The following is a 56,027-nucleotide window of genomic DNA, read 5'->3' as shown; positions in this document are numbered from 1 at the left end:
CAGGTCCTTCCAGGTGCCGGCCACGCCCTTCACCTTGGCCTGGCCGCCCAGCTTGCCTTCGGTGCCCACCTCGCGCGCGACCCGCGTCACCTCGGCGGAGAAGTCGCCGAGCTGCTCGACCATCTTGTTGATGATGCGCGCTGTGCGCAGGAACTCGCCCTCCAGCTCGCGCCCGTCCACCTCCAGCGCCATGCTCTTGGACAGGTCTCCCTGGGCCACCGCCCCGATCACGCGGGCCACCTCTGTATTGGGATGCACCAGGTCGTCGATGAGCACGTTGACGCACTGCACCGACTCGCGCCAGAAGCCGCGCGTGTCGATGACCGGGGCGCGCTCGCGCAGCTTGCCTTCCTTGCCCACCACGCGGCTCAGGCGTGCGAGCTCCGCCGCCAGCGCGGCGTTCTGGTCGACCACGTCGTTGAAGACCTCGGCCACGCGGCCGGCGATGCCCATCCAGTGCAAAGGCAGCCGCACGTTGGGGTCGCCTTGGCGAAGCCGGACCAGTGCTTCCAGCAGCAGTTCCAGCTGCCCCAGGGAGGCGCTCTCGGCGACGGGTTCCAGTGCATTCATGGCAGGGCCCATTCCTGTAACGGACACGCACGCAGGCCCGGCGTGGCATCCAGGCCCGCGTGCCATGCAGCTCAACGGAAAACTCTTGCGAGAAGCGCAGTGCCCACGCAACGGCGTTTGCCACCTCAGGCCAGCCATCTTGGCGCTTTGTCCGACAAAGCGTCGTAGGACTGATCCGACATTCGCCGACGCGACGTCATGAAGCCCGCCGCGCGGCAGCGGCAAAGGTCTCCATGCCGCCGGAAACAAGCGGTGCCGGCTTAGCGCCTGCCCCGCGCCTGGTCCTGCCGCACCCGCAGCCGCGTGATGCGCTCGATCAGCTCCAGCGGCAGCGGCTGGTCCATGGCAAAGCGCAGGTTGCCCTTCTCGCCGGCATAGGGCTTCACCGCCTTTTCGAGTTCGACATCGCCGCGCACCGGCGGATAGAAGCCGATGTGCGCCTTGAACGCCGCGAAGTACACCAGGATGCCGTGCCCCTTGAAGGCCGGTATGCGGTAGCTGATGACCTCGCGCGCCTCTGGCGCCGCCGCGCGCACCGTCTGCCTCACCTGCTCCAGCAATGCCTGCGTGCCGGGCCCGAACCCGGCGATGTATTCGTCGATGTTGGCCGGCACGGCACTGGCCGAGTTGGCCTTGCGAGGCGAGGTGCGGGCACGGTGCGTCGGGCTGCTTGCTGCTGTCCCCATGATGTAGCCTCCTGCCGGCGATGGCGAGGAAAGCGTAACAGGAAGAACTACAGCGCGCCCCTAACGAAAGACAGGTGCGCGCTTATGCAGATTGGCCTGCACCGCCTCGACCTGGTTCGGGCGGCCGATGAGGGCCTTCTGCTCGACCGACTCGCGCATGAGCAGCTCGGCCGCGTCCAGGGCGGCGCTGGCGTTGAGCAGCCGCTTGCCGGCACGGATGGCGTCCGGGCTCTTGCCGGCCATCTCGCCGGCCAGGGCCAGCGCCTCGGCCAGCGGGTCCTGTGCCAGGCGGGTGGCCAGGCCGATGCGCACCGCCTCTTCCGCTTCCACGATGCGCCCGGTGAAGGTCAGCTCGCGCACCAGGTCGGCCCGGACGAGCTCGCGCAGCAGCACCATGCCGCCCATGTCGGGCACCAGGCCCCACTTGATCTCCATCACCGACATGCGGGTGCCCGGCGCCACCAGGCGCAGGTCGGCGCCCAGCGCCACCTGCAGCCCGCCGCCGAAGGCCACGCCGTGCACCGCCGCGATGACCGGCACCGGCACCTCGCGCCACACCATGGCCACATGCTGGAAGGCATTGGAGATGCCGTGGGTGCGTACCGCCAGGTCGGTGCGCGCGGGGCCGCCGCTGCCGTCCTCGGCATGGCGTTCGGCCATGCCGGCGAAGGACTGCATGTCCAGCCCGGCGCAGAAGGCCTTGCCCTGCCCGGAAATGACCACGGCACGCGCGCCTGTATCGGCCTTGAGGCGCTCGCCGGCGTCGATCAGGGCGTCGAACATCGCCGAATCCAGCGCGTTCATCTTGTCGGGGCGCGCCAGCGCCAGGTGCACCACGCCGTTGTCGTGGCGGGTCCATTCGATGCGGGTGTCGGTGCCGGGTGTGCTCATGTCGGGTGTCTCCTGGATGGCTTTTCGCGAGTATCTTCGGCAAGCTCGGCAGCCGCCGTCGCCAACAGGACCCACAGGACCGCCAGAGGAGCCCCACCCCCCATGCCCATTCGAATCGTCCGCCTCGGCACCCCGCGCACACCCGGCGAAGGCCTGCGCATCGGCACGGTGCGGCGCCCGCCGCGCGGCGTGCCCAAGGAACAGTTCGCCGCGCAGGACTGGTACGACGTGTGGTACCCCAACCTCGCCCCCTCGGTGGAGACCATGAAGCAGGCGCAGGAAGCGAAGACGCCGGCCGAGTGGAACGCCTTCGTGCGCAAGTTCCGCAGCGAGATGAACGCGGCCGACGCCAGCCGCAGCCTGGACCTGCTGGCCGCCCTGTCGCACACCGCCGCCATGTCCATGGGCTGCTACTGCGAGAACGAAGACCACTGCCACCGCTCCGTGCTGCGCGCCCTGCTGGCCGAGCGCGGCGCGGACATTGCCTCCTGAACGAACGCCCCCATTCGATCCGCCCCCAATGACCAACACCCTCCAAGACCGCCCCACCCTCGACGGCGTGCGCGTGCTGAGCCTGGCGCTCAACCTGCCCGGCCCGGCCGCCCTGATGCGCTGCCGCCAGATGGGTGCGCACTGCACCAAGCTGGAGGCCCCGCCGCCGCCCAACGCCAAGTCGGCCGACCCCATGGGCGCCTACAACCCGCAGGCCTACGCCGTGATGCACGAGGGCGTCGAGATCGTGCAGGCCGACCTCAAGTCGGCCGAGGGCCAGGCCACCCTGCAGGCGCTGCTGGCACAGACCGACGTGCTGATCACCTCCTTCCGGCCGGCGGCATCGGCCCGCCTGGGGGTGGACTGGGCCAGCCTGCAGCCGCACCACCCGCGGCTGTCGCTGGTGGAAATCGTCGGCGCCTCGGGCGAGCGGGCCGACGAGCCGGGGCACGACCTCACCTACATGGCCGAGGCCGGCCTGGTCACGGGGCTGGACCTGCCTCCCACCCTGTTCGCCGACATGGCCGGCTCGGTCATGGCCAGCGAGGCGGTGCTGCAGGCGCTGCTGCGCCGCGCCGCGAGCGGACGCGGGGTGCGCATCGAAGTGACGCTGTCGGGCGCGGCGCACTACCTGGCGCTGCCGCACAGCTGGGGCCTGACCCAGCGCAACGGCACCGTCGGTGGCGCGCATGCCGGCTACCGCGTCTACGCCTGCGCCGACGGGCGCGTGGCGGTGGCCGCCCTGGAGCCACATTTCGCGCAGCGCCTGTGCCAGGCCGTGGGCGTGCCCGGCGCCGACACGCCGCAGGCGGCGCTGGCCCTGATGTTCCGCTCCGCCACCCACCACGCGGTGGCCGAGTATTTCGCCGGGCAGACGCGCGCCGAGCTCGACCGCCTGGCCGCCGGGCAGGACATTCCCCTGCACACCCTGGCGCCCGAAGAAGGCAGCGAATGAGCCCCTCGCCGGCCGCGCCGTCGCCCGGGCTGCTGTCGCCCGAGCACATCGAGATGATCGACCGCGGCGTGTCGGTCATCGTCTCCTCGCGCGATGCGGCCCTGCGACCGAGCCTGATGCGCGCCGTGGGCAGCCGCATCAACGCCGACGGCACGGAGATCACCGTGTACCTGGCGCGCAGCCAGTCGAAGCAGCTGCTGCAGGACCTGGCCTCTTGCGGGCGCATCGCCGTGGTGTTCAGCTCGCCCAGCACGCACCGCTCGGTGCAGGTCAAGGGCACGGGCATCAACGGCCGCGCAGCCACGGCGGACGACCTGCCGCTGCTGATGCGCTACCGCCAGGCCATGGAATACGAGATCTGCAGCATCGGCTACCGGCTGGAGTTCCTGCACGCCATGCTCGCCTTCGAGCTGGAGGATCTGGTGGCCATCAGCTTCACGCCCGCCCAGGCCTTCGACCAGACGCCCGGCCCCAAGGCAGGCAGCCAGATCGTCCAGGGAGCGCCGGCATGAGCGCTGCCGCGGCACCGGTCACGCTGCAGTCCATCCGCGCCTGCTTCGACGGCGTGGTGCCCGCCATGATGGCCACCAGCACCGCCGACGGCACGCCCAACGTGGCCTACCTCTCGCAGGTGTACTACGTGGACGAGCGCCATGTGGCGCTGTCCTTCCAGTTCTTCAACAAGACGCGGCAGAACATCCTGGCCAATCCGTACGGCACGGTGCTGGTGATGCATCCGATGACCTGCGGCTTCTACCGCCTGCACCTGCGCTACCTGCGCACCGAAACGTCGGGCCCGCTGTTCGAGGGCATGAAGGCGCAGCTGGCGGGCATCGCCTCGCACACCGGCCTGGCCGACGTGTTCCGCCTGCTGGGCTCGGACGTCTACCAGGTGCTGGCCATCGACGACGTGCCGGGCCACCGGCTGGCCGAACCGGCGCCGCGCCTGGACATGCTCGCCGCGCTGCGCCGCCTGTCCGAACGGCTGTCGCACTGCACCTCCACCGACGAGCTGCTGCAAGCCTCGCTGGCCGTGCTGTCCGAGCAGCTGGACGTGCGCCACGCCATGGTGCTGATGCTCGACCCCGCCAGCCAGCGCCTGTACACGGTGGCCAGTTGCGGCTATGCGCAGTCGGGCATCGGCTCGGAGATCGAGATGGGCCACGGCGTGATCGGCGTGTGCGCGCGCGAGCGCACGCCGGTGCGCATCAGCCACATGACCCATGCCGCCAGCTACACCCACGCGGTGCGCACCAGCATGCAGGCGGTCGAGCCGGCGCTGGGGCTGGCGACTGACATTCCCTTTCCGGGCCTGGCCGAGCCGCACAGCCAGCTGGCGGTGCCCATCGTCTCGGCCGGGCAGCTGTCGGGCGTGCTGTTCGTCGAAAGCCCGCAGGACATGCGCTTCGGCTTCCAGGACGAAGACGCGCTGGTGGCCATGGCCGGCCACCTGGGCGCGGCGCTGGCGCTGCTGCAGGCAGATGCCGAACCGGAAGCGCCTCGCGCCGCCGAACCGCCCTCGCCCGCCGCGCCCGCTCCTTGCTTGAACGGCATGGCCGCGCCGGCCCCTGCGCCGACGCGGCCGGCACCCGCCGGCGCCCCGCTGCTCGTGCGGCGCTACAGCGCCAACGACAGCATCTTCATCGACCAGAATTACCTCATCAAAGGCGTGGCCGGCGCAATTCTGTGGAAGCTGCTGCGCGAATACACGCAGGAAGGCCGCTGCGAATTCAGCAACCGCGAATTGCGGCTGGACCCGAGCATCGGGCTGCCCGACGTGGCCGACAACCTGGAGGCCCGACTGGTGCTGCTGCACCGCCGGCTGCTGGAGTCCAGGCCGGGCATCCACCTCGAGAAGACCGGCCGCGGGCGCTTCCGCCTGTGCGTGGAGCGGCCGCTGCAGCTGGCCGAGATCGCGGCCTGAAAGCCAGTGATGCGCGCACGCATCAATTGAATTAAACCGAAGGAATTAATTGCCTTAAACCTTAGCGTTCAATTTCCAATTCGCGCGCCGACTTATTTGCATGTGTCATGGAATTGACGTGCATTTACGCTTTGAAACATTCATACTGGAGGCCTGCCCGAGAGGATTTTTCCAATGACTTCACTGCGCGACGAGTACGTCCTGGCCATCCGGGAGCTCGAGGCCGCCTACGTCGCGGACCGGCTCTCCTACATCGACATCAATCGGCGCAGCAAGGATTTCTGGGCGCTGCAGCCGCCCCGCTCCTGGCCCAACACCCCCGACTTCGCCCCCTGGCGGCGTGCGCGCGAGCGCCTTCTGGCCGCCGAGACCCGCGTGATTGAACTGCTGCGCCGGCGCTGCGTGGAAATCGTCGCGCGCCGCAAGCAGCGCCAGGCCCTGCGCCGCCTGGCCTGCGCGCCCTATGTGGAGCAGACGGCCGAAACCGTGCCCGACGACCTGCGCATGTCGAACTTCCTGACGCTGCAGCAGTTCGAGCCGCCGCAGATCGCGCCCTTCCTGCGCGTGCACTGAGCTCGCCGCAGCCCGTCGGCCGGTCTTCCGGCGCGTTAGCCGTCCCCGCTCAGCCCAGCGCGGCCATCAGCTTGTCCCACTCGCGTGCCTGCAAGTGCGGCCGCACCATCTCCAGCACCGCGGCAAAGGCCGGCGCCGGTGCATGGGCGCGCATGTCGGCGAGCACAGCTGCACGCTCGCCGGGGTTCATGAAGGGCACCATCCAGCGCATGCAGAGCATCATCTCCTCGGGCGGGATGCTGGCCACCAGCCGGTTGTGCAGGTCGACCAGTTCGGCGTCTGTGTAGTGGGCCCACAGCGCGCTGTTGTGCGCACTCTCTTCCACGTGCATGTGCTCGAAGTTGTGCGCCACGAAAAGCGACAGGCGGTGGTAGAGCACCAGCGCGGCGGCGTCGCGCTCTTCGGCCCGCAGGTTCAGCAGGCCGGTGGAGGCGGCGGCCAGCGCGTCGATCTCGCTCTCGTGGTCGATGTGGTCGTCGGCGATGCGGCCGCTGGCGCCGGGTGAGCGCGCCTCCAGCGCCGGGTGGATGAACGTGTTCTCGTGCCCCAGGTGCGAGCGCATGAAGTCCAGCATCTGCAGCGTGCGCTGCGTGGTCTGGGCCAGCTCGAGCGCGTCGTGCACGTCCATGCGGCCCACGGCCACCAGCGTGTCTGACAGCAGCGCGCGCAGCGCCTTGTGGATGGTTCGGTAGATGTCCAGCCGCGTCTGCGCGGCGTTGGCGATGCGTTGGATCTCGTCCAGTTCGCGGGCGTCGTTCCTCATGATGATGGCTCTCTCTCGTTCCTGATGACTGGTGCCTGGTTTCGGTGTTCGCGGCGGCGGTGCACCATGGACTCGCCTGCCTTGGAACCAAGTCTAGGAACGGGGGCCTCGCGGCGCCTTTAAGAAATGCTTAGGGAATTACGAACAATTCCTTAAGCGCGCCGCGGGCCCGGCGCGCTTTTTTCATTTCTCCCCAGGGCGGAGGAGAGACGGCGTTCACGCCGCCTCGCTCTGCGCCGCGCCGATGAAGTTCCTGCCGCGCGCGCCGGTCAGCGCATGCGCCACCATGCGGTCGGCCTGTTCGCTGGACACCCCGTAGTCCGCAAAGCGGGTCTTCACGCCGAACTGCTCGATGAAGGCGGCCAGGCGCTGCGGCGCCCGGTCCAGCGGCCCGAGCGCCTGCGCCAGCACGGCATCGCGCTGCACGTCGTGCCCCATCGCCCGCTGCAGCACCATGGGCAGCGGGAACGAGCAGGCAATGCCGTGCGGCAGCCCGTAGCGCAGCGTCATCTCGTACGAAATGGAATGCGCCAGCGCCGTGCGCGTGTTGGAAAACGCCATGCCGGCCTTCAGCGCGGCCAGCGCCATGCGGCCGCGAAGCTCGACGTCGTCCAACTTCGCCATCAGGCGCGGCAGCGCATCGAAGATCTCGTGCACCGCTGCCACCGCGAAGGTGTCGGACACGGCATTCGCATTCACGTTCCAGATCGATTCGAGCGCATGCGAGAGCGCGTCCAGCCCGCTCTGGAGCGTGACCGACGCGGGCAGCGACAGCATCAGCTCCGGATCGACGATGGCGATGCCCGGCCAGGTCTCGGGCAGATGGAGGGAGTACTTGCGCTGCGCCTTGCGGTCCCACACGGTGGCCCACGGCGTGACCTCGCTGCCGGTGCCGGCCGTCGTCGGCACCGCGATCAGCGGCTTCACCCGCGCCGGCGTGAACGGCTTGCCGGCCACCAGCGCGGCCACCAGGTCTTCGAAGCGACCGCTTTCGGTGCCCACCATCAGGGCCTTGGCGGTGTCGATCGAACTGCCGCCGCCCACGGCGACCAGCACCTCGGCCTGGCCGCCGTCGCGCCAGAACTGCTCGTACAGCGCCTGGAGTTCGGCCACGTCCGGGTTGGGCAGGACCTGGTCGATCACGCCGGCCATCTGCGCGCCCAGCAGGCGCTGCAATCGGTCCACCAGGCCGAACTGGCGGGCCTCCGGAAAGGTGACGATCACGGCCTTGCGGCCGGCCAGCAGCTTCGGCAGGGACGACAGGGCCCCTGCCCCGTACACGCTGCGCACGGGGTTGAAGAATTCGTGGGACATCGAGGTGGTTCTTCTAGGTGACGGCGTGGTCGAGGACGCCGGATTGGACTTGGAGCGGCATCAATGCCCTCCCTTCTGGATCCAGGCGCGCAGCCGCGTGGAGATGTAGTCGGCCGCCATCACCATCGCGATGATCACCAGGATGCAGGTGGCCGTGTCCTGGTACTGGAACAGCTTCATGCTGCCCACCAGTTCGAAGCCGATGCCGCCGGCGCCGACCATGCCCAGCACGGTGGCCTGGCGCAGGTTGGTCTCGAAGCGGTAGAGCACCACCGCGATCCAGGCGGTGACCACCTGCGGCAGCACGCCGAAGATGATCACCTGCACCGGGCCGGCGCCGGTGGCGCGCAAGGCCTCGATGGGACCGGCGTCGATCTCCTCGATGGATTCGCTGAAGAACTTGCCCAGCATGCCCGCGCCATGCACGGCCAGGGCCAGCACGCCGGGGAACGGCCCTAGGCCCACCGCCGCCACGAACACCAGCGCGAGGATGATCTCGTTGATGCCGCGCGTCACGTTGAACACCTGCCGCGTGAACTGGTAGACCACCTTGTTGGGCGTGAGGTTGCGCGCCGCGAAAAAGCACACCGGCACGGCCAGGATCACCGCCAGCAGCGTGCCCCACAGGGCGATCTGCACCGTCTCGATGGCCGGCACCCAGAGCTTGTCCAGGAAGGCCCAGTTGGGCGGCACCATGCGGGCGAGGAAGTCGCCGATCCACGGCAGGCCGCGGGTCAGCTCGCCGAAGCTCACCTGGCTGCCGCGGGCGGCCCACCAGAGCACGAGCAGGCCGCAGGCGCCGAGGCCCAGGCGCGGCCACCAGCCCAGCTGGCCCTTGGGGCGGCCCATCAGCAGGGCGTAGGAACCGATGTTCATGATCTCAGGCCTCCTCGAATGCCAGCGCCTGCAGCGCAGGCGCGGACGTTGCAGCGGCAGAAGCGGACGCGTCGCCGGCGCGCGCCGTGTCCTCGTCCAGCCCCGGGTAGATGCGGTGCAGCACCTCGCCGGTGAGCTGCCCCGGCCCGCCCTCGAACACGATGCGACCGCCCGACACGCCGACGATGCGCTCGCCGAACTCGCGGGCGTAGTCGATCTGGTGCAGGTTGCACACCACCGTGATGCCCAGCTCGCGGCTGGCCTGCTTGAGGTAGCTCAGCACCGTGCGCGAGGTCTTCGGGTCGAGGCTGGCCACCGGCTCGTCGGCCAGGATGATCTTGGGCTGCTGCGCCAGCGCACGGGCAATGCCCACGCGCTGCTTCTGGCCGCCCGAGAGCGTGTCGGTGCGAAGCTCCGCCTTCTCGAGCAGCTCCACCCGGCGCAGGCACTCGCGGGCGATCTCGATGTCCTTGCGCGGGAACACCTGCAGCCACGACAGCACCGAAGGCATGGCCCCCAGGCGCCCCGTCACCACGTTCTTGAGCACCGACAGGCGCGGCACCACGTTGTAGTGCTGGAAAATCATCGCCACCTGGCAGCGCAGGCGGCGCAGGCTGGCGGCGTCGGAACCCACCGCCTGGCCGTCGATGCGGATCTCGCCGCTGGTGGGCTCGGTGAGCCGGTTGATGCAGCGCAGCAGCGTGGACTTGCCGGCCCCCGAAGGGCCCAGCACCACCAGGAATTCGCCCGGGGCCACGTCGAGGTCGATGCCCTTCAAGGCATCGAATTCGCCGTAGCGCTTGCCAAGGCCTTGGATCTGGATCACTTCATCTTCCTCAGGTCGAGGTTGAGGGTCTTGGCGGTCTCGCGAATGATGTCGTAGGCCGCGTCGTTGGTGGGGTGGAAGCCGTTGAGCTCGCCCTGGTCCGACCAGGGGATGTTCTTCACGTCCATGAAGGCGGCCTGCACGCGCTTCTTCAGCGCCGGGTCCAGGTCCTTGCGCCACACGGTGGGCGATTCGGGAATGGGGTCGGACTTCCACACCACCACCAGGTCCTCGCGCTTGGCCAGGCCCTTGGCGATGGCGGCATCCAGGATGCGGTCGGCGATGGCCACCGCATCGACCTTGCCGTTCTGCACCGCCACCGCGTTGGAATCGTGCGAGCCCGAGAAGATCACGCGGCCGAAGTCCTTGTCGGGGTTGAAGCCCATCTTGATCAGGCCCGCCTTGGGGAACAGGTGGCCCGAGGTGGAGCTGGGGTCGACGAAGGCGAAGGTCTTGCCCTTGAGGTCGGGCACCGACTTGATGCCGCTGTCCTTGCGGGCCACGATGAGCGAGTGGTAGGAGGTGCGGCCGGCCTTCTTGGTCTCGGCCACGGCAAACGCCTCGATGTCGGCCACCGTGGTGCCCAGCACGTACGAGAAGGGGCCGAGGTAGGCCACGTCCAGCCGCTTGGAGCGCAGCGCCTCGATCACGCCGTTGTAGTCGGCGGCGACGAAGGGCTTGACCGGCATGTCCAGCGACCTGGACAGCATGTCCATCATCGCCTGGCTGTTGGCGATCATGGCGCGCGAGTCTTCGGAAGGAATCAGCCCCACGGTGAGCGGCGCGGCCGCATGCGCGAAGCGGCCCAGGCCGAGAAGGGGTGCACCGACCACGGCGGGCGTGCAGGCGAGAAGGGAACGACGGGTGAACTTCATCGAGGTCTCCAGGTTGCGGAACTTGAGGAACCGTCACTTTTTTCGCGCCGCATGAAGCTTGCGTGACGCGTGGTGGCACTTTCGGCTTGAAAGCCACATTCAGCCAATTCAAGTTTTTACAGCGAAGTATTGAAAGAACCTATAGTTCCGCCGGGATAACACCGAGGGCCCCGTCATGCGCCTGACACAACTGCGCTCCTTCCACGCCGTCGCCACCACCGGCAGCTTCACGGCGGCGGCGCAAAGCCTGCATGTGAGTCAGCCCACCGTCACCACGCAGGTGGGCCAGCTCGAGGCGCTCTACAAGGTGGAACTGTTCCACCGCACCGGCCGGCGCGTGCGCCCCACCGAGATGGGCGAGCGCCTGCTGCACCTGTCGCGCCAGATCTTCAGCCTGGAAAACGAGGCCGTGCAGCTGCTGCGCGAATCGGGCGAGCTGCGCAGCGGCCACCTGCGGGTGGCGGCGGTGGGGCCCTCGCACGTCACGCGCATGCTGGTGGCTTTCAGCCAGCACCATCCGGGCATCAAGGTGACGGTGAGCACAGGCAACTCGCAGGAGGTGATGGACCGCCTGCTCGACTACAGCGCGGATGTCGGCGTGCTGGCGCAGTCCTTCAAGGACCGGCGCTTCGTGTCGGTGCCCTACAGCGAGCACCCGGTGGTGATCTTCTGCAACGGCGAGCACCGCTTTGCGCGGCGGCGCAGCATCCGCACGGCCGAGCTGCAGGGCGAGCGGCTCATCCTGCGCGAGCAGGGCTCGACCACGCGCAAGGCCATCGAGCAGGCGCTGCGCGCGGCACGCGTGGAGCCGGAGGTGGTCATGGAAGTGGCCAGCCGCGAGATCATCCGCGAGGCCGTCATGCAGGGCCTGGGCGTGGCCGCGGTGTCAGAGGTGGAATACGTGCCCGGGCCGGGCCTGCATGCGGTGCGCATCAGCGATGCGCAGGTGCGCACTTATGCCCACGTGGTGTGCCTGGCCGAGCGGCGCGACACGCGCATGGTGCGCGCCTTCTTCGACGGCGTGGTCGGGCAGGAGGCCTGAGCGGCTGCGCAGCCTTCAGGATCCGCCGGCGCCGCGCGAGCGGTCGGCCCGCTTGATCGCCATGTAGGTCGGCCGGTCGATCTCGTGCAGCTGGCGCGAGTAGAGCTCGGAGCTGGCATACCAGGCCGACAGGCGCCGCTCGGGTTGCTGCGCCGGCGGCGAACGCATGGCGCCGAGGTAGGCATCCACCGTCAGGAAGTAGCGCACCGAATTGCGCTCCACCAGGCCGCGCAGGCCGCGGATGTATTCCGGCCCGTCGCCCACGACGGTGAAGCCCACCTTGTTGCGCCCGAAGGTGGCCAGGTAGGCCTGCGTGGCCACGCGCGCCAGCCCGTTGTGCTGGTAGGAGTAGCTGAAATGCAGGAAGGTCTGCACGCCGCCGGCCAGCGGCACGGCCTCCACCCGCACCTGGTGCTGGCTGGTGCCCATGGGGCCGTCGTCGGAGCGCAGGTCCACCATCAGGTAGTCGGGCGCGCTGTCGTCCACGCGCAGGGCCATGCGCAGGATGAAGGCCGACTCCACCGGCAGGTCGTAGCGGCGCACGACCGACAGCTCCACCGCAGGCGGCGCCCCGCCCTCGCCCTTGATCAGCCTGCAGTTGCGGTTGTTGATGTGCAGCAGCAGCATGTCGCACCAGTTGCCCGGCGCGGCCAGCGCCTTGGCCGCCTGCGCGAAGGGCTGGTCGATCACCGCGAACACTTCGCCGCGCAGGCCGCCCGGCAGCTCTTCGGAATCGACGACGAGGGGCCGGCCCAGCGGACTGGATTCCAGGCGCGACTGCATGGCGGCATGGCGCGCCAGCAGCGCTTCGGCGGACGGCGAGGCTTGCTGCGCCCAGGCCGCCGACATACCGAGCCACAGCAGCAGCCATGGCAACAAGCGCCACTGCCGGCATCGACCTCCCCCATCGGTTCGGAACAACGGCCGGCGGCTCACTTTCATGCGATCTACTTGCTGCCCTTGCGGACCGGCCGCGCGCCCGGCTTGGCGCGCGCGCCGGTCTCGCGCGGCGGCAGGCCGGTGTGCTGGGTCAGGATGCGGCCTCTCGGCGGCTTGTTCTGCGGCTTGCCCGGGCGCTTGGCCTCGGCCGCATCGCTGGCCGACGCGCTGGAGTTCTTGCGGCGCGCGCTCTGGTAGCTGCCGTCGGTAAGCGGCTGCCAGCTCGGGATGAGGTGGTGCTTGCCGTTGCCGATGAGGTCGGCCCGGCCCATGGCCTTGAGCGCCTCGCGCAGCAGCGGCCAGTTGTTCGCATCGTGGTAGCGCAGGAAGGCCTTGTGCAGGCGCCGGCGCTTGTCGCCGCGCACGATGTCCACCGTCTCGCTCTCGCGCGTGATCTTGCGCAGCGGGTTCTTGTTGGTGTGGTACATCGTGGTGGCCGTGGCCATGGGGCTCGGATAGAAGGTCTGCACCTGGTCGGCGCGGAAACCGTTCTTCTTGAGCCAGACGGCCAGGTTCATCATGTCCTCGTCGCTCGTGCCCGGGTGCGCGGCGATGAAGTACGGGATGAGGTACTGCTTCTTGCCCGCCTCGGCGCTGTACTTCTCGAACATCTGCTTGAAGCGGTCGTAGCTGCCGATGCCCGGCTTCATCATCTTCGACAGCGGCCCCTGCTCGGTGTGCTCGGGCGCGATCTTCAGGTAGCCGCCCACGTGGTGCTGCACCAGTTCCTTCACGTACTCGGGCGACTGCACCGCCAGGTCGTAGCGCAGGCCCGAGCCGATCAGGATCTTCTTGATGCCCTTGAGCGCGCGTGCGCGGCGATAGATCTTGATGAGCGGGTCGTGGTTGGTGTTGAGGTTCTGGCAGATGCCCGGGTACACGCAGCTGGGCTTGCGGCAGGCGGCCTCGATCTCGGGGCTCTTGCAGCCGATGCGGTACATGTTGGCCGTGGGGCCGCCCAGGTCGGAGATGGTGCCGGTGAAGCCCTTGACCGTGTCGCGAATCGCTTCCACCTCGCGAATGATGGAGTCTTCCGAGCGGCTCTGGATGATGCGCCCTTCATGCTCGGTGATGGAGCAGAAGGTGCAGCCGCCGAAGCAGCCGCGCATGATGTTCACGCTGAAGCGGATCATCTCCCACGCCGGGATCTTGGTGGCGCCGTCGTGGCTGCCGTTCTCGTCGGCGTAGCGCGGATGCGGGCTGCGCGCATACGGCAGGTCGAACACGTAGTCCATCTCGACCGTGGTGAGCGGAATGGGCGGCGGGTTGATCCACACGTCGCGCGCCGTGGTGCCCTCGCCGTGCGCCTGCACCAGCGCGCGGGCATTGCCCGGGTTGGTTTCCAGGTGCAGCACGCGGTTGGCGTGCGCGTAGAGCACCGGGTCGGCCCGCACCTGCTCGTACGACGGCAGGCGGATCACCGTCCGTTCGCGCGGTGGCGGCCTGCGCTTTTCTCCCTCCCCCGCTGGGGGAGGGTTGGGGTGGGGGCCGGCGCCCTTTGCCGCCAACGCCGGGTTCGGAAAGAACTGCAGCGGCTTCGCCGCGCCCCCACCCCCGCCCTCCCCCAGCGGGGGAGGGAGTGAAGAGCCGTCCTCGCGGGCACAGCTCTCGCCTTGCGCCTTGGCCTGCTCCGACACCATCAGGTAGGGATTGATGTGCGCGTCGACGCGGCCGGGCGTGTCCACGCTGGTGGAATCGATGGCGAACCACCCCTCGGGCGTGTGCCGCTGAACAAAGGCCGTGCCGCGCACGTCGGTGATGCTGTGCACCGGCTCGCGCGCGGCCAGGCGATGCGCGATCTCGACGATGGCGCGCTCGGCATTGCCGTACAGCAGCAGGTCGCACTTGGCATCCACCACGATGGAGCGGCGCACCTTGTCCTGCCAGTAGTCGTAATGCGCGATGCGGCGCAGGCTGCCCTCGATGCCGCCCAGCACAATGGGCACGTCGCTGTAGGCCTCGCGGCAGCGCTGCGAATACACCAGCGCGGCGCGGTCGGGGCGCGCACCGCCCACGTCGCCGGGGGTGTAGGCATCGTCGCTGCGGATCTTCCGGTCGGCGGTGTACCGGTTGATCATCGAATCCATGTTGCCGGCCGTGACGCCGAAGAACAGGTTGGGCTTGCCCAGCACCTTGAACGGATCGGCGCTGTGCCAGTCGGGCTGGGCGATGATGCCCACGCGAAAGCCCTGCGCCTCCAGCAGGCGGCCGATCACCGCCATGCCGAAGCTGGGGTGGTCGACATAGGCGTCACCCGTCACCACGATGACGTCGCAGCTGTCCCAGCCGAGCGCGTCCATCTCCGCCCGCGAGGTGGGCAGGAACTTGGCCGTGCCGAAGCGATGCGCCCAGTACTTGCGGTAGCTGGTGATCGGCTTGGCGGCGCGCGTGAAGAAGGAGACGTCGACCGGGGCGTTCATGTGGGGAGTGTCGTGCGCGCCAGTTTGCGGGTTTCCGTGGCGCGCCGTAGAGGGCAACCTTCGATTTTAGGGTTTTCCACAATATTTGTCCCGCAAGGCCCTGCGGGCCGCGCGGTACTCCGATTTGGCCAAATACTTGCCTCAGTCAAGCAGTTTGATGACAATGGCAAGCATGAATTCCGCCGACCTGCCTGCCCCGTCCGCCGCCGCCGTGAAGGCGGTGCGCCACTTCAACCGCTTCTACACCCGCGAAATGGGCGTGCTCGATCCCTACCTGGGCACGGCCATGCCCTTGACGGAAGTGCGCGTGCTGTACGAGCTGGCGCACCGCAAGCAGCCGGTGGCCAGCGAGATCGCGCGCGACCTGGGGCTGGACGGCGGCTACCTCAGCCGCATCTTGCGGCGCTTCGAATCGCAGGGCTGGCTCAGCCGCGCGCCGCATGCGGGCGACGGGCGGCAGAGCGTGCTCAGCCTGACGCAAGCCGGGCACGACGCCTTCGCGCCGCTGCAGCAGAAGTCGCGCGACGAAGCCGCCGCGCTGCTGCTGCGGCTCACGCCGGCCGACCAGCAGCGCCTGATCCATGCGATGCAGACGGTGGAATCGCTGCTCGCGCCCTCCCCGGCCGGCGGCGGCAAGCAGCCGCGCACCGTGGTGCTGCGCGACCCGCAGCCCGGCGACATCGGCTGGGTGGTGCAGCAGCACGGCGAGATCTATGCCCGCGAGTACGGCTGGAACAGCGAGTTCGAAGCCCTGGTGGCCGACATCGCCGCCAAGTTCATGCGCAACTTCCAGCCCGAATGGGAGAAGTGCTGGATCGCCGAGCTCGACGGCGAACGCGTGGGGGCCGTCTTCCTGGTGCGCAAGTCGGCCACCACGGCGCAGCTGCGCATGCTGCTGCTGGCGCCGCGCGCGCGCGGCATGGGGCTGGGCGCGCGCCTCACCGACGAGTGCATCGCCTTCGCCCGCGCCAAGGGCTACCGGAAGATGGTGCTGTGGACCAACAGCTGCCTGGCGGCGGCGCGCGGCATCTACGCCTCGCGCGGCTTCAAGCTGGAGAAGTCGCAGCCTTACGAAGGCTTTGGCCAGCAGTTGGTGGGGGAGACCTGGTCGCTCAAGCTTTAGTTGAATCTCGGCGGCGACACGTCCAACCCGCCGAACAGCCTTGCACAAGGTTGTTGCTCAGTTCCGCGCCAAGGCTGTATTGGCCACCAAGTGTTAACCGACGGATCGACCACCAGCGCGCTCTTCAAGCCATCCACGAAGTTGCCTTGGTGCTGGTGTTAGTCAGCCTACTTATGCTCTGGATTCTCGTATTGTGGATTGCCTGAACATAAGCTGCGCTCAGCACCGCTCCTACTTCGGCTTCGTCCGGCGAGTTGGAGCCCAGGCCGCCGGTGATGGCAGTCATACTATCCCTCTGGCCTGCTTGCGCATGGGTTATCCCTTGCACTTCGAGTCTGGTTTCGCCCGCGACCTTGAACTGCTTTTGGTCCAAGGTCTCGCCGAGGCTGCCCGGGCTCATAGCGCTACCGCGCCGCTGGTGCCGTCCACGCACTGCTGATCACCGTGGGCAGGACAAGCTTGACCTTGGCATCGATGTCCAGTCTCTGGGCGTTGACGGTGACGGCGCTCAAGGCGGGGTCACCACCCTTGATGAAGATGTGCTGAGACTTCTTTTGCTCTTGCTATCGGCGGCTTGCAGCGTGATCGGGCCGCCTCGACGCTCCTTTGGCCCGAGACTGACGAATCAGACTCCCCCTTTAATCAATACGAAGCTTACCCACGCTGCGTGAACTACCAACAAGAGAGCGCTTCCGAAGCCCACCGATCTGACTAGTTTACGAATGGTCCCGGTGTTTATTTGAAGCAGACAAATTAACCAATAGGTTGCAGCAATCGTCAGAATCCATTGAGAAAAAGAAGTCAAACCAAACGGAGCAAGAAGCAAAAACAAGAAGGGAATTTCGATCAACAAAAATGATCGAAACAAAGGATAAATACACCACAAAATAAGAATACCGAGTATCCATATGGCGCCGTAGATCAATTTTTTTTGAAGGAGAATCATGTCAATTTCCAGCGGGCCTCAATGGAATCGGATTCTCCATCCCCGGAACCCGGAAACCGTACCGGGTCGCAATCTCCTGGACGCCGTATCTAAACCCGCTTCCAGGGGCAGCAGCATCGAGAACTCCGCCAACAAAACTGTTGCTGTTATACCCTCCGTTCAAATTATTAAATCCAAATCTTGGCGATGGGAAACTATAGGTCAAATTATTCCCATACGCCGCGGCCGCGGTGATTAGATCGTTCGCAAATCGCGTTGTTGTTCTTCCAACAGGAGGGCCCAGTCGAAACGCGAAAGCATCGCCCGTGTTTGCTCCATTTGAGCGCCCCTCTAGATTTCCGTTTCCATTGCTATAACCGGGCTGACCTTCCAAGACAAGAAAATCATATCCAGTAGATATTTGAATCTCCGAATGAGCAAAATCCAACATGGGGGCAACACGATTGCCGGAGATTGTCACCTCAGTCGAATCTGAACCGCACATCCGCGTGTGCGCGCATTCATTGTTCGCCGCCGCATTGCTGGCCATGGCGTTGCCGATGGCGACCTGTTCCGGGTCTCCGCCCGTCAGCGACACGGCCAAGCCACCAAACAGCCCTGCCAGGTACACCGTGTTCTGATCCGTCCACCCACGGGGCACTCCGTTGGTGCCCGAGCCGATCGCCTCGGCCATCATCTCGCCGATCGCCGCGCCGATGCCCCCGGCCGCACATCCACTGCCGCTACCTGCACTCATGGCGCCCGTGACGCATCCCGCCATGAAGTGCGCCATCTTGTTGCCCAGGCTGTCGAGCACCGCATCGGGGCCGTTGCTCAAGTTCCCGATCCCGTTGGCCGTGGTCGCCGCAATGGTGTTGACCAACGCATTGATCAGCACCGTCTTCAACCCATCCTCGAAGCTGCCCCCGTTGATGGTGGTGTCGATCAGGGTACTGGCCCCCTGGATGCGCAGGTTGTTGATGAACTGATCCCCGAGCTGCTTGCCGCCCGCGCCCACGGTCTGCTCGCCCATCGCGTTCAAGCCCATGCCGCCCAGAACGCCACCGGTGACGATGGCGGTGGCCAGGTTCTTGATGCTGTCGCTCTCGCCCAGCTCCTTGAAGACCTTGCCCAGGTCGCCGCCGTTGTTGAAGAAGGACGTGCCCACCTGGCTTGAGAGGGCCAGCACACCCGCTTCGACAGCGCCGGCGGCGGCCGCCGAGATGGTCGAGCCGGTGGCGGTCAGGAAGACGCTGCCGTTGGCCAGGGCCACGCCCTCTCCAGCCGCTACCGCTGCGGCGTTGCCGGCCGTCGCACCCGCTGCCCCGGCCGCAGGCGCAGCCGCCGCGGCCACCATCACCGCCACCAGCGCCGCGCTCACCGGCCCCATGCCGCTTTGCCGGTACGCCCACTGCTCGTGCGCTTCCTTGACGCGCTGCCACTCGGCGCTGCCCGCCAGCTTGGGGTCGTTGGTGATCTGGCTCACCCAGCCCATGCCGGGCTGCTGGGCCAGGTCCTGCAGGTTGACGTTCTCGCCTACCTGCGCCTGGATGCCGCCCTGGGCGTTGATGTTCGTCTTGCCCGAGACGTTGAACTGGGTGTAGTTCAGCGTTTCATCGCTGCTGCCCTGGCCGCGCGCGCCCACGCTGGCGCTGGAGCCGTGCGTGACGTTCCAGCCTTCGCTGTCCTGGGTGGTGACGGCAGGCAGGATGAGCTTGCCCTTGGCGTCGATGTCCAGCGACTGGGCATTGACGGTGACGGCGGCCAGCGTGGTGTCGCCGCCGCTCTGAATGGACACGCGCTGGCCGTTCAGCGTGCTGCGGTTGACGCTCTCGTCCTGGCTGTAGGCGTCCAGGCTGAAGTAGTTCATGCCGCCGCCGCTGTGCTGGTAGGTGCGCGCACCCTGGCGGTCGATGGCGCCGTCCAGCGTTACGTCGCCTTTGGCTTGCAGGGCCAGGGTGCCTTGCGCTTCAAGCTGCGCGGCTTCGCCGGTGAGGTCGCGCCCGGCGCTGAGGTGGGCGTTGCCGCCGCGGGCGCTGATGGTGGTGCCGTGGCTCTGGCTGGTGCTGCTCTGGCGCGTGGCGTCCTTGTTCCAGGTGATGTCCAGGTCTTCACCGGTGCGCACGGTCTGCAGCTTCAGGTCCCGCTCGGCGCGGATGCTGACGCTGCCTTCGCTCTTGACCTCGGCGCCTTGCAGTACGACGTCCTGGCCCGCTTTGATGCTGAGTTCGCCGCCGGGGTCGGTGACGTACAGGCCGGCGACGCGGTCGATGGATTGGGTCCTGATCCTGGCGCCGTTGGTGCCATCCACGCCTTCGGCGCTGCCGCCCTGGACGGTGGTGGTCTGCACCACGACGTCACGCCCGGCGTCCAGGGCCAGGCGCCGGCCCGCATCGATGGTGCCGCCGATGTTCTTGATGTCCTGGGTGGCCTTGAGCTGCACTTCGGTGCCGCTGCTGATGCGCCCGCCCAGGTTCTGGATGTTCTGCGCATCGATCTTGACCAGCTGCCGCCCGGCGATGGTGCCGCCGTTGACGGCGTCGCCCGCAAGCTTCATGTCGACGCTGTTGCCCGACAGCAGCGCGCCCGAGCCGTCGATGTCGCCGGGCTTGACCCGCACATACACCTGGGGCACCAGCACCTTCTGCACGCTGCCGTCGGGCAGCGTCACCTCCTGCTCGACCAGCCAGACGATGTCGCTGGTCAGCTGCGCCATCTGCTCGGCCGAGAGGGCCACGCCGGGGCGCAGGTTGTACTTCTGCGCGAAGGTGGTGCCTGCGTTCATCAGCGCCAGGTACTGGTCTTCGTCGCTCGCAAAGCCGTCCAGGAAGCGATAGCCGGTGAGGTAGGCCACCTGCTCGCGCACCAGCTTCTGTTCGTAGTAGCCGTCGCCGATGCGCTTTTGCGTGGCGAGCGGGTCCAGGCCCAGGTTGTTGAGCAGGTAGTCGCTGCTGAGCCATTGCCGGTAGTTTGCAAAGCGCGGGTCGGTTTCCACCAGGTAGGTGCCGGCTTGACGAGTGCTGAACAGGCTCGCTGTAGGCAGTCCCACGTTGGGCATGCTGGTGCGAACGACCAGGTCTTGCGGCAGCGGGCGCGGCGAAGAGGTGCTGCCGCCTGCGCCGCCCGGGCTTGCGATGGCAGCTCCCAACGAAACGTTCGGAACGTCCAGGCCCAGGCTGCGCCCATCCTGGGCGCTTGGCACTTCGACGATGGGCGGCAAGCCGCCCGAGCGGGTGCCTGCGCCGCCGGCACCCAGCGCTAGGTTCTTCTGGTTGCCCTCGATCTTCCCGGCCGTCAGGCTCACGGTGATTGGTACGTTCGTGCTGTAGGCCGACTCTGCATACAGGCGCTCGTCTCGCCCGAAGCTGCCGGCGTCCTTTTCCCAGGACCGGATCACCACGCCCTGCGCTTGCTGGTTGAGCGTGAGGGTCTCGGGCTCGTTGGTGATGGCGCCGCCCCTGACCTGCAGGCTGCCGCCGGCGAGGATCTGGCCCTGCACATTGCGCCCTGCGGCCACAACGACGTTCATGTTGCCGCCAGCCACGATTCGGGCCTGTGCAGCCACTTTGCCCTGCGCGGTTGGCGTGGTCACGGTCAGGTCGTAGGCGTCCCATACCTCGTGCATGCGCGAACCCCTGCCGAAGAAGTCACCTTGAAAGGACACGATGAAATTGGTGATCGCTTCATCCAGCTTGGCATGTGCTTGTCGGTAGGCCTTCATCTCGTCGAATTCGGCCTGCGTCACTGGGTGATCGAATGGGACATCGAAGGGCTCCAAGCCACTGGCCGTTTCGCGATAGGCCACCACACGGTCCTGCCCCACCTGGGCCCCGGGAAAGCGCCACAAGGGGTTCGTATTGGCGGGCGCCACCGGGGGCTCGACCCCGAAATCGGCCCAGATTGGGTTGTCCGGCTTGTACCAGGCGCCAGGCACGGTCACCTCACGCGAGCCTACATCGACACTGACAAACTCTTGCGCCGTCGTGTCGCTGCTGTATTGGGGCGGCGACTGGTAGTACGGGCCGAACCTGCTCACCGGATACTCGGGCGCCGGAACCACCAGGTAGGTGTAGTCCAGGTTGCCAGGCGAGCGCGGGTCGTTGGTATCGAAGATTCTGCCCCGCGAGCTGATGAAGACAACCTCCGACGCGTCATAGCGCTTCGGATCCCCCGGCACCGAGTACTGCACCACGCGCTTGGCCTCGCCCGGCTGCATTTCCCAGCTGATGCCTTCGCTGATGTTGTTGATGCTCGCCGCGGCAATACCCATGTGGCCCGCGGCCTGGATTTCAGAGCCCCGGTTGTTCAGCACATCGGCCGCCTCGACGGCGCCGCCCTCGTCGTCCAGCCGCCTGCCGATGAACAGGTCGCCCTCGCTCAGGATGGCGCTCTTGCCCTCGTTGTTGACCTCCTTGGCGCCGATGTCCAGCCGCGTCCGCGCGGCGATGCTGGCCGACTTGGTTTGCCCATCGACGGTCTCGGCCCGGTTGTTCAGCGTCTCGGCCTGGATGGCCAGCACGTCGCCGTAGATGCGGCCGGTGCCCACGTTGGTCACGGTCGTCCCTTCGATGCGGGTGGCCGCGCCATCGATCAGGCCCCGGTTGGTCAGCGTGCCGGTAGCCTTCACGCGGGTGATGCCGGCGGAGATCTCGCCGGTGGCGGTGTTGTCGATGTCCTGGCCGCTGACGCTGACCGATTGGCCGGCCACGATCTTGCCGCTGTTGCGGATGTTGCCGGTGGTCGCCAGCGCCAGGTTGCGCACCGCGCTGATCTCGCCTGCGTTGTCGATGTCTTCTTGCAGTGCAATGAACATGTCCTGGCCCGAGGCCATCGTGCCATCCAGGCCCACGCGCTTCGCGTCGATGGCGACCACCTCGTTGGCAACGAGCATGCCGCCGGTGTTGCGGATCTCCAGGCTGCGGGCGGCGCCTGGGCCGGCAACCACGTTCGGGTCGCGAATCAACAGCTTGGTGTTGGCCGCGATCAGGCCCCCGCTGTTGTCGATCAGGCCGGCACTGGTCACGGCGATTTCTTCGCCGGCGCGGACGGCACCGCCAGCGTTGTTCAGCTGCGTGGCCGAGATGACCACCTGCTGGCCCAGGATGCCGTGCGGCGCTGCGGCAGTCTGCTGCGCGTTTACCGCTGCGGCCTCCAGCGCCGCTTGCGGGGTCGGCGCATCGAGCGTGCCGGTGTTGTCGATTTGCTCCGCTTGCAGTTCGAGCCGGCTCATGCCCTGGACCAGGCCGCCGCCGTTGTCGATGCGCGCGGCCGCTATCTTCAGGTCGCCGCCGGCCAAGGTCTGGCCGAGGCGGTTGTCGTAGCTGGCCGCATCCACTTGCAGCGCGCCTGCGCTTTGCATGACGCCAGCGTTGTTCGCAATGCCTTGCGCGGCCACCACCCGCAGTTCGCCGTCGCTGCCGATGAAGCCGCCTTGGTTGGCCAGCTCCCCGGTGCGCAGTGTCATGGCCTGGCCGCTGCTGATGCCGCGCTCGGACATCCGGGTGTTCATGTTGCTCAGCCGCTGGCCATGGGTGTCGATGGCCAGCTGGCCGCCCGCCTGCAGCACGCCCTGGTCGTTGGTCAGTTCGCCCGAGTCGATACGCAAGTCCTTGTCGGTGGCGATGGTGCCCTGGAGGTTGTTGAGCGCGCCCGAGGTGACGGTGAGGGAGCCTTTGGCCAGGATGCTGCCACCGTCGGCATTGCTCAGCCGCTGGCCCTGCGTGTCGATGGACAGGGCCGCCGTCGACTGAAGCACGCCACCGTCGTTGTCCAGTGCCCCGGAGACGATGCCTAGGCTGCCGCCATTGTCCGAACTGATCGTGCCGGCGCGGTTGTTCAGGCTGGCGGCCTGCAGGTTCAGATCCTTGTCGCTGGCAATGGTGCCCCGGACATTGCTGACCTCGCCCGAGGCGACGGTGATGGCACCGCTGGCCAGGATGCGGCCACCGTCGGCGTTGCTCAGGCGCTGCCCCTGCGTGTCGATGGACAGCGCCGCCGTCGACTCAAGCAAGCCACCGTCGTTGTCCAGTGCCCCGGAGACGATGTCCAGGCTGCCGCCATTGTCCGAGCTGATCGTGCCGGCGCGGTTGTCCAGGCCGGCGGCCTGCACGTCCAGGTCCTTGCTGCTGGCAATGGTGCCGCCATTGTTGTCGATGTTGCCCAGGCGGCCGCCGGCATCACGGGCCGACAGCACCAAGGGCGAGTCGCCAGTCTGCGCGATGGTGCCGCTGGCGTTGCCGATGTGGGCCGCGCGCACCGTCAGTTGCTGCGCCTGCGCATTGCCGCCGTCGTTGCGCCATGTCGCGCCGGTGCTGTCGGCCTGCAGGTCGAGCACGCCCGTGGCCGCCACCGATGCGCCTCGTGTGTCTACGTCGCCCTGCAGTGACGACAGCGCAATATTCGACGCGTCGGTGCGGCTGCCGGCCAAGTCCAGCGAACGGCCACGCAGCTGCAGGTCGCCGCCCGCCCGGTTCGTCCCCTGTGCAGCCACATCGCCTGGGGCCTGGATGCGCAGGTCGCCCGCGCCGGCCACCGTGCCGTCACGCTGCACGCCAGCGCCGAAGGTGCTCTTCGCATCGGCCTGTACGCTGCCGGCGTCGATGCTCAGGTGACGCGCCGCCGTGATGTTGCCGCTGCTTTGCAGGTTGCCCCCGGCGTCGATGCGCACATCGCTCTCGCTGCGCATCAGGCCATCGCCGTTGCGCACATCGCCTTCGGCCCGGATGTCGATGCGGCCGGCGCGGATCTGGCCGCCGCTGTTGTCCAGCTGGCCCACCTGCGCGCTGAATCCGTTGGCCACATGCAGCGCACCGCCCGCATTGCTGAAGCGCGGGCCGCTCACGGCCAGCTCGCTCACGCTGAGCGAGCCGCCGCTGTTGTCGATGCTGGGTGTCTGCAGCCTCACGTCGCCCGCGTAGATGCGCCCGCCGTCGTTGCGCACTGCGCCGGCGGCGGTGATGAGACCGGGGAGCAGCGGTTCGGCCGCTGGCTGCGTCGTGGCTGCGGGGCCGCCAGTGCCGGGAGTGCCCGCGCCCGGTTCAGCGCCGCCTGACCCCGCATCAGATGGGGCGCCAGGTGCCGGCGTGCCGTTGCCGCCGCCGGCACTGCTGCCGCCCGCGCTACCGCCGCCCTGCGCACTGTCCCCGGCATCCGTCGGCGTGGCCAGCGCCACCGGCTCGGCACCGATGTAGCCGCCCTGAGTGTTGCTCAGGCTGGGCGCCTGCACGGTGAGGCTGTTGGCGCCGGTCAGGCGGATGGCGCCCTGGTTGACCACATCGGCCGCGCTGGCCACCAGCTCGATGCCGCGCGCTTCGATGGTGCCGCTGTTCTGCACATTGGCGCTGCTGCTGCGCGCCTGAACGCGGTGGCCGCGCAGCGTGCCGGCGTTCTCCAGCCGTCCATCGGCCGTGACCACCAGGCCACCGGCGCCAGCACCGATGTCGCCGGCGTTGCGCACACCCACGCCCGCTTCGGTGCCGATCAAGGTGATCTTGCCTGCGTACATGCCGCCCAGCTGTGCCACGTCCAGGGCAAAGGCGGGCGCGGCGCCGCTGCCGGCTACCGGCGTGACGCGGGCGTTGGCGGCATCGGCAGAGATGTCGTTGGCGCCCGCCACCACCTTCAGCTCGCTGGCCCAGATGCCCGCGTTGACCTGTATCGCCCGCGCCAGGATGGCCGCATAGTCGGTCTTGCTGGCGTCCAGGCCCGCGCCCTCGACACTGACCGTGCCGCCGCGCACCAGGAAGCTCTCGAGGCTGCCCGCCTCGTTGAACTTGGGGGTGCCGGTGGTCAGCGTGGCCCTTGACGCGTTGATGAAACCACCGCCGTTCACCTGGATGCCCGCCGGGTTGGCGATGATGACTTCGGCGCGCTGGCCAGCCACCTCCACATAGCCGCGCAGTTGGCTGGGGTTGGCGCTGTTGACCTCGTTGAGGATGATGCGCGCGGGACCTGTCGCCAGGTACGGATTGGCCTCGACCCAGCCGCCCAGTTGGGTCTGCACCCGCGTGCGGCTGTTGTTGAGGATGGCGCCCTGGCCATTGACGTCGAACTGCCGGTAGGTGTTGCGGCTCACGCCGCCGGCCGAGGGCGTCTGGATGTGGACCAGAGGGGTGCCGTTGGCGGCGTCGCGGATGACGGGGCGCTGGTTGGCGGGGGCTGAAGGATCGCCTGCGATCTGGGCCAAGGCGAACTGGCCTGGCGAGGCCAGTGCCACGAACGCGGCCACCGCCGTGGCCTTGAGGCGCCCGCGCCCGCTGTTGCTCGACGCGGCCTCGTGCACGGCCATGCGCTCGCCGCGCGCGGCATTGAAGATCACGCGGTGAAGGTGCCCGTTCATTTCAATCTCTCCCTGATTTGCGGATCGAACCGCTTGTGGGGCAGATTCTGCAGGAACAAGCCGTCACTGCCTGTCAATCAAAGGTCAATCAAGGGGTGCCCACCCAGATTCGCAAGCTGGCGCCAACTTGTTCACGCATTCGGGAAGGACGAATCCTGAAAGCCTCCCAGGAGACATGCCACCTTCTTGGCGCGCAAACCAATTCCTTGATTTCAGGACAAGTACGCGGCGCCTGGCGGATTTTTGCGTGGCTTGAATCGAGGACGGAAAGCGTCGGCCAGATCCTCCAACTGGCGCTTGCGCTCGGCGATCGCCAGCGCCTTCGCCCGCTCTTCACCGTAGGTCTTGACGGAAAAGCATTTGACGCGCGCAGGCGCGCCCGCGGGGGCCGTGGAGGCAACCCAATACGATGAACGGCCACCGCCGGGCTCGCGGCGATAAACGCCCGGTATACCGCTGGAGTTGTTGCACTTGACGACAACGGCGCGCGCCGTAGGCGACAAAGGCGCAGGCACATCCTCACGCGGCATAGCGCGACGAACATGCGCCTCCTGCGGATGAACTTCCAGGCGACCAACTAATTCGCGGAGTTGCGCCTGCCGCGCACGAATGGCCAATTCCTTGGCTCGTTCTTCACCGTAGCGGCTGATGCTGAAAGATTTGGACAGCGCCTTGTCGCCCACCACAGTCCTGGCGGTCCACAGCCGCGGTGTGCCATCCGGCTGGCAAGCGAGATGAACGCCGGCGACGCCGCTGGTGTTGGTACTCAACAACTTCTGCGCTCGTTTGCGACGGCTGATGGGAGGATGCTGCCTAACGATGTCGTCGCGCCAGGCTTGAGCCATCGCCAGAGCAGCCTGCTCGCCGCCGCAGGTGCTGTGCGAGAAGGTCTTGCGCCACGCCTTGCCATTGCGCTTGATGATCACTTGGAAACGGTGATCTATGGCACTGATGCCATACATGGCTGCAGATTTGCGTGCCGAACTGGCCTTGGTCATGTCAACGGGCAAGCGAGTCCGGGCGAGGCGCCTGACATTCATGCTCGCCTTGGAGTACGGATGGATCGAGCAGCGATCGGCCCTGGGGCCGCCGATCGGCCGCCACTTGCCGTGGCGGTCGGGTCCGTCATCGGGTGCTTCACCTTCGCAGGCGCGCCCTCTTCGCACAGGTCGTAGGTGGTCACGCCGTTCATCGCGGGCGTGCCCAGCAGCAGTTCCGGGTGTGCCAGGGTGCGGCGCATGTCGCGCATGCCGGCTTCCCAGTGTTCCTCCACCGCGGCGCGCGAGAACTCGTAGTCCTTCGACTCCAGCTCGTAGGGCTTGTCGCGGTAGATGAGGTGGTACACGTCGATGGGCTGGTGCGTCAGCATGGCCTGCACCTGGGCCACGCCCGGGTCCTGGCGCATGGCGGCCGGCAGCCGGGCGATCAGGTCGGCGATGGCCTGCTGCAGGTTCATGTTGGCCGCCATCACGTCTGTGTTCATGCGGGTGCGGCTGGAATAGGTGATGTCCTTCTGGCGCTCCATCACCTCCGAAAGGCTGGCGGGCATGAGGCCGCGGGCGCTGAACAGGTCGACCTGCAGCACCACCAGGGGCTCGGTGCGCGGATGCATGTCCAGCACATACTGCAGCGGCGTGTTGGAGACGATGCCGCCGTCCCAGTAGTCCTCGCCGTCGATGCTCACCGGCGGAAAGCCCGGCGGCAAGGCCCCCGACGCCATGATGTGCTCGGGCCCCAGGCGCCGGCTGCGGTTGTCGAAGTACACGGAGTTGCCGGTGCGCACGTTCACCGCGCCCACGCTCACGCGGATGCCGTCGTCGTTGAGGCGGTCGAAGTCGACCAGGCGCTCCAGCGTGCTCCTGAGGGGCGAGGTGTCATAAACGCTGGTCAGTGGCGCCGCTGTGCCGAGAAGCAGCGCCGGTGTGCGCCGCGGCTCGAAGAATCCGGGCACGCCCACCAGCGCCGCCATGGCGGCGCTCCACTGGTTGAGCATTTCGCGGGTGGCCAGCCACGGCGGCAGCCGCTGGGCCGGGCCCGAAGACACCAGCTCCCAGAATTCGCGCAGCCGGTCGGCGCGCTTGTCGGGCGGGTTGCCGGCGATCAGGGCGGCGTTGACGGCGCCGATGGAAACACCCGCGATCCAGTCGGGCGGCCGCTGCGTTTCGCTCGCGGCGGCATACACGCCGGCCTGGTAGGCGCCCAGTGCGCCGCCGCCCTGCAGCACCAGCGCACGGTGCGCATCCCGCATGGCGGCGCGCCGCTGGGCTTGAAGTTGCTTGTCGGGGCCTGGCGTCTTCTTGTTCATGGGCGCCAATTGAACATCAAGTCAGGCCCTGCCTTCGACGAGCGGGCTCAGTCGTCGCTGTCGGCGAGCAGCAGGCGGTGCACCACGGCACCGATGACGGCACCGACAATCGGCGCCACCCAGAACAGCCACAGCTGGTCCACCGCAGGCGTGTCGGCGAAGAAGGCCACACCGGTGCTGCGCGCCGGGTTCACCGAAGTGTTGGTCACCGGAATGGAGACGAGGTGGATGAGCGTGAGGCACAGGCCGATGGCGAGGCCCGCGAAGCCCGCCGCGGCACGCTTGGCCGTGGCGCCGAGGATGACCAGCAGGAACACCGCCGTCAGCACGATCTCGGTCAGCAGTGCGGCATGCATGTTGTAGCCGCCCGGCGAGAATTCGCCCCATCCGTTGCTGGCGAAGCCGCCCGGCTGGAAGCCGGCCTTGCCCATGGCGATCTGGTAGAGGACGGCACCGGCGACCAGCGCGCCCAGCACCTGGGCGACCACATAGCCCGCCAGTTCGCTCCAGCGAAAGCGCCCCGCCACCGCCAGCCCCACCGACACGGCCGGGTTGAAATGCCCTCCCGACACCGGCCCGAAGGCATACGCCCCCGTCAGCACCGTCAGCCCGAAGGCCAGCGAGACGCCGACGAAGCCGATGCCAAGGTCTGGAAAGGCCGCTGCCAGGACGGCAGAGCCGCAGCCGCCGAACGTGAGCCAGAAAGTACCGGCGAACTCGGCCGCCCACTTCTTCAAAGTGTTGTTCATCCCTGAATTTCCTTATAAGTTGAGAAACCGCCGGACCGACGATCCGGCGCCGGCGGCGCGCGATTCTAGGAGTGGCGCAGGGACGTCCCGCGTGCGCCATCCGCAGCGCCTCGCGGGGATGCGAAGGGCTTCACGGAGAAGCCGAATCTTTGTACTGCGGCGGGCCCCCGAATCCAGGCAGGATGAGGATCAGGCGCGCGAAGGAATCCCCGTCTCGGGCCGCTGCCGGCCCTTGAGCGAGCCGAATTCGTGCGCATACACCCAGGTGAACTCCGCGCCCAAGAGGAAGATCTGCGCCGAGTAGTACACCCACACCAGCACCACCACCAGCGAGCCCGCGGCGCCGAAGCCCGAGGCCACGCTGCTCTTGCCGATGTACAGGCCGATCAGGTGCTTGCCGATGGAAAAGAGCAGCGCCGTCACCGCGGCGCCCACCCACACGTCGCGCCATTCGACCTTTGCGCGCGGCATCAGCTTGTAGATCATGGCGAAGCCCACCACGGTGACCGCGAAGCCGAAGACGAAGTTGACGATCTGGCCCACCAGCGCCCAGCCGCCGAACACCGGCGCCCACCATTTGCTCAAGGCCGCGAAGGCGGCGCTGGCCACCAGCGACACCATGAGCAGGAAGCCGATGCCCATGATCAGCCCGAAGGACAGCAGGCGCGTGCGCACCATCTTCCACACGCCGGCGTTCTTGTCTTCTGCCGGCGCGCGCCAGATGCGGTCCAGTGCGTCCTGCAGTTCGCGGAACACCGTGGTGGCGCCCAGCACCAGCAGCAGCAGGCCGGTGATGGTCGCCACGATACCTTCGGCCGGCTTGTTCACCGAGTTGAGCAGGCCCTGCACCGCCATTGCCCCCTGCTGCCCCATGAGCCCGGAGAGCTGCTCGAAGATGGCGCCGCGCGCCGCCGCCTCGCCGAACACCAGCCCGGCCACCGAGATCACGATGAGCAGCAGCGGCGCGATCGAGAACACCGTGTAGTAGGCCAGCGCCGCGCCCATGCTGGGAGCGTAGTCGTCCAGCCAGGACATGACGGCCTTGCGGCCAAGGCCCATGAGTCTGCTCGCATTCATGGCCCCAGTTTGCAGCCAAACGCGGATGCGGGTTAACGCGAGGCGGGTTAACGCTAGTTCGCGTCAACACAAGACATCGGGTTTCGCGGCCCTAGGGCCTTGCGGGGTGCTGTTTCTACGATTTGCCGGACCGTGCAGCACGCGATGCCGCCGGCGCCCACAGACCGCATCCAGACCCAAGGAGACACCGATGCTGCACGACCTTCCCGCCCGCCCCGAGACTGTGCATTGGGGCTACTTCGACGCCGCCCAGGCGCCCGCGCTGACAATCAAGAGCGGGGACTTCGTCCGCGCCGAAGCCGTCACCCACCACGCCGGCGATGCGCCCGAACTGATGATGGACGACGGGGTGCGCGCCATCTTCAAGGCCATTCCCGAGCATGACCGCAACCCGGGCGTGCACATCATGACCGGCCCCATCTACGTGGAAGGCGCCAAGCCCGGCGACATGCTGGAAGTGCGCTACCTGCAGATGATTCCGCGCTTTCGCTACGGCGCCAATGCCGCGGCCCACTGGGGCCAGCTCTACGACGACTTCCAGAAGGAGCGCATCACCATCTACGAGATGGACACCGCGTCCAACACCGCGCGCGCCCTGTACGGCTTCGACTACCCCGGCAAGATGGCCGTGCCCGGCAAGATCATCGACGACCGTGAATGCTGCCGCCAGCCGGCCCTGGCCGGCGTGCGCGTGCCGGTGCGTCCGCACCTGGGCACCGCCGGCGTGGCGCCCGACGCCAAGGGCCGCGTGACCACCATCACCCCCGGCCTGCACGGCGGCAACATCGACAACTGGCGCATCGGCGCCGGCGCCACCATGTACTACCCGGTGCAGGTGGACGGCGCGCTGTTCTCCATCGGCGATCCGCACATCTCGCAGGGCGACGGCGAGATCAGCGGCACCGCCATCGAGGCGTCGCTGAACGTGATGTTCCAGATCGTGCTGCGCAAGGACTTCCGCTTCCCCTCGCCGCTGCTGGAAACGCACGACTCGTGGATCGTCCACGGCTTCCACGAGGACCTGGACCAGGCCGGCAAGAACGCCGCACGCGACATGGTCACGCTGCTCACCGAGCACCAGGGCCTCTCGCGCGACGACGCGTACTCGCTCATGAGCGTGGCCTCCGACTTCGGCGTGACGCAGGTGGTGGACAGCACGCAGGGCGTGCACTGCACCATCTCCCGCAACATCTTCCCGCACCGGGACGAGAAGAAATAACAAGCAAGGAGACTCTCATGCACTACGTCTATGTCGGGCGCAACGAATGGGTTGCGCTGGTGGTGGGCCTGATCACGGGCACCCTCTACACCTGGCTGAACCTGCCGATTCCCGCGCCCAACGTGGCCGGCGGCATCTTCGCGATCCTGTTCACCTACATCGGCTACCTGATCGTGGGCGCGTTCCGCCGGACCGTGGCCTTCGGCGCGCCGCCCAGCGAGCGCTGAGCCCGCGCCACGCCGCTACGCAAATCACTCATCCAAAAACACAAGGAGAACGACATGGTTGAACTCGCGCTGGGCGCCACCGAAGGGCTGGCCGCTGCCGTGGGCCTGGTGACAGGCATTGTCTACACTGCGGTGCGTGCGCCCATACCGGCGCCCAACGTGCTGGGCGGCATCTTTGCCATCTTCGGCACCTTTGCCGGCTTCGTCCTGGTGGCGGCAATGCGGGGGCAGTTGCAGTTCGGTTAGCGCACCCTGCATGACCCGGGCCGCCCGGCCGGCGGCCCGGGTCATGCGCCAACAGGAGACGCCCGTGTCAGGAAGGCCAGAACTCCGGCAGCTGTCCTTTTCGACAGAAGCCTATCCGCAGCAAAGCCGCGATGCCGCGTGGCGCGACCAGCTCGGCGCCGCGCGGCTGCGCTGCGACAACATCAGGGCCGCAGAAGCGCTGCACGGGACCATCCAGTTCCGCGTGACGGCCGCCGGCATCGAGCTGGCCATCGTCGCCTCGGTGCCGCAGACCATCGCCCTGGACGCACAGGCGGCCGACGGCCTGCTGATGTGCATGCTGCTCGAAGGCACGGCCGAGCTGTGCATCGACGGCTCGAGCGAGCCGCTGTCGGCCGGCCAGCTGGTGTGCGTTCCGGGACTGGCGCGGTCCAGCCTGACCATTTCGACCGCGTTCCGGCTACTGGTCGTGCACATCGCGCCGGCGCTGCTGGCTTCGCGGATGGACCTGGCGCCGCCGGCCAGCGCAATGCGGATGCAGGGCGAGGCCAGTACGCTGCTCTCGCAGATCCTGCAGTCGGTGGCCGGCATCCTGGAGGCCGCGCCGGGCGACGACCCGCTGGTGCTGCAGCCCTTCGAGGGCATCGTCACCGAATCGCTCGCCGCCGCACTCACCGAATGCCGCCTGCAGGCCAGGCCCGACCGGCTGCAGGGCCGTGCATTCATGGCCCGCGTGGGCGACCTGATCCAGAAGAAGCTCGCCGATCCAGGCCTGAGCCTGTCCTCCATCGCGGCCGACCTGCAGGTGTCGGGGCGCTACCTGCAGAAGCTGTTCGAGAAGTCGGGCACCAACTTCTCGGCCTACGTGCGCACCACGCGCCTGGAGCACTGCCGCGCCGACCTGGCCAACCGGCACTATGACAAGCTGTCGGTGTCCGACATCTGCTTCCGGTGGGGCTTCAACGACCCGTCGCACTTCAGCCACGCCTTCCGCGAGCAGTTTGGCATGCCGCCCAGCGCCTACCGCGACCGGTCCGCGCAGACCCAGGCCAAGGACCCGGCCCGCAAGATCTCGCGGGGCCTGCCGGCCGGCGTGAAGTCCGCCGCACCGGCCGCCGGGGCGGCGCTGGCCTTCGGGCATGGCAGCGCGGCCTCGTCCGTGTCGACCAGCCATCCGCGCACCGACAACCTCAAGGACGGCAGCATCCTGGGTGCGCGCCACCACTGGGTGCATGCCACCGACAAGACCGTGCACTGGGGGTACCTCAGCCGCAACCTGCCGCCGGTGCTCACCGTCGAGTCGCACGACTATGTGACCATCGAGACGCTGACCCAGCATGCCGCCGACGACTGGGAGCGCATGGTCGAAGGCGACGTGGGTGCCGAGAGCGTGTTCCACTGGACGGCGACGCGCAAGAACGTCGACCGGCGCGGCGCCGGCCCCATCGATGCCTCCATCTACGGACGCGGCGCCGGCGAAGGCTTCGGCGTGCACATCTGCACCGGGCCCATCGCAGTGCGCGGCGCGATGCCGGGCGACGTGCTGGAGCTGCGCATCCTGGACATCCAGACGCGCCCCTGCGCCAACCCGCGCTACCCCGGCAAGGCCTACGGCAGCAACGCCGCCACGTGGTGGGGCTTTCACTTCCGCGACCTGGTGACCGAGCCGCGCGAGCGCGAGGTGGTGACCATCTTCGAGATCGACTGCGAGCGCGCCGACGGCACCGCCCGAGCGCTCTACAACTTCCGCTGGACGCCGCAGCGCGACCCCTTCGGCGTGGTGCACGACACCATCGACTATCCCGGCGTGCCGGTCGACCACAGCACCATCGAGAAGAACCACGAGGTGCTGCCGGGCGTGCGCATTCCCATCCGCCCGCACTTCGGGGTGATCGCGGTGGCGCCGGACCAGGACGGGCTGGTGGACTCCATTCCGCCCTCAACCTTTGCCGGCAACCTGGACAACTGGCGCATCACGCGCGGGGCCAGCGTGTTCCTGCGGGTGGCGGTGCCGGGCGCGCTGCTGTCCATCGGCGACCCGCATGCTTCGCAGGGCGACTCGGAGCTGTGCGGCACGGCCATCGAGTGCTCGCTCACCGGCGACTTCCAGCTCATCCTGCATCCGCGCGACAGGATCGCGCCGGACGCGGCCTTTGCCGACCTGAGCTATCCGCTGGTGGAAACACGGGACGAATGGATCCTGCACGGCTTCAGCCTGCCCAACCACCTGACTGAGCTGGGGCAGAAGGCGCAGAGCCAGATCTACATGAAGTCCACGCTCGACGACGCCATGCGCGACGCCTTCAGGAAGACCCGGCGTTTTCTCATGTCCGTCAAGGGCCTGAGCGAGGACGAGGCGGTCACGCTGATCTCGGTGGCGGTGGACTTCGGCATCACGCAGGTGGTCAACGGCAACTGGGGGGTGCACGCCATCATCCGCAAGTCGCTGTTCACGAAGGCATGAACAAGCCCACAGCGGCGGGGCAGGACAGCCTGCCCATGCTCCTGCTGCTGTGCCTGGCCGCGGGCTATGTGGATGTCATCGGCTACCTGCAGCAGAAGGTGTTCGCCGCCAACATGACCGGCAACACGGTGCTGGCGGTGATGTCGCTGGCGGTTCGCGACTGGGCCGGCGCCATCGAACGCGCCTCCACGCTGCTGGCCTTCTTCGCCGGCGCCACGGTCAGTGCGTTGCTGATGCGATGGCGGCGCGGCCGGTCCGGCCGGCTGTCGCTGTGGCTCGAGGTGGCGCTGCTGGCCGCCGCCTGCGCGCTGGACCCGAAGCGGCCCGAATGGCTGGGCCTGGTCACCTCCGCCATGGGCATCCAGGCCACGGTGCTGGTGCGGCACCGCCAGACCCCCGTCAGCACGGTGGTCGTGACCAACACCATCGCGCGGCTCGCGCCGCTGATGGTGGGCGGGATCGCGGGCGCGTCTGCGCAGCAGCGGTCGGAAGCCGGCCTGCTGGCGGCGAGCTGGGCCGCCTACGCGGCCGGTGCGCTGGCGGGCGCGCTGTCGACGCCGCCCCTGGGCCTGTGGGTGCTGGTGCCGGGCGCGGCGATGGTGCTGGTTGCCGCGCTGATGCCGCGGCGATGAATGGCGCACACAACACAGACGGCCCAGCGCGCAACTCGCCTACCGGGTGCCCTCTATGATCGCGCCATGCCAGCCCCGTCCGCCGATCTCCCGCCCGACGCGCGGGCCCGCCCCCAGTCCGTCGGCGAGATCTTCCGGACCTTCACCTGGATCGCCATGCAGGGCTTCGGCGGCGTGCTGGCCGTCATCCAGCGCGCCATCGTCGAGGACAAGCGCTGGCTCACGCCCGACGAGTTCATCGAGGAGTGGGCCGTGGCGCAGGTGCTGCCCGGCCCGAACGTGATCAACCTGGCCCTGATGCTGGGCGACCGCTATTTCGGCCTGCGCGGCGCGATGGCGGCGTTGGCCGGCATGCTGGCGCTCCCTACCCTGCTGATCGTGCTGCTCGCGCTGGTCTATGCGCAGCTGGCCGCACATCCGCAGGTGGCCGGCGCGCTGCGCGGCATGGGCGCAGTGGCCGCCGGCCTCATTGCCGCCACGGGCATGAAGCTGGTGCCGACACTGCGCCGCCATCCCCTGGGCCTGCGCGTATGCCTGGCGTTCGTGGCGCTGGTGTTCTGCGCCATCGCGCTGCTGCGCTGGCCGCTGGTGGCGGTGCTCGTTCTCTTCGGCGGCGTCAGCTGCGTCTGGACCTGGCGGAAGATCGGCCCATGAGCTTCCGCCCGGCCGCTCCGAAGGAAGCTCGCACCTACGTGCGAAGCACGGAGGTTTTCGAATGACCATCCACCTGGCCGCATCGGACTGGCTGGCGCTGCTGCTGCAGTTCATGTTCCTCTCGCTCATTTCCATCAGCGGCGCCATCACCACCGTGCCGGACATGCACCGCTACCTCGTGGCGCAGCAGGGCTGGCTCACCGATGCGCAGTTCAGCTCGTCGGTGGCCATCGCGCAGGCCGCGCCGGGCCCCAACGTGCTGTTCGTCGCGCTGATGGGCTGGAACGTGGGCATCAACGCGGCCGGCGGCATGGAAGCCGGCATGCGCGCCTGGCCCCTGGGGCTGGCCGGCCTGCTGGTCACGCTGGTGGGCATCATGCTGCCCAGCACCACCCTCACCTATTTCGCCACGCGCTGGGGCCACCGCAACCGCGAGCGGCGCGGCGTGCGCGCGTTCAAGCAGGGCATGGCGCCGGTGGTGATCGGCCTGCTGGGCGCCACCGCCTGGGTGCTGGCCGCCGGCAATGCCGCAGCCAGCAGCTCCGCCCCCTGGCACCTTTGGCTGCTGACGGCGGCGGCGGCATTGGTGGTGTGGCGCACGCGCATCCATCTGCTGTGGCTGCTGGGCGCGGGCGCCGTGCTGGGTGCGCTGGGCATCGTCTGAGCGCCAGATCGAAGACACTGGACACACGAGCAAGGAGCAATAGATTCATGGACATGCGACCCCTGGGCCGATCGGGCCTCCAAGTCTCCCCGCTGTGCTTCGGCGGCAATGTGTTCGGCTGGACCGTCGACGAGGCACTGAGCTTTCGCATGCTCGACGCCTGGGTCGACGCCGGCTTCAACTTCGTCGACACCGCGGATGTGTATTCGCGCTGGGTACCCGGCCACACCGGCGGCGAATCGGAAACCGTCATCGGAAAATGGCTGCGCCAGAGCGGCAAGCGCAATCGCGTGATGCTCGCCACCAAAGTGGGCAAGCCCATGGGCGAAGGCAAGGTGGGCCTCTCGCCGGCCTACATCCGCGAGGCGGTGGATGCCTCGCTGCGCCGCCTGAAGACCGACCACATCGACCTGTACCAGTCGCATGACGATGACCCGTCCGTGCCGCTGGAAGACACGCTGGGCGCCTTCGCCGACCTGGTCAAGGTGGGCAAGGTGCGGGCCATCGGCGCCTCCAACTACAGCGCGCCCCGGCTGGCGCAGGCGCTGGAAGTATCCCAGCGCGCCAAGCTGCCGCGCTACGAATGCCTGCAGCCGCTCTACAACCTGTACGACCGGGCGGCTTACGAGGCCGAACTCGAGCCGCTGTGCGTGCGCGAAGGCCTGGGCGTCATCAACTTCTATGCCCTGGCCTCGGGCTTTCTCACCGGCAAGTACCGCAGCGCCGCGGACGCCGCCAAGAGCCCGCGCGGCGGCAGCGCCACGGAAAAATACCTGAACCCGCGCGGCCTGCGCATCCTCGACGCGCTGGACAAGGCCGCGAAGCAGTACGCGAGCACGCCGGGGCAGATCGCCATTGCCTGGCAGGTGGCGCGCCCCTCCATCACCGCGCCCATCGCCAGTGCCACCTCGATGGGCCAGCTGAACGAGCTGATGGCCGCCGCGCAGCTGCAGCTGGACGCCGGCACCCTCGCCGCGCTCGACGCGGCAAGCGCGGAAACGCCAGCCGCCTGAAGCGGGCCGCCAACCAATGAGCACGCAGGACCCACTGGCGGCGCCCCGCCTCGAACACTTTGCCGACCTGCAGGTCGAGGTCGGCGCGCCGCAGGTGCTGGGGCAAGGCCCGCAGGGGCTGCGCCGCGTGGTGCCCATCCTGGGCGGCAGCGCGCAAGGCCACGGCTGGCGCGCGAAGGTGCTGCCCGGCGGCAGCGACTTCCAATGGATCGTGAGCGACACGCTGTCGCACCTGGACGCCCGCTATGGCCTGGAGACCGATGCCGGCGACCTGATCTACGTGCAGAACCGCGCGGTGCGCGCCGCGCCGGCCGAGGTCATGGCCCGGCTGCTGCGCGGCGAGCCGGTGGACCCGGCCAGCATCTACTTCCGCTGCAGCCCCAGCCTGGAAACCTCGAGCGCCGCGCTCCAATGGGTGAACGAGCGCATGTTCGTGGGTGCCGGCGTGCGGCACCCGGCCCAGGTGGTGATGCGCTTCTTCACCCTGCTTTGATGGCGCCCGCGGTGCGCTGGCGCAGCGCCTCGTAGAGGCACACGCCGCTGGCGACCGAGACGTTGAGGCTTTCCACCGCACCCACCATCGGGATGCTGATGAGCTCGTCGCAGCGCTTGCGCGTGAGCTGGCGCATGCCGGCGCCCTCGGCGCCCAGCACCAGCGCCACCGGGCGCTTCAAGTCGGCCTGGTAGAGCGTGCCCGGCGCGTCGTCGCTGGTGCCCACGCACCAGATGTTGCGCTCCTGCAGTTCGCCCAGCGTGCGCGCCAGGTTGGTCACCATGAAGTACGGCACCGTCTCGGCCGCGCCGCTGGCCACCTTGGCCACGGTGGCGTTGATGCCGGCCGCGTGGTCCTTGGGCGCGATCACCGCATGGGCGCCCGCGCCGTCCGCCACGCGCAGGCAGGCGCCGAGGTTGTGCGGATCGGTCACGCCGTCCAGCACCAGCAGCAAGGGCATGGTGCCCGCGGCTTCGAGCGACTCGAGCAGCTCGTCGAGCGAATGGGCCTGCGCCACCGGATTCACGCGCGCGGCCACGCCCTGGTGGCCGTGGCTGCCGGCCAGCTTGGCCAGCCGCAGGCCGTCGGCCTCGATCAGCCGCACGCCGGCCTCCTGCGCGCGGGCCATGAACTGCTTCATGCGCGCGTCGCGCCGGGTCGCATCGAACAGCACCTCGATCACCGACTCCGGTGCCGTCTTGATGCGCACGCCCACGGCATGGAAGCCGAAGATCACTTTGGGGGAAGACATGCCCCGATTATCGACGGGCCGTCAAACCTCGATTTCGTCGCCGGTCACCACGCGGCCGGCCTCGATGGTCACGCGGTGCTCGCATTGCGCCGCGATGCTGCGGTCGTGCGTGACCAGCACGAGCGTGGTGCCCAGTTCGCGGTTGAGGTCGAACATGAGCCGCATGACCTGCTCGCCGGTGGCGAAGTCGAGGCTGCCGGTGGGCTCGTCGGCCAGCAGCAGCGCCGGCTGGACGACAAAGGCACGGGCCAGCGCCACGCGCTGCTGCTCGCCGCCCGACAGCACCTTCGGATAGTGGCCCAGGCGCTGGCCGAGGCCGACGCGGCCCAGCATGTCGGCGGCGGTCTTGCGCGCGTCCTTGCGGCCCGCCAGCTCCAGCGGCAGCATCACGTTCTCGAGCGCGGTGAGGTTGCCCAGCAGCTGGAAGCTCTGGAACACGAAACCCACCTTCTGCGCGCGCAGGGCGGCGCGCTCGTCCTCGTCGATGGCGAACAGGTCCTGCCCCGCCAGGCGCACCGTGCCGCGCGTGGGTGTATCCAGGCCGGCGATGATCGACAGCAGCGTGCTCTTGCCCGAGCCCGAAGCGCCCACGATGGCGGCGGTCTGGCGGGCGCCGAGCGTGAAGTGGATGTCCTGCAGAATGTCCAGGGTGCCGGTGGAATCGGACACCGACTTGAAAACATGCTCGACGGCCACAATTGCGTCGTCAGGCGAACGCACAGCGACAGAAGGATTTGGCGACATGAATGTTCTTGGGCTGAAGGTGGAACGCCGCGACTTTATCGTGGCCGGCGCCATGGCCGCCCTGCTGGCGGGGTTACCCCTTTCATCCAAGGCGCAGCAAGCGGCGGCCGCAGCGCCCGGCGCGGCGGGCAAGCGCGGCGCGGTGATCCTGGTGGTGGGCGATTCCCTCAGCGCCGAATACGGCCTCAAGCGCGGCGAAGGCTGGGTGTCCCTGCTGGAAAAGCGCATGGCCGACCAGCGCATCGCGGCCTCGGTGGTCAACGCCAGCATCAGCGGCGACACCACCTCGGGCGGCCGCTCGCGCCTGCCGGCCCTGCTCGCGCAGCACAAGCCCACGCATGTGATCCTGGAGCTGGGCGGCAACGATGCGCTGCGCGGCCTGCCGCTCAAGAGCACGGAAGACAACCTGAACCAGATGACCCGCGCCGCGCAGGCGGCCGGCGCGAAGGTGCTGCTGGTGGGCATGCAGGTGCCGCCCAACTACGGCGGCGACTACACCCGCAAGTTCGAGGCCTTGTTCCAGTCGGTGGCCGCGGCCAACAAGGCGGCGCTGGTGCCCTTCCTGCTCAAGGGCGTGGCCGATGCGCAGGAGGCGCCGGCGCTGTTCCAGGCCGACCGCATCCACCCTGCTGCCGTGGCGCAGCCAAGGATGCTGGACAACGTCTGGCCGGAGTTGAAGAAGCTTCTTTGACCGCCGCCGGATTCACCCGTTCTTGGTGGGGGTCTCCGGAACGGTGGGTGGATCGTGCTCCAGCGAAGCCACGTCGGTCTCGGGATCATCCGGAGCAAGGCCAGGGCTGCTGATGCCAAGCTTGCGATCCGCTTTGGCTCGCAGCTTCTCTTCCTTCTTCCTCTTCTTGGCAAGCTCCTTCTGGCGCTTCTCGTAGCCGTAATTCGGTGTAGCCACAGCATCTCCTTGAAATTCCCGTTACGGGCAACGGCATGACCACAATGTAAGCGATACGGTTCAAGGCCAGCGCGTTTGGCTGGCCGCCTGTTGCTCAATCTGGCTCGGAAAGCGTGGCCAGGGCCTGCTCCAGGTCGGCCTGCAGGTCTTCCACCGCCTCCAGGCCGATCGAGAAGCGCACCAGCGTGCCCTTGTGGGGCCACTGCGCCACCTTCGGGTCGCGCATGAGGCCGATGTCGTAGGGCACCACCAGGCTGATCGGCCCGCCCCACGAGTAGCCCAGCTTGAACAGCCGCAGCGCGTCGCAGAAGGCATCGACCTGCTCGGTGCCATAGCGGGCGTCGAACACCACCGAGAAGAGGCCCGCAGCCGCGCCGTCGGCACCGCACAGCGCGCGCCAGTTCTCGTGGCCGGGCGAGCCTTCCAGCGCCGGGTGCAAGACCTGGGCGATCTCGTCGCGCCGCGACAGCCAGCCGGCCAGCACACGGGCGCATTCGTCGTGGGCCCGGTAGCGCAAGGCAATGCTGGGCAGGGAGCGCATCACCTCCTGCACGTCGTCCACGCCCACCCCCAGGCCCAGGCGCATGTGCGTCAGCTTGAGCTTCAGGTGCAAGGCCGGGTCCCGGGTAATGACGCTGCCCATCAGCACGTCGCCGCCGCCGCTGGGGTACTTGGTGAGGGCCTGCGCCGAGATGTCAACGCCCTCCCCGTCGCCTTCGAGGTCGAAGGGGTTGAAGGCGATGCCCGTGCCCCAGGTGTTGTCCAGCGCGCAGACCACGCCCCGCGCCCGGCACAGGCGCACCAGCGCAGGCAGGTCCGGAAACTCCATGGTCACCGAGCCCGCGGCTTCGAGCCACACCAGCCGGGTCTTGTCACCCAGCTTGGCGGCCAGGTCGCCCGGGTTCATCGGATCGTACAGCCGGTGCGTGATCCCGAAGTTGGCGAGCTCGCCCGCGGCCAGCGCCTTGTTCGGACCGTAGACGTTGTCGGGCAGCAGCACCTCGTCGCCGGTCTTGAGCAGCGCCAGCGACACCAGCGAGATGGCGGCCAGCCCGCTGGGCGCCAGCAGGCACTCGGTGCCGCCTTCCAGCGCGGCCAGGCGCTCCTCCAGCATGAAGGTGGTGGGGGTGCCGTGCAGGCCATAGGTGTAGCCGGCCTTGCTGCGCCAGTCGCGGGCGCGCATGGCGGCAACGTCGGCAAAGAAAACGGTCGAGGCCTTGTAGACCCCGGGCTGAGGTGCCCCGAAGCGCTCGGGCGGCGTGTAGGGATGATGAATCAGGTCGGTGATGGGCTTGCTCATGGCCCGATGCTAGCTCGCGCGCAGAATTGGGGGCATGCACCTGATGCGTTCGCCCGCCCGGCTGGTGCGCCTGCGCCCCTTCGTGCAGGCGCTGTGGGCGAGCGAGCCCGCAGCCGGCGACTGCGTGCGGCCCGGCGCCCGCGAGCATGTGCTGCCCACCGGTGCCATGCACCTGGTCTTTCGCCTCTCGGGTCCGCCGCTGCGCCTGTTCGATGGCGACCACGACCTGGCGGGACACAGCGCCGGCGGCCATGCCCTGGTCGGCGGGCCGCGGGAACGCTTCTACCTGCGCGACGTGTCGCAGCCCTGCGCATCGGTCGGGGTGCTGCTGCAGCCTGGCGCGGCCTTGCCGCTGCTGGGCGCCCCGGCAGACGCCCTGGCCGGGTGCCACACGCCGCTGGGCGACCTGTGGGGCGCGCAGGCCGGCCTCGCGCTGGAGCGCCTGCAGGAAGCCGGCAACCTGGAAGCCCGCCTGGACCTGTTCGAATCGCTGCTGCTCCAGCGACTGGGCGACAGCTTCCACGGCCTGCACCCTGCCGTGGCCCAGTCGCTGGCACCGCTGGGCCTGGGGACGCTGCGCGTGCGCGAGCTGGCCGAGCGCAGCGGCTACAGCCATCGGCGCTTCATCGACCTCTTCCGCGCCGCGACGGGCCTGGCGCCCAAGGCCTATGCGCGCGTGCAGCGGCTGGGCCGGGTGCTCGATCTGGCCGGCGATGCGCAACGCGGCTGGGCCGACATTGCGGACGAGGCCGGATTTTCCGACCAATCGCACCTGACGCGCGAATTCGGCGAGATTGCCGGCCTCTCGCCGCAGGCATGGCGGCGTGTTGCGAGCGCCGGCACGCCGCGGCACGTGCCGCGCTGAAACACCCCTTCAATTTTCTGCAAGACGCGCCCGGCCGGCCTGCCGACAATGGCCGCATCACCGCTTTGCAAGAGGACCCGCGACATGGCAACCCGAGAGATGTACCCCTACATTTGCGTCAACGACGGCCAGGCCGCCGTCGACTTCTACACGCGCGTCTTCGGCATGACCGAGAAATTCCGGCTCACCGAGCCGGGCGGCCGCATCGGCCATGTGGAACTGGACTTCGGCGGCAGCACGCTGATGGTGTGCGAGGAGTTTCCGGAGTACGGCATCCGCAGCCCCAAGTCGGTGGGCGGCACCTCCGTCACCATCCACCTGCATGTGGACGATGCGGACGCCGTGGTGGAGCGCGCGCTGGCCGAAGGCGCGATCATCCACATGCCCCTGGCCGACCAGTTCTACGGCGAGCGATCGGGCAGCTTCTTCGATCCCTTCGGGCACCGGTGGAACGTCGGCCACCACATCGAGGACCTCACGCCGCAGGAAATGCAGCGCCGCTACAACGAGAACCCCGACTGCTGAAAAACTGCGCGGGCAGAAAAAGAAAAGGCGCGGACTCGCCGCGCCTTGGGTTCAACGCTCGGCGCGCCAGGCGCCGAATGCTGTCAGACCGACCACTTCTCGATCAGCTTCTGCGGACGCAGGTTGTCGTAGTGCTCGAAGGGCTGGTGGATCCAGGGGTTGGTCGGCAGGAATTCCACCGAATAGTCGGCCGTGAAATTCGACAGGCCCTTGGTCCACAGCACCGCGCTGCGCAGCTCGGTGATGGGCTTGTACTTGGTGCGCAGCAACTCGACCACCGCATTGAGCGTGTGGCCGGAGTCGGCCAGGTCGTCCACCAGCAGCACGCGGCCGGCGATCTCGCCCTTGGGCGTGGTGATGTAGTGGGCAATGTCCAGGTGGCCCTGCACCGTGCCGGCCTCGGCGCGGTACGAGCTGGTGGACATGATGGCCAGCGGCTTGTCGAAGATGCGCGAGAGCACGTCGCCCGGGCGCATGCCGCCGCGGGCCAGGCACAGGATGTTGTCGAACTCCCAGCCGGACTGGTGCACCTTGATCGCCAGCTTCTCGATCAGGTTGTGGTATTCGTCGTAGCTAACGTAGAGGTGCTTGCCGTCTTCGGTCAACATGTTGGTGGGGCTCCGGTGGTGGTTGCGAGCGAAGTTTGAGAAAAGTCAGTCTGCCAGGAAGGGGTGGCGCATCATGATGGTGTGATCCCGGTCCGGGCTGGTGGACACCACGTGGATCGGCACACCGGTCACCTGCTCGATGCGCTGCAGGTACAGGCGCGCATTCACGGGCAGCTTGTCGTACTGGGTGACGCCCACGGTGCTGTCGCTCCAGCCTTCCAGCGTTTCGTACACGGGCGTGCAGCGCTCGATCTCGTCAGCGCCCAGGGGCAGGATGTCGGTGTATTCGCCGTCGAGCATGTAGCCGGTGCACAGCTGCAGCTCCTTCAGGCCGTCCAGCACGTCCAGCTTGGTGATGCACAGGCCCGACAGGCCGTTGACCTGCGCCGAGCGCTTGAGCAGCGCCGCGTCGAACCAGCCGCAGCGGCGGCTGCGCCCGGTGGTCACGCCCTTCTCGGCACCCACGGTGGAGAGGTGGTAACCCACGGTGCCGGGCGTCGCCCAGTCGAGCTCGGTGGGGAACGGACCGCCGCCCACGCGGGTGCAGTAGGCCTTGGTGATGCCCAGCACGTAGTGCAGCAGGCCAGGGCCGACGCCCGCGCCGGCGGCGGCATTGCCGGCCACGCAGTTGCTGGAGGTGACGTAGGGGTAGGTGCCGTGGTCCACGTCCAGCAGCGTGCCCTGCGCGCCTTCGAACAGCAGGTTTTCGCCGTTGCGGTGCGCCTCGTTCAGTTCGCGCGAGACGTCGGCCACCATCGGCAGCACGACCTCGGCGTGGCGCATGGCCTCGTTGTAGACGGCGTCGAAGTCCAGCGCCTGCGCACCCAGCACTTCCACCAGCACGTGGTTGTGCAGGTCGAGCAGCACGCGCAGCTTGGCGGCGAAGCGCTCGGGGTGCTTCAGGTCCTGCACGCGCAGCGCGCGGCGGGCGATCTTGTCTTCGTAGGCCGGGCCGATGCCGCGGCCGGTGGTGCCGATCTTCTCGATGCCGCCCTTCTCGCGATAGGCTTCGCGCGCCACGTCCAGCGCGGCGTGGAACGGCAGGATCAGCGGGCAGGCCTCGCTGATGCGCAGGCGCGAACGCACCTCGACGCCGGCCTTTTCCAGGCCTTCCATCTCTTCGATGAGCTTGGCCGCCGACAGCACCACGCCGTTGCCGATGTAGCACTTCACGCCCGGGCGCATGATGCCGCTGGGAATGAGGTGCAGCGCGGTCTTCACGCCGTTGATGACCAGCGTGTGGCCCGCGTTGTGGCCGCCCTGGAAGCGGACCACGCCCTGGGCGCTCTCGGTCAGCCAGTCGACCAGCTTGCCCTTGCCCTCGTCGCCCCACTGGGTGCCGACGACGACCACGTTTCTTCCGGTGGTTGCGCTCATGTTCATTCCAATTGCTTTGCTGTTCAGATGGGTTTCACGTTCCATTGGCCGCCCTGCTCGACGAGCTCGCGGTCGCAATGGAATTCGTCGATCTCGCTGTCGTGGCCGGGCAGCACACACACCACGGTCTCGCCCTTGGCGCGCAAGGCGGCAATGGCGTCGCGCAGGCCTGCAGCGTCGCGCCACGGCGCACGGATGGCCGCGCGCAGCGGACGGGCCGGCAGCACGCCGACCAGCTCGCGAACGTCGAGGCTGAAGCCGACGGCAGGACGGTTGCGGCCGAACACGGCGCCCACCTCGTCGTAGCGGCCGCCGCGCACCAGCGCATCGGCCGCGCCGGGCACGTAGATGCCGAAGCGGATGCCGCTGTAGTAGGCATAGCCGCGCATGTCGGCCAGGTCGAAGCTGATGCTGGCGCCATGGAGGTAGTGCGCGACCTTGCGCAGTTGGGCCAGCGAATCCTCGATGCCGGGGACGCCGGCCAGGGCCTTCTGCGCCTCGTCCAGGACCTTGGCATCGCCGAAGAGCTGCACCAGCGCCTGCAGGCCGTTGCGAGAGGCGGCCGGGAAGCCCGCGGTCAGTTCACGCAGGCTGCTCGCGTCCTTGGCGGCCAATGCCGCATGCACTTGGGCCACCACCGCTGCGTCGTTCGTGGCGCCAGCCAGCAGCGCACGCTCGATGCGGGCGTCGGCCAGGTCGACCACGGCGCCCTCGTGGATGCCGGCGGCCTGCAGGCAGTCCAGCGCCAGGCGCAGGCTTTCGATATCGGCCTCGATGCCGGCATGGCCGTAGATCTCGGCGCCGAACTGCAGCGGCTCGCGGGTGGCATGCGGGCGGTCGGGCCGCGCGTGCAGCACCGGGCCGCAGTAGCAAAGCCGGGTCACGCCCTGGCGGTTGAGCAGGTGGGCGTCGATGCGGGCCACCTGCGGCGTGGTGTCGGCGCGCAGGCCCATGGAGCGGCCCGACAGCTGGTCGACCAGCTTGAAGGTCTGCAGGTCGAGCGCCTCGCCGGTGCCCGACAGCAGCGACTCCAGGTGCTCCAGCAGCGGCGGCATCACCAGCTCGTAGCCGTAGCCGCGGGCGGTGTCGAGGAGTTGGCGTCGGAGTTCCTCGATGTGGCGTGCCTCCGAGGGCAGCACATCGGCAATGTGATCCGGGAGGACCCAGGCAGACATGTCAGGGGCGAAGGAACGAATGTCCCAGGCTGTTAAAACAGGGATTTTACAGGCCCCGTTACACGCACCTCACCCAACGAGCCAAAGAAGGAGCAATCCAAGGGCGATGCTGCAGAGGCCGAAGAAGCGCAGCTGCCCGTCGCGCAACTGCAGCAGCTGCGAAAAGCCGCGGCGCCAGCGGCCGGGCGACAGGAAGGGCAGGAGCCCTTCGATGACCAGGACCAGCGCGAGCGCGCTCCAGAAGACTTCGCTGCTCACGCCCCGCCCGCCGCTGGTCTGCGATGGCCCCGGCCGCCCGGGTCAGCGACGCGGCGCAGCCGCACCCGGGCCCTGCATGGCGCGGAAGAAATCGCTGCCCGACGGGTCGAGCACCATCACGTCGCCCTTCTTGTTGAAGCTCTGCTTGTAGGCCTCGAGGCTGCGATAGAACTGCGCGAACTGCGGGTCGCGGCCGAAGGCCTCGGCATAGATGCCGGCAGCCTGGGCGTCGCCCTGGCCCTTGATGGCCTGCGCATCGCGATAGGCGTTGGCCACGATCACCTCGCGCTGGCGGTCGGCGTCCGCGCGGATCTTCTCGCCTTCGGCAATGCCGGTGGAGCGCAGCTCGTTGGCCACGCGCTTGCGCTCGGCCTCCATGCGGCGGTAGACCGATTCGGTGATGGCCTCGACATAGTCCACGCGGGTGATGCGCACGTCCACCACGTCGATGCCCCAGGGCTTGCTGCCCTTGACCACTTCCAGCACCTCGCGCTGCACGTCGGCCATCAGGGCCTCGCGGCGCACCGAGATCAGGTCGCGCACGGTGCGCTTGTTGATGTTCTCCTGGAAGGCGTTGCGCATCACCCGGTTGAGCTGGTTGGCGCCCGCGTTCTCGTCCAGGCCGACGTTGCGGATGTAGGCCTGCGGATCGGTGATGCGCCAGCGCACGTACCAGTCGATGACCACGCGCTGCTTCTCGGCAGTGAGCATGGGCTCGGGGTCCACGCTGGCCAGGGTGAGCAGGCGCTTGTCGATGTACGACACATTCTGGAACGGCGGCGGCAGCTTCCAGTTGAGGCCGGGCTCGGTGATGACTTCCTTGATCTGGCCCAGGGCGTAGACCACGCCGAACTGGCGCTGGTCGACCACGAAGAGGGTCGAGCTCAGCACGACCAGCGCGATGAGGAAGGAGGTGGCAATGAATCCGATTCTGTTCATGTCAGGCTTTTCTTCTTCTGGTGCTGCGGGCCTTCAACGCACGTCCCGGTCGCGCGAGCGGCCGTCGCGGGCGCGCGGGTCGCCGCCCGGCGCCACCAGGGAGCTCTGGGGCGGCGTGGCACCGGCCACGCTGGCCGGGGGCGCATCGGCCGGCGCGCCCACGTTGGCGTTGGTGCCCGTCATCTGCATCAGCTTGTCCAGCGGCAGGTACAGCAGGTTGGAGCCTTGCTTGGAATCGACCAGCACCTTGGTGGTGTTGCTGTAGATCTGCTGCATGGCGTCCACGTACATGCGGTCGCGCGTGACCTGCGGCGCCTTCTGGTACTCGGCCAGCACCTGGCCGAAGCGCTGGCCGTCACCCTGGGCCTGCGCCACGATGCGGGCCTTGTAGGCTTCGGACTCTTCCTTCAGGCGCGACGCGGTACCGGTGGCGCGCGGCACCACGTCGTTGGCGTAGGCCTGGGCCTCGTTCTTGGCGCGCTCGCGCTCCTGGCCGGCCTTGAGCACGTCGTCGAAGGCCGCCTGCACCTGCTCGGGCGGACGCACGCCGCCCTGCTGCAGGTTGATGCCCACCACTTCCACGCCCACCTTGTAGCGGTCGAGGATGGTCTGCATGAGGGTGCGCACGCGCGGGGCGATCTGGTCGCGCTCCTCGGCCAGCGCCGCGTCCATCTTCATCTTGCCCACCACTTCGCGCACGGCCGTCTCGGCCACCTGGATCACGGCTTCGGCGGGGGCCTTGCTCTCGTACAGGTAGGCACGCGCATCGCTCAGGCGGTATTGCACGGCGAACTTGATCTCGACGATGTTCTCGTCCTCGGTGAGCATGGCCGACTCGCGCAGGCCGGTGGAACGCACGATGGAGTCGCGGCCCACGTCCGCCGAGCGGATCTGCGTCACCACCACCATCTCGTGGCGCTGGATCGGGTACGGCAGGCGCCAGTTGAAGCCTGCGCCCACGGTCGACTTGTAGCGGCCGAACTGGGTGATGACCGCCTGCGAGCCTTCCTGCACGATGAAGAAGCCCGTGCCCAGCCAGATCAGCAGGGCCACCACGGCCACCAGGCCCAGGCCGAAGCCGGCGTTCTTCATGTCCGGCTTGTAGCTGCCGTTGCCGCCATTGCCGCCGTTGCCGCCCAGGGGCGACTGGCCGCCGCCCCGGCCGCCGAACAGGCCACCGAGCTTGCGGTTGAAATCGCGCCAGAGTTCGTCCAGGTCGGGCGGACCCTGGTTGGGGCCCTGGCCACGGGGGCGTTCCGGCGGTGCGGGCGGGCGGCCCGAGGGCTCGTCGGGACGCTGGCCGTTGGGACGATCGCCTTCGGATCCTCCATCCTCACCGCGCCCCCAGCGGCCGTCGTTCAGATTGAACATGCCGCGGAATCGACTCCACAGTGGCTTAGCAATCATTCGCTTTCTTTTCTTCTCATGGAAATTCAGTGGCGCCGATTGTGCCAATCAATGCACGGCCCCATGCAAAGGCGCAGTGTCCGCAAGGGACATCTGCTGCACGCTGGCCTCGGAGCGGCGCGCCAGCTCCTCGCGCAGCGCCGGCAGCCCTTCGCCGGTGCGGGCGCTGAGGAAGACGCGGTCAACCTGGGTGCCGTCGACTTCCACCGTGTCCGCCAGGCGCAGCGGCCGCTGCGGGGCCTCGATGGCGTCGAGCTTGTTGAACACCAGCAGTTGCGGGATGCTGCCGGCACCGATCTCCTCCAGCACGTTCTGCACCTCGGCCATCTGCTCGGGATGGTGGGGGTTGGCGGCATCGACCACGTGCAGCAGCAGGTCGGCATCCACCGCCTCCTGCAGCGTGGCCTTGAAGGCATCGACCAGCCCGTGCGGCAGCTCGCGAATGAAACCCACGGTGTCGGAGATGGAGGCCTGCCCCGCGCCCTCGCCCAGGTAGAGATGGCGGGTGGTGGTGTCCAGCGTGGCGAACAGCTGGTCGGCCGCGTAGGCCCGCGCTTTCACCATGGCATTGAAGAGCGAGGACTTGCCGGCGTTGGTGTAGCCCACCAGCGAGATCTTGAAGGCGCCGCGCCGCTCGCGCTGGCGGCGCTGCGTGCCGCGCTGGCGCTGCACCTTGGCCAGGCGCTCGCGGGTGCGCTTGATGGCCTCGCCGATCATCCGGCGGTCCAGTTCGATCTGCTTTTCGCCCGGGCCGCCGCGCAGGCCGAAGCCGCCGGTCTGGCGTTCCAGGTGGGACCACCGGCGCACCAGCCGCGTGCTCAGGTACTGCAGGCGGGCCAGTTCGACCTGGAGCTTGCCCTCGTGGCTTCGCGCGCGCTGGGCGAAGATCTCCAGGATGAGGAAGGTGCGGTCGTAGACGGCCAGCCCAATGGCCCGCTCGAGGTTGCGCTGCTGGGCCGGGCTCAGGGCCTGGTCGAAGATGACTTCGCTGGCGCCATGCATCTGCGCCAGTTCGCGTATTTCGTCCGCCTTGCCGCTGCCCACGAACAACGCGGCATCGGGTGCCTTGCGTTTGCAGGTGAGGCGCTCCACCGGCGTGAGGCCGGCGGTCTGGGCGAGCAAGCCGAGTTCTTCGAGCTCGCTGTCGAAATGAGGGAGACCGAAATCGACGCCGACGAGTACTGCGGCGCCTTCTTGTTGTTGAGGGGTGTGTTCAGACAAGCGGAGTAAGACCGTTCAGGAAACGCGGCGCCCTGGTCAGAGGGGGCCGCGCCGTGCCGGTCAGGAGGCCGCGTCGTCGCTCTCGTTGGTCGAGAAGTTGACCGCGCGTCCCGGCACGATGGTGGAGATTGCGTGCTTGTAGACCATCTGGGTCACCGTGTTGCGCAGGAGGACGACGTACTGGTCGAAGGACTCGATCTGGCCTTGCAGCTTGATGCCGTTGACCAGATAGATCGACACCGGCACGTGCTCACGGCGCAGGGTGTTCAGGAATGGGTCTTGAAGAAGCTGCCCTTTGTTGCTCACGATATTCTCCGTGTTCAAGAGGTTGTTGTTGGATAGCTAACCTTAACACACGGCTTCCGCACCGCAGCACGGCAAGCCAATGGCCTTGGAAAAATAAAGGCACTCGGGCTGCGGAACCTTCCGCCCGCCGCGCGCTCGCAGGCGCCCCTGCCCTACTCGTCCTTGTCAGCGTACGGATTGTGCGAGGTCTTGAACTCGATCCGCAAGGGCGTGCCGACCAGGTCGAACTCCTTGCGGAAGCGCCCCTCGAGAAAGCGCTTGTAAGCATCGGTGACGTGCTCCAGCGAATTGCCGTGGATCACGATTACGGGCGGGTTCATGCCGCCCTGGTGCGCATAGCGCATCTTGGGGCGGAACATGCCGCTCTTCTTGGGCGTCTGGAACTGGACGGCCTCCTGCAGCACGCGGGTCAGCACTGGCGTCGACATCTTGCGCGTGGCGCCCTTGTGGGCCTGGGCGATGGACTGCCACAGCGGGCCCAGCCCCTGGCGCTTGGTGGCCGAGATGAAATGCAGCGAGGCGAACTTGAGGAAGGCCAGCCGGGTCTCGATCTGGCGGTGCAGCTGCTCGCGCTGGTAGCTGTCCACCGCGTCCCACTTGTTGATGGCCAGCACCACCGCACGCCCGCTTTCCAGGATGTAGCCGGCGATGTGGGCGTCCTGGTCGGTCACGCCCTGGGTGGCGTCCAGCAGCAGGAGCACCACGTTGGCCGACTCGATGGCCTGCAGCGTCTTGACCACCGAGAATTTCTCGATGGCCTCGAACACCTTGCCCTTGCGGCGCAGGCCGGCGGTGTCGATCAACTCGAAGCGCTGGCCGTTGCGCTCGAAGGGCACCGAGATCGCGTCGCGCGTGGTGCCTGCCAGGTCGAAGGCCACCAGGCGCTCCTCGCCCAGCCAGGTGTTGATGAGGGTCGACTTGCCCACGTTGGGCCGGCCGGCCACCGCCAGGCGGATCGGCCGGGTGGCGTCGTCTTCCTCGTCGTCTTCCTCGGGTTCCTGGAGATTGAGCGGCTCCAGCGCCAGGTCGATCAGGTCGCGGATGCCCTGCCCGTGCGCGGCCGACACGGCATGCACCTCGCCAAAGCCCAGTTCGTAGAAGTCGACCAGCTTGGCGCTGCTCTTCATGCCCTCGGCCTTGTTGGCCGCCAGCAGGCAGGGCTTGCCCAGCCGGCGCAGTTCGTTGGCAATGTCGTGGTCCTGGGCGGAAATGCCGTCGCGTGCGTCCACCACGAAGATCACGACGTCCGCCTCGGCCACGGCCTGGCGGGTCTGCTTGGCCATCTCCTTGAAGATGCCGCTGCCCGCGTCGGGCTCGAAGCCGCCGGTATCGATGACGATGTACTCGTGCTTGCCGGCCCGGCCGTTGCCGTAGTGGCGGTCGCGCGTGAGGCCGGCAAAGTCGGCCACGATCGCATCACGCGTCTGCGTGAGGCGGTTGAATAGCGTCGACTTGCCCACATTGGGCCGACCGACCAGTGCAATGACCGGTTTCATGCGCGAACTTTCAAGCAAAGACTCACTCGGGGCGGTAGCCGAAGACCCCGCCCTTGCGGGTGACCACCACCACGGTGTTGGCCGCCAGGACCGGATCGGCCGCGATGGCCGAGCCGTCCGGCGACACGCGGTTCACCGCCGAGCCGTCTTCACGATTGAGGAACAGCACCTGCCCGGTGCCTTCACCCAGGATCAGCGTGCGGCCCACCGCCAGGGGCGCGGTCAGGCTGCGGTATTTGTAGGCATCGACGCTCCACAGGCGTTCTCCGTCGCTGCGGCGCCAGGCCGTGACGATGCCATTGGATTCGGTGCCGTAGAGCGCGCGCTCATCGCCGCTCAGGCCATCGGAGCCCTGGGCGGTCTTGGTCCACAGCAGCACGCCGCGGCTGGCGTCCACGCATCCGATGGTGGCCATGTAGGCACGCGCACACAGCGTGTTGTCGAGGCGGCTGACCGTGCCGGTCAGGTCCACCAGGCGCTCGACGTCGTTGGTGCCGCGCGGCGAGGCGATGGGCGCCTCCCAGCGGGACGAGCCGTTGGCCGGGTTCATGCCGACCAGGCGCCCGCCCACGCCGGCCACCAGCGTGTCGCCAACCGCCAGCATCACGCCGGGGCGCTTGAGCACCAGGTTGTCGCCGGTGCGCGTCTGGGTCCACAGGCGCCGACCGCTCTGGCCGTCCCACGCGGTGGTGGTGCGGTCGGCGGTCTGCACGAAGATGCGGCGGCCGGCCACCAGCGGCGGCGTGAAGGTTTCGGCCGTGAGCTTCTGCTTCCACAGCACCTTGCCGTTCTGCAGCGCGACCAGTTCGTTCTCGTTGGTGACAACGGCGGCGATCGTGCCATCGCTGCCCACGCCGGCCAGGATGGGTGTGTCGACCTTGGCGCGCCACATCTCCTTGCCGTTGCGCGCGTCGATGGCGACCACGGTGCCGTTGCTGCCGGCCACCGTGACCACATCGCCCGAGACATTGGCCACCAGCGCAAAGCCGACGGGCGCCGCCTGGATGCTCCAGGCCAGGCGCACGCCCAGCACTTCGGCCTTGGGCGGCAGTTCGGCCGGCTTGGGCTTGGAGCTGCCGCAAGCCGCCAGGGCGACGATCGACGCGGCCAGGGCCACGCCGCGCATGATGCGCACGCTGGCCGGCACGAAACGCTGGAGATTCATGTTGCGAGACCCTGAGATCGTTCTTCTTGATTACTTGGCCGAAGCCACGGGCGCCTTGAGCGACTGCGGATCGACGCCCACGGCATTGAGCTTGATTTCCACCAGGCGGCGGTAGTCGGATCCCAGCTCGAAGCCGTTCCAGGCTTGCTGATAGGCCGCCTTGGCCTCCTCGCGCTTGCCCTGGGCCAGGTAGATGTCGCCCTTGCGGTCGGCCACCAGCGCCTCGAATTCCTTGGGCACCGGCGCGGCCAGTTGCTTGAGCGCCTCGTCGTAGGACTTGCCGTCCATCAGCTCGCCCGCCAGGCGCAGCCGTGCGATGGCCTGGTAGCCGGGGTCGACGGCCTTGTCGGCCACCCAGGCCAGCGCCGCGCGGGATGCCTCGGCATTGCCCTTGTCGTGCAGCGCCTTGGCGGCGAGCAATCCGGCCTGCTGCGCGTACGCGGTGCTGCCGAACTTGTCCTTCATGTCGGCCAGGGCGCGCTCGACGCGCGTCATGTCGCCGGCCTCGGCGCCGCGCTGCAATTCGTCGTAGAGCGCCGCGGCACCGGCCGCCTTGTTGCGCTGCCAGTACTGCCAGCCGTTCCAGCCGGCGAAGGCCAGGGCCAGCACCACCACGACCGTGGTGATCAACGTGCCGTAGGTGTTCCAGAAATGCTTGAGCTGGTCGAGCTGTTCCTGTTCTTCGAGATCGAGATGGGTAGCCATTCGGTGTATCAGTCCTTGGGAGCCGAGGATTGTAGGTGGGCCGCCAGTGCGGCAAGTTCCGCCAGCGGATGCGCGCGCTGCTCGCCCTTGCCGTCGCGCAGCGACTTCAGGCCCACTTCGCCGCGGGCCAGCTCGTCCGAGCCGAACACCAGCGCAAAGGCCGCGCCGCTGGCATCGGCCTTCTTGAACTGCGACTTGAAGCTGCCCAGGCCGTCGGCCGTGCTGGCATGCATCTGCACGCGCACGCCGGCGTCGCGCAGCTGCTGCAGGGTGCGCAGCACCACCGGCATGGACGCGGCGTCGGGCACCACGGCATAGGCGTGCGGCACCGGCAGCGGGGCCTGCGCGCCCTGCTCCTTCAGCAGCTCGAGCACCCGCTCCACGCCCAGCGCCCAGCCCACGGCCGGCGTCGGCTTGCCACCGATCTGCACGAACAGGTCGTCGTAGCGCCCGCCCCCGCACACCGTGCCCTGCGAGCCCAGGCGGTCGGTCACGAACTCGAAGGCGGTGAGGTTGTAGTAATCCAGCCCGCGCACCAGGCGCGGGTTGATGGTGTAGGCGATGCCGTTGGCGTCGAGGATGGCCTTGAGGCCCTCGAAGTGCGCCAGCGATTCGGGCCCGAGGAAGTCCAGCAGGCGCGGGGCCGACTCGACCACCTCGCGCATCGCCGGGTTCTTGGTGTCCAGGATGCGCAGCGGGTTGGTGTGCAGGCGGCGGCGCGCCTCTTCGTCGAGCTTGTCGGCGTGCTGCTCGAAGTGGGCGATGAGCTGGGCGCGGTGCTGCGCGCGCTCGGGCGGCTGGCCCAGGCTGTTGAGCTCCAGCCGCACATCGGTCAGGCCGATGGCCTTCCACAGCGATGCCGCCAGCAGGATCACCTCGGCATCGGCCTCGGGGCCGGCAAAGCCCAGGGATTCAACGCCCACCTGGTGGAACTGGCGGTAGCGCCCGCGCTGCGGCTTCTCGCGGCGGAACATGGGGCCCATGTAGAACAGGCGCTTGCCGCCGTCGTACAGCAGGTTGTTCTCGATCACCGCGCGCGCCACGGCGGCCGTGCCCTCCGGGCGCATGGTCAGGTGCTCGGCCTGGCCGTGCTTGTCCGAGCGGTCTTCGAAGGAATACATCTCCTTCTCGACGATGTCGGTCACCTCGCCGATGCCGCGCACGAACAGCGCCGTGTGCTCCAGGATGGGCGTGCGAATGTCGCGGAAGGCGAAGCGCGCCATCTGCTCGCGCACCGTGGCTTCGAGCCACTCCCAGCGCGCCGACTCTGGCGGCAGCAGGTCGTTCATGCCTTTCACGCCGGTGAGCTTCTCGACCTTGGCCGGCTTGGAAGAAGGAAAAACGGGCGCCTGTGCGCCCGGAGCTTGGTTCTGGGACATTCTCTGGGTCAGGCCGTTTGCGCGACCGTCTTGTTGTTGCTGGTGCCGAAACGCTGCTCGACGTAGCGTTCCACCAGGGCATGGAATTCGTTGGCGATGTTCTCGCCGCGCAGGGTGAGCGCCTTCTCGCCGTCGATGAACACCGGCGCGGCGGGCGCCTCGCCGGTGCCCGGCAGGCTGATGCCGATGTCGGCATGCTTGCTCTCGCCGGGGCCGTTGACGATGCAGCCCATCACGGCCACCTTCATCGTCTCCACGCCCGGGTACTTCTGGCGCCAGACCGGCATCTGCATGCGCAGGTAGTCGTCGATCTGCTTGGCCAGTTCCTGGAAGGTGGTGCTGGTGGTGCGCCCGCAGCCCGGGCAGGCCGTGACGCTGGGCACGAACACCCGCATGCCCAGGGCCTGCAGGATCTCGGAGGCAATCACCACCTCCTGCGTGCGCGACTCGCCCGGCTGCGGCGTGAGCGACACGCGGATGGTGTCGCCGATGCCTTCCTGCAGCAGGATGGACAAGGCGGTGGCGGATGCCACCGTGCCCTTGGTGCCCATGCCCGCCTCGGTCAGGCCCAGGTGCAGCGCGTAGTCGCAGCGGCGCGCCAGCTCGCGATAGACGGAAATGAGGTCCTGCACACCGCTGACCTTGCAGCTGAGCACGATCTGGTCGCCGTTCATGCCCATGGACTCGGCCAGCCGGGCCGAGCCGATGGCCGAGCTGACCAGGGCCTCGTACATGACCTGCTTGGCATCCCACGGCTGCGCGCGCCGGCTGTTCTCGTCCATCAGGCCGGCCAGCAGTTCCTGGTCGAGGCTGCCCCAGTTCACGCCAATGCGCACCGGCTTGTTCCAGCGCATTGCGGCCTCGATCATCTGGCCGAACTGCTTGTCCTTCTTGTCGCCCTTGCCCACGTTGCCGGGGTTGATGCGGTACTTGGACAGCGCCTGCGCGCAATCGGGAAACTCGGTCAGCAGGCGATGGCCGTTGTAGTGGAAGTCGCCGATCAGCGGCACGTCCACGCCCATGCGGTCGAGCTGCTCGCGGATGTAAGGCACCTGCGCGGCGGCCTCGGGCGTGTTGACGGTGATGCGCACCATCTCCGAGCCGGCGGCGGCCAGTTCCTTCACCTGGATGGCGGTGCCGATGGCATCCACCGTGTCGGTGTTGGTCATGGACTGGATGCGCACCGGCGCATTGCCGCCCACGGTGACGATGCGCGAACCCCACGCCACCTGCGACTGGCGCGAACGGCGCGGGCGCGGCGCGGCCGGCTCGATCGGCAGGCAGGCGGATTCAGGCGTTGTCTTGGTCATGGCTTGATCTCGAAGCGTGCCACGGTGCCGCCGCGGGTGAACGGCGCCAGGTCGAAGGCCTTGCCGCGCACCTGCACATCCACGCCGGCGGCGCGGCCGACCACCACGGACAGCGGCAGGTTGCCGCTCAGGCCCACGGTCTCGCCCGGCTGGACGACGCGGTAGAGCAACTGCTTGCCGCCCGCCTCGGTCACCGAGATCCAGGACTCGCTCTTCGCGTTGAAGACGATGGTCTCGCCCGCCGTGCTCGCATCGGGCGTTGCGGATGCGGTGGCAGGGCTGGCCGGTGCCGCGGTCGGCGCAGCAGCTGAAGCCGGCACGGCGGGCGATGCCGC

At 68.1% G+C, this 56,027-nt stretch carries 52 protein-coding genes (1 of these 52 running past the window's edge); 19 read left to right on the top strand and 33 right to left on the bottom strand.

Features of this window, described 5'->3' with window-relative positions:
• The 3 genes from VSO01S_RS09905 to VSO01S_RS09895 form a co-directional block, all read right to left on the bottom strand.
• Positions 1-570 carry part of the coding region annotated (locus VSO01S_RS09905) for a HAMP domain-containing protein (protein WP_068641861.1) on the bottom strand (this coding region is incomplete at its 3' end). 3,050 nt of the annotated region lie to the left of the window's left edge, so 570 of the 3,620 annotated nt are shown.
• Positions 571-830: 260 nt separating this feature from the next.
• Complete coding sequence (locus tag VSO01S_RS09900; protein ID WP_084241781.1) at positions 831-1,256, bottom strand: iron chaperone; 426 nt, start codon at positions 1,254-1,256, stop codon at positions 831-833.
• 60 nt (positions 1,257-1,316) lie between these two features.
• Complete coding sequence (locus VSO01S_RS09895; RefSeq protein WP_068641857.1) at positions 1,317-2,147, bottom strand: crotonase/enoyl-CoA hydratase family protein; 831 nt, start codon at positions 2,145-2,147, stop codon at positions 1,317-1,319.
• Between the two features lie 102 nt (positions 2,148-2,249).
• Here VSO01S_RS09895 and VSO01S_RS09890 point away from each other — a divergent pair, with 102 nt between their 5' ends.
• From VSO01S_RS09890 to VSO01S_RS09870, 5 genes are all read left to right on the top strand, one after another.
• Positions 2,250-2,639, top strand: coding sequence for a DUF488 domain-containing protein (locus tag VSO01S_RS09890; protein WP_068641856.1), 390 nt, complete (start codon positions 2,250-2,252; stop codon positions 2,637-2,639).
• Between the two features lie 28 nt (positions 2,640-2,667).
• The gene (locus VSO01S_RS09885) at positions 2,668-3,594 is read left to right on the top strand and encodes a CoA transferase (RefSeq protein WP_068641854.1); all 927 of its coding nucleotides are present in this window, start codon (positions 2,668-2,670) and stop codon (positions 3,592-3,594) included.
• Complete coding sequence (locus VSO01S_RS09880) at positions 3,591-4,106, top strand: hypothetical protein (RefSeq protein WP_068641851.1); 516 nt, start codon at positions 3,591-3,593, stop codon at positions 4,104-4,106. The genes VSO01S_RS09885 and VSO01S_RS09880 overlap by 4 nt, the downstream gene beginning before the upstream one ends.
• A complete protein-coding gene (locus VSO01S_RS09875) occupies positions 4,103-5,518 on the top strand; it encodes a GAF domain-containing protein (protein WP_068641849.1) in 1,416 nt (471 codons plus the stop codon). The genes VSO01S_RS09880 and VSO01S_RS09875 overlap by 4 nt, the downstream gene beginning before the upstream one ends.
• A 174-nt stretch (positions 5,519-5,692) precedes the next feature.
• The gene (locus VSO01S_RS09870) at positions 5,693-6,091 is read left to right on the top strand and encodes a hypothetical protein (protein WP_068641847.1); all 399 of its coding nucleotides are present in this window, start codon (positions 5,693-5,695) and stop codon (positions 6,089-6,091) included.
• A 49-nt stretch (positions 6,092-6,140) separates the two neighbouring features.
• Here the strand turns inward: VSO01S_RS09870 and VSO01S_RS09865 are convergent, their stop codons facing one another.
• The 5 genes from VSO01S_RS09865 to phnD form a co-directional block, all read right to left on the bottom strand.
• A complete protein-coding gene (locus tag VSO01S_RS09865; RefSeq protein ID WP_068641845.1) occupies positions 6,141-6,854 on the bottom strand; it encodes a hemerythrin domain-containing protein in 714 nt (237 codons plus the stop codon).
• 216 nt (positions 6,855-7,070) lie between these two features.
• The gene (psrA, locus tag VSO01S_RS09860) at positions 7,071-8,168 is read right to left on the bottom strand and encodes an iron-containing alcohol dehydrogenase PsrA (RefSeq protein WP_068641843.1); all 1,098 of its coding nucleotides are present in this window, start codon (positions 8,166-8,168) and stop codon (positions 7,071-7,073) included.
• Positions 8,169-8,228: 60 nt separating this feature from the next.
• On the bottom strand, positions 8,229-9,044 hold the full coding sequence (gene phnE / locus VSO01S_RS09855; RefSeq protein ID WP_068641841.1) for a phosphonate ABC transporter, permease protein PhnE: 816 nt from the start codon (positions 9,042-9,044) through the stop codon (positions 8,229-8,231).
• Positions 9,045-9,048: 4 nt separating this feature from the next.
• On the bottom strand, positions 9,049-9,870 hold the full coding sequence (gene phnC, locus VSO01S_RS09850) for a phosphonate ABC transporter ATP-binding protein (RefSeq protein ID WP_068641840.1): 822 nt from the start codon (positions 9,868-9,870) through the stop codon (positions 9,049-9,051).
• Positions 9,867-10,745, bottom strand: a complete 879-nt coding sequence (gene phnD, locus VSO01S_RS09845; RefSeq protein WP_068641838.1) for a phosphonate ABC transporter substrate-binding protein — start codon at positions 10,743-10,745, stop codon at positions 9,867-9,869. The genes phnC and phnD overlap by 4 nt, the downstream gene beginning before the upstream one ends.
• A 175-nt stretch (positions 10,746-10,920) precedes the next feature.
• Between phnD and VSO01S_RS09840 the strand changes: the two genes are divergently transcribed.
• A complete protein-coding gene (locus VSO01S_RS09840) occupies positions 10,921-11,787 on the top strand; it encodes a LysR substrate-binding domain-containing protein (protein WP_068641836.1) in 867 nt (288 codons plus the stop codon).
• Positions 11,788-11,802: 15 nt separating this feature from the next.
• Here VSO01S_RS09840 and VSO01S_RS09835 read toward each other — a convergent pair whose 3' ends face one another.
• Positions 11,803-12,666: a hypothetical protein gene (locus VSO01S_RS09835; protein WP_153305196.1), complete on the bottom strand. Its 864-nt coding sequence runs from the start codon at positions 12,664-12,666 to the stop codon at positions 11,803-11,805.
• Between the two features lie 68 nt (positions 12,667-12,734).
• Positions 12,735-15,146, bottom strand: a complete 2,412-nt coding sequence (locus VSO01S_RS09830) for a YgiQ family radical SAM protein (protein WP_068641832.1) — start codon at positions 15,144-15,146, stop codon at positions 12,735-12,737.
• 172 nt (positions 15,147-15,318) lie between these two features.
• Between VSO01S_RS09830 and VSO01S_RS09825 the strand changes: the two genes are divergently transcribed.
• Positions 15,319-16,269 carry a bifunctional helix-turn-helix transcriptional regulator/GNAT family N-acetyltransferase gene (locus tag VSO01S_RS09825; protein ID WP_245684166.1) on the top strand — a complete coding sequence of 317 codons (951 nt, stop codon included), beginning with the start codon at positions 15,319-15,321 and terminating at the stop codon, positions 16,267-16,269.
• A 947-nt stretch (positions 16,270-17,216) separates the two neighbouring features.
• On the opposite strand, the gene VSO01S_RS09815 is transcribed toward VSO01S_RS09825, so the two are convergent.
• From VSO01S_RS09815 to VSO01S_RS09800, 5 genes are all read right to left on the bottom strand, one after another.
• Positions 17,217-25,532, bottom strand: coding sequence for a two-partner secretion domain-containing protein (locus tag VSO01S_RS09815; RefSeq protein WP_084241780.1), 8,316 nt, complete (start codon positions 25,530-25,532; stop codon positions 17,217-17,219).
• Positions 25,533-25,744: 212 nt separating this feature from the next.
• On the bottom strand, positions 25,745-26,530 hold the full coding sequence (locus tag VSO01S_RS26665) for an AP2/ERF family transcription factor (RefSeq protein WP_161944426.1): 786 nt from the start codon (positions 26,528-26,530) through the stop codon (positions 25,745-25,747).
• Positions 26,531-26,568: 38 nt separating this feature from the next.
• A complete protein-coding gene (locus VSO01S_RS09810; RefSeq protein WP_306301707.1) occupies positions 26,569-27,837 on the bottom strand; it encodes a patatin-like phospholipase family protein in 1,269 nt (422 codons plus the stop codon).
• Between the two features lie 47 nt (positions 27,838-27,884).
• Positions 27,885-28,586 (bottom strand): aquaporin Z, encoded by a 702-nt coding sequence (aqpZ, locus tag VSO01S_RS09805; protein WP_068641824.1) that lies wholly within the window; start codon positions 28,584-28,586, stop codon positions 27,885-27,887.
• A gap of 189 nt (positions 28,587-28,775) precedes the next feature.
• On the bottom strand, positions 28,776-29,663 hold the full coding sequence (locus tag VSO01S_RS09800; RefSeq protein ID WP_068641822.1) for a YihY/virulence factor BrkB family protein: 888 nt from the start codon (positions 29,661-29,663) through the stop codon (positions 28,776-28,778).
• Positions 29,664-29,853: 190 nt separating this feature from the next.
• Between VSO01S_RS09800 and VSO01S_RS09795 the strand changes: the two genes are divergently transcribed.
• The 9 genes from VSO01S_RS09795 to VSO01S_RS09755 all read left to right on the top strand — a co-directional run bounded on the left by VSO01S_RS09795 (position 29,854) and on the right by VSO01S_RS09755 (position 37,254).
• The gene (locus tag VSO01S_RS09795; protein WP_068641820.1) at positions 29,854-30,882 is read left to right on the top strand and encodes an acetamidase/formamidase family protein; all 1,029 of its coding nucleotides are present in this window, start codon (positions 29,854-29,856) and stop codon (positions 30,880-30,882) included.
• A 17-nt stretch (positions 30,883-30,899) separates the two neighbouring features.
• Positions 30,900-31,109 (top strand): DUF1427 family protein, encoded by a 210-nt coding sequence (locus VSO01S_RS09790; RefSeq protein ID WP_068641818.1) that lies wholly within the window; start codon positions 30,900-30,902, stop codon positions 31,107-31,109.
• A gap of 54 nt (positions 31,110-31,163) precedes the next feature.
• Positions 31,164-31,355, top strand: coding sequence for a DUF1427 family protein (locus VSO01S_RS09785; protein WP_068641812.1), 192 nt, complete (start codon positions 31,164-31,166; stop codon positions 31,353-31,355).
• A gap of 64 nt (positions 31,356-31,419) precedes the next feature.
• The gene (locus VSO01S_RS09780; protein ID WP_245684165.1) at positions 31,420-33,798 is read left to right on the top strand and encodes an acetamidase/formamidase family protein; all 2,379 of its coding nucleotides are present in this window, start codon (positions 31,420-31,422) and stop codon (positions 33,796-33,798) included.
• Positions 33,795-34,430, top strand: a complete 636-nt coding sequence (locus VSO01S_RS09775) for a YoaK family protein (RefSeq protein WP_068641808.1) — start codon at positions 33,795-33,797, stop codon at positions 34,428-34,430. Before VSO01S_RS09780 ends, VSO01S_RS09775 begins: the two co-directional genes overlap by 4 nt.
• A gap of 66 nt (positions 34,431-34,496) precedes the next feature.
• Entirely contained in the window at positions 34,497-35,084 is a 588-nt protein-coding gene (locus tag VSO01S_RS09770; RefSeq protein ID WP_068641807.1) for a chromate transporter, read from the top strand.
• A gap of 61 nt (positions 35,085-35,145) precedes the next feature.
• Complete coding sequence (locus VSO01S_RS09765; RefSeq protein WP_068641805.1) at positions 35,146-35,748, top strand: chromate transporter; 603 nt, start codon at positions 35,146-35,148, stop codon at positions 35,746-35,748.
• Positions 35,749-35,795: 47 nt separating this feature from the next.
• Positions 35,796-36,761, top strand: coding sequence for an aldo/keto reductase (locus tag VSO01S_RS09760; RefSeq protein WP_068641803.1), 966 nt, complete (start codon positions 35,796-35,798; stop codon positions 36,759-36,761).
• 16 nt (positions 36,762-36,777) lie between these two features.
• Entirely contained in the window at positions 36,778-37,254 is a 477-nt protein-coding gene (locus VSO01S_RS09755) for a DUF3237 domain-containing protein (protein WP_068641802.1), read from the top strand.
• Here VSO01S_RS09755 and rlmB read toward each other — a convergent pair.
• Both rlmB and VSO01S_RS09745 read right to left on the bottom strand, forming a co-directional pair.
• Positions 37,241-38,005, bottom strand: a complete 765-nt coding sequence (rlmB, locus tag VSO01S_RS09750; protein WP_068641798.1) for a 23S rRNA (guanosine(2251)-2'-O)-methyltransferase RlmB — start codon at positions 38,003-38,005, stop codon at positions 37,241-37,243. The two genes, VSO01S_RS09755 and rlmB, sit on opposite strands and share 14 nt — an antisense overlap.
• 21 nt (positions 38,006-38,026) lie before the next feature.
• The gene (locus VSO01S_RS09745) at positions 38,027-38,749 is read right to left on the bottom strand and encodes an ABC transporter ATP-binding protein (protein ID WP_068641796.1); all 723 of its coding nucleotides are present in this window, start codon (positions 38,747-38,749) and stop codon (positions 38,027-38,029) included.
• Between VSO01S_RS09745 and VSO01S_RS09740 the strand changes: the two genes are divergently transcribed.
• Positions 38,748-39,440, top strand: coding sequence for an arylesterase (locus VSO01S_RS09740; RefSeq protein WP_084241778.1), 693 nt, complete (start codon positions 38,748-38,750; stop codon positions 39,438-39,440). The genes VSO01S_RS09745 and VSO01S_RS09740 overlap by 2 nt on opposite strands.
• A gap of 12 nt (positions 39,441-39,452) precedes the next feature.
• Here VSO01S_RS09740 and VSO01S_RS09735 read toward each other — a convergent pair whose 3' ends face one another.
• Complete coding sequence (locus VSO01S_RS09735; protein ID WP_068641795.1) at positions 39,453-39,656, bottom strand: hypothetical protein; 204 nt, start codon at positions 39,654-39,656, stop codon at positions 39,453-39,455.
• Positions 39,657-39,750: 94 nt separating this feature from the next.
• Positions 39,751-40,956: a PLP-dependent transferase gene (locus VSO01S_RS09730; RefSeq protein WP_068641794.1), complete on the bottom strand. Its 1,206-nt coding sequence runs from the start codon at positions 40,954-40,956 to the stop codon at positions 39,751-39,753.
• A 34-nt stretch (positions 40,957-40,990) separates the two neighbouring features.
• On the opposite strand from VSO01S_RS09730, the gene VSO01S_RS09725 reads away from it, so the two are divergent.
• Both VSO01S_RS09725 and VSO01S_RS09720 read left to right on the top strand, forming a co-directional pair.
• Positions 40,991-41,821, top strand: a complete 831-nt coding sequence (locus tag VSO01S_RS09725; RefSeq protein ID WP_068641793.1) for a helix-turn-helix domain-containing protein — start codon at positions 40,991-40,993, stop codon at positions 41,819-41,821.
• Positions 41,822-41,905: 84 nt separating this feature from the next.
• A complete protein-coding gene (locus tag VSO01S_RS09720) occupies positions 41,906-42,346 on the top strand; it encodes a VOC family protein (RefSeq protein ID WP_068641792.1) in 441 nt (146 codons plus the stop codon).
• Positions 42,347-42,429: 83 nt separating this feature from the next.
• Here VSO01S_RS09720 and VSO01S_RS09715 read toward each other — a convergent pair whose 3' ends face one another.
• From VSO01S_RS09715 to VSO01S_RS09650, 14 genes are all read right to left on the bottom strand, one after another.
• Complete coding sequence (locus tag VSO01S_RS09715) at positions 42,430-42,954, bottom strand: phosphoribosyltransferase (protein ID WP_068641788.1); 525 nt, start codon at positions 42,952-42,954, stop codon at positions 42,430-42,432.
• Positions 42,955-42,999: 45 nt separating this feature from the next.
• On the bottom strand, positions 43,000-44,331 hold the full coding sequence (locus VSO01S_RS09710; RefSeq protein ID WP_068641864.1) for an adenylosuccinate synthase: 1,332 nt from the start codon (positions 44,329-44,331) through the stop codon (positions 43,000-43,002).
• Positions 44,332-44,354: 23 nt separating this feature from the next.
• The gene (locus tag VSO01S_RS09705) at positions 44,355-45,506 is read right to left on the bottom strand and encodes an ATP phosphoribosyltransferase regulatory subunit (protein ID WP_068641787.1); all 1,152 of its coding nucleotides are present in this window, start codon (positions 45,504-45,506) and stop codon (positions 44,355-44,357) included.
• A gap of 69 nt (positions 45,507-45,575) precedes the next feature.
• Positions 45,576-45,764 carry a DUF2065 domain-containing protein gene (locus tag VSO01S_RS09700; protein ID WP_068641786.1) on the bottom strand — a complete coding sequence of 63 codons (189 nt, stop codon included), beginning with the start codon at positions 45,762-45,764 and terminating at the stop codon, positions 45,576-45,578.
• A gap of 42 nt (positions 45,765-45,806) precedes the next feature.
• Positions 45,807-46,703, bottom strand: coding sequence for a protease modulator HflC (hflC, locus tag VSO01S_RS09695; protein ID WP_068641784.1), 897 nt, complete (start codon positions 46,701-46,703; stop codon positions 45,807-45,809).
• Between the two features lie 33 nt (positions 46,704-46,736).
• A complete protein-coding gene (hflK, locus tag VSO01S_RS09690; protein WP_068641782.1) occupies positions 46,737-48,074 on the bottom strand; it encodes an FtsH protease activity modulator HflK in 1,338 nt (445 codons plus the stop codon).
• Positions 48,075-48,158: 84 nt separating this feature from the next.
• Positions 48,159-49,331, bottom strand: coding sequence for a GTPase HflX (gene hflX, locus VSO01S_RS09685; RefSeq protein ID WP_068641780.1), 1,173 nt, complete (start codon positions 49,329-49,331; stop codon positions 48,159-48,161).
• A 60-nt stretch (positions 49,332-49,391) separates the two neighbouring features.
• A complete protein-coding gene (hfq, locus tag VSO01S_RS09680; protein WP_068641863.1) occupies positions 49,392-49,637 on the bottom strand; it encodes an RNA chaperone Hfq in 246 nt (81 codons plus the stop codon).
• Positions 49,638-49,789: 152 nt separating this feature from the next.
• Positions 49,790-51,133, bottom strand: coding sequence for a ribosome biogenesis GTPase Der (gene der, locus VSO01S_RS09675; protein WP_068641779.1), 1,344 nt, complete (start codon positions 51,131-51,133; stop codon positions 49,790-49,792).
• A gap of 22 nt (positions 51,134-51,155) precedes the next feature.
• Positions 51,156-52,298: an outer membrane protein assembly factor BamB gene (gene bamB / locus VSO01S_RS09670; RefSeq protein WP_068641778.1), complete on the bottom strand. Its 1,143-nt coding sequence runs from the start codon at positions 52,296-52,298 to the stop codon at positions 51,156-51,158.
• A 30-nt stretch (positions 52,299-52,328) separates the two neighbouring features.
• Entirely contained in the window at positions 52,329-53,003 is a 675-nt protein-coding gene (locus tag VSO01S_RS09665; RefSeq protein ID WP_068641775.1) for a YfgM family protein, read from the bottom strand.
• Between the two features lie 8 nt (positions 53,004-53,011).
• A complete protein-coding gene (gene hisS, locus VSO01S_RS09660; protein WP_084241777.1) occupies positions 53,012-54,382 on the bottom strand; it encodes a histidine--tRNA ligase in 1,371 nt (456 codons plus the stop codon).
• A gap of 8 nt (positions 54,383-54,390) precedes the next feature.
• A complete protein-coding gene (gene ispG / locus VSO01S_RS09655; protein ID WP_068641773.1) occupies positions 54,391-55,692 on the bottom strand; it encodes a flavodoxin-dependent (E)-4-hydroxy-3-methylbut-2-enyl-diphosphate synthase in 1,302 nt (433 codons plus the stop codon).
• On the bottom strand, positions 55,689-56,027 hold a 339-nt coding region (locus VSO01S_RS09650), incomplete at its 5' end, for a DUF4115 domain-containing protein (protein ID WP_153305195.1). The genes VSO01S_RS09650 and ispG, both read right to left, overlap by 4 nt.

The sequence above is a fragment of the Variovorax soli NBRC 106424 genome, assembly GCF_001591385.1.
GTDB classification, from domain to species: domain Bacteria; phylum Pseudomonadota; class Gammaproteobacteria; order Burkholderiales; family Burkholderiaceae_C; genus Variovorax; species Variovorax soli.
Note: the sequence above shows the minus strand (reverse complement) of the source record. Positions and strands in the feature narration are given on the sequence as shown.

Excerpts from the sequence above, each read along its gene's own strand:
- VSO01S_RS09900 (WP_084241781.1), bottom strand. The coding sequence starts at position 1,256 with ATGGGGACAGCAGCAAGCAGCCCGACGCACCGTGCCCGCACCTCGCCT.
- VSO01S_RS09720 (WP_068641792.1), top strand. The coding sequence starts at position 41,906 with ATGGCAACCCGAGAGATGTACCCCTACATTTGCGTCAACGACGGCCAG.
- VSO01S_RS09880 (WP_068641851.1), top strand. The coding sequence starts at position 3,591 with ATGAGCCCCTCGCCGGCCGCGCCGTCGCCCGGGCTGCTGTCGCCCGAG.
- VSO01S_RS09885 (WP_068641854.1), top strand. The coding sequence starts at position 2,668 with ATGACCAACACCCTCCAAGACCGCCCCACCCTCGACGGCGTGCGCGTG.
- VSO01S_RS09810 (WP_306301707.1), bottom strand. The coding sequence starts at position 27,837 with ATGAACAAGAAGACGCCAGGCCCCGACAAGCAACTTCAAGCCCAGCGG.
- hflK (WP_068641782.1), bottom strand. The coding sequence starts at position 48,074 with ATGTTCAATCTGAACGACGGCCGCTGGGGGCGCGGTGAGGATGGAGGA.
- VSO01S_RS09710 (WP_068641864.1), bottom strand. The coding sequence starts at position 44,331 with ATGAGCGCAACCACCGGAAGAAACGTGGTCGTCGTCGGCACCCAGTGG.
- VSO01S_RS09875 (WP_068641849.1), top strand. The coding sequence starts at position 4,103 with ATGAGCGCTGCCGCGGCACCGGTCACGCTGCAGTCCATCCGCGCCTGC.
- VSO01S_RS09785 (WP_068641812.1), top strand. The coding sequence starts at position 31,164 with ATGGTTGAACTCGCGCTGGGCGCCACCGAAGGGCTGGCCGCTGCCGTG.
- phnD (WP_068641838.1), bottom strand. The coding sequence starts at position 10,745 with ATGAAGTTCACCCGTCGTTCCCTTCTCGCCTGCACGCCCGCCGTGGTC.
- hisS (WP_084241777.1), bottom strand. The coding sequence starts at position 54,382 with ATGTCCCAGAACCAAGCTCCGGGCGCACAGGCGCCCGTTTTTCCTTCT.
- VSO01S_RS09760 (WP_068641803.1), top strand. The coding sequence starts at position 35,796 with ATGGACATGCGACCCCTGGGCCGATCGGGCCTCCAAGTCTCCCCGCTG.
- phnE (WP_068641841.1), bottom strand. The coding sequence starts at position 9,044 with ATGAACATCGGTTCCTACGCCCTGCTGATGGGCCGCCCCAAGGGCCAG.
- bamB (WP_068641778.1), bottom strand. The coding sequence starts at position 52,298 with ATGAATCTCCAGCGTTTCGTGCCGGCCAGCGTGCGCATCATGCGCGGC.
- VSO01S_RS26665 (WP_161944426.1), bottom strand. The coding sequence starts at position 26,530 with ATGACCAAGGCCAGTTCGGCACGCAAATCTGCAGCCATGTATGGCATC.
- VSO01S_RS09815 (WP_084241780.1), bottom strand. The coding sequence starts at position 25,532 with ATGAACGGGCACCTTCACCGCGTGATCTTCAATGCCGCGCGCGGCGAG.
- VSO01S_RS09895 (WP_068641857.1), bottom strand. The coding sequence starts at position 2,147 with ATGAGCACACCCGGCACCGACACCCGCATCGAATGGACCCGCCACGAC.
- VSO01S_RS09840 (WP_068641836.1), top strand. The coding sequence starts at position 10,921 with ATGCGCCTGACACAACTGCGCTCCTTCCACGCCGTCGCCACCACCGGC.
- VSO01S_RS09665 (WP_068641775.1), bottom strand. The coding sequence starts at position 53,003 with ATGGCTACCCATCTCGATCTCGAAGAACAGGAACAGCTCGACCAGCTC.
- VSO01S_RS09890 (WP_068641856.1), top strand. The coding sequence starts at position 2,250 with ATGCCCATTCGAATCGTCCGCCTCGGCACCCCGCGCACACCCGGCGAA.
- psrA (WP_068641843.1), bottom strand. The coding sequence starts at position 8,168 with ATGTCCCACGAATTCTTCAACCCCGTGCGCAGCGTGTACGGGGCAGGG.
- aqpZ (WP_068641824.1), bottom strand. The coding sequence starts at position 28,586 with ATGAACAACACTTTGAAGAAGTGGGCGGCCGAGTTCGCCGGTACTTTC.
- VSO01S_RS09725 (WP_068641793.1), top strand. The coding sequence starts at position 40,991 with ATGCACCTGATGCGTTCGCCCGCCCGGCTGGTGCGCCTGCGCCCCTTC.
- VSO01S_RS09715 (WP_068641788.1), bottom strand. The coding sequence starts at position 42,954 with ATGTTGACCGAAGACGGCAAGCACCTCTACGTTAGCTACGACGAATAC.
- VSO01S_RS09705 (WP_068641787.1), bottom strand. The coding sequence starts at position 45,506 with ATGTCTGCCTGGGTCCTCCCGGATCACATTGCCGATGTGCTGCCCTCG.
- VSO01S_RS09790 (WP_068641818.1), top strand. The coding sequence starts at position 30,900 with ATGCACTACGTCTATGTCGGGCGCAACGAATGGGTTGCGCTGGTGGTG.
- VSO01S_RS09800 (WP_068641822.1), bottom strand. The coding sequence starts at position 29,663 with ATGAATGCGAGCAGACTCATGGGCCTTGGCCGCAAGGCCGTCATGTCC.
- VSO01S_RS09795 (WP_068641820.1), top strand. The coding sequence starts at position 29,854 with ATGCTGCACGACCTTCCCGCCCGCCCCGAGACTGTGCATTGGGGCTAC.
- VSO01S_RS09765 (WP_068641805.1), top strand. The coding sequence starts at position 35,146 with ATGACCATCCACCTGGCCGCATCGGACTGGCTGGCGCTGCTGCTGCAG.
- VSO01S_RS09830 (WP_068641832.1), bottom strand. The coding sequence starts at position 15,146 with ATGAACGCCCCGGTCGACGTCTCCTTCTTCACGCGCGCCGCCAAGCCG.
- VSO01S_RS09740 (WP_084241778.1), top strand. The coding sequence starts at position 38,748 with ATGAATGTTCTTGGGCTGAAGGTGGAACGCCGCGACTTTATCGTGGCC.
- VSO01S_RS09775 (WP_068641808.1), top strand. The coding sequence starts at position 33,795 with ATGAACAAGCCCACAGCGGCGGGGCAGGACAGCCTGCCCATGCTCCTG.
- der (WP_068641779.1), bottom strand. The coding sequence starts at position 51,133 with ATGAAACCGGTCATTGCACTGGTCGGTCGGCCCAATGTGGGCAAGTCG.
- VSO01S_RS09770 (WP_068641807.1), top strand. The coding sequence starts at position 34,497 with ATGCCAGCCCCGTCCGCCGATCTCCCGCCCGACGCGCGGGCCCGCCCC.
- VSO01S_RS09730 (WP_068641794.1), bottom strand. The coding sequence starts at position 40,956 with ATGAGCAAGCCCATCACCGACCTGATTCATCATCCCTACACGCCGCCC.
- VSO01S_RS09865 (WP_068641845.1), bottom strand. The coding sequence starts at position 6,854 with ATGAGGAACGACGCCCGCGAACTGGACGAGATCCAACGCATCGCCAAC.
- VSO01S_RS09755 (WP_068641802.1), top strand. The coding sequence starts at position 36,778 with ATGAGCACGCAGGACCCACTGGCGGCGCCCCGCCTCGAACACTTTGCC.
- VSO01S_RS09870 (WP_068641847.1), top strand. The coding sequence starts at position 5,693 with ATGACTTCACTGCGCGACGAGTACGTCCTGGCCATCCGGGAGCTCGAG.
- hflC (WP_068641784.1), bottom strand. The coding sequence starts at position 46,703 with ATGAACAGAATCGGATTCATTGCCACCTCCTTCCTCATCGCGCTGGTC.
- VSO01S_RS09745 (WP_068641796.1), bottom strand. The coding sequence starts at position 38,749 with ATGTCGCCAAATCCTTCTGTCGCTGTGCGTTCGCCTGACGACGCAATT.
- ispG (WP_068641773.1), bottom strand. The coding sequence starts at position 55,692 with ATGACCAAGACAACGCCTGAATCCGCCTGCCTGCCGATCGAGCCGGCC.
- VSO01S_RS09825 (WP_245684166.1), top strand. The coding sequence starts at position 15,319 with ATGAATTCCGCCGACCTGCCTGCCCCGTCCGCCGCCGCCGTGAAGGCG.
- rlmB (WP_068641798.1), bottom strand. The coding sequence starts at position 38,005 with ATGTCTTCCCCCAAAGTGATCTTCGGCTTCCATGCCGTGGGCGTGCGC.